Source organism: Rhodococcus sp. FW305-130, from assembly GCF_058788335.1.
The window spans coordinates 515,630-573,300 of record NZ_JBYTAP010000002.1 but is presented as its reverse complement, the minus strand read 5'-3'; the positions used below and the strand labels follow the sequence as shown (position 1 = coordinate 573,300).

At 62.5% G+C, this 57,671-nt stretch carries 54 protein-coding genes and 1 pseudogene (2 of these 55 running past the window's edge); 11 read left to right on the top strand and 44 right to left on the bottom strand.

Translation table 11 applies throughout. The features are described 5' to 3' along the window. The 3 genes from pyrH to rpsB form a co-directional block, all read right to left on the bottom strand. A protein-coding gene (gene pyrH / locus AC3WQS_RS08830) for a UMP kinase (RefSeq protein WP_019747988.1) crosses the window boundary here: on the bottom strand, nucleotides 1-50 show its beginning. Its footprint begins 679 nt before the window's first position; the window shows 50 of its 729 coding nt (coding positions 1-50); it begins with the start codon at nucleotides 48-50; its stop codon lies beyond the left edge, outside the window. A gap of 200 nt (nucleotides 51-250) precedes the next feature. After that, on the bottom strand, nucleotides 251-1,078 hold the full coding sequence (tsf, locus tag AC3WQS_RS08825; RefSeq protein WP_019747987.1) for a translation elongation factor Ts: 828 nt from the start codon (nucleotides 1,076-1,078) through the stop codon (nucleotides 251-253). Between the two features lie 152 nt (nucleotides 1,079-1,230). Further along, a complete protein-coding gene (gene rpsB, locus AC3WQS_RS08820; protein WP_003942709.1) occupies nucleotides 1,231-2,088 on the bottom strand; it encodes a 30S ribosomal protein S2 in 858 nt (285 codons plus the stop codon). Nucleotides 2,089-2,401: 313 nt separating this feature from the next. Between rpsB and AC3WQS_RS08815 the strand changes: the two genes are divergently transcribed. Then, nucleotides 2,402-2,896: a M23 family metallopeptidase gene (locus AC3WQS_RS08815; protein ID WP_166655215.1), complete on the top strand. Its 495-nt coding sequence runs from the start codon at nucleotides 2,402-2,404 to the stop codon at nucleotides 2,894-2,896. A 25-nt stretch (nucleotides 2,897-2,921) separates the two neighbouring features. Here AC3WQS_RS08815 and AC3WQS_RS08810 read toward each other — a convergent pair whose 3' ends face one another. Both AC3WQS_RS08810 and AC3WQS_RS08805 read right to left on the bottom strand, forming a co-directional pair. Then, the gene (locus AC3WQS_RS08810; RefSeq protein WP_019747985.1) at nucleotides 2,922-4,031 is read right to left on the bottom strand and encodes a MinD/ParA family ATP-binding protein; all 1,110 of its coding nucleotides are present in this window, start codon (nucleotides 4,029-4,031) and stop codon (nucleotides 2,922-2,924) included. Nucleotides 4,032-4,153: 122 nt separating this feature from the next. After that, nucleotides 4,154-5,080, bottom strand: a complete 927-nt coding sequence (locus tag AC3WQS_RS08805; RefSeq protein WP_492713271.1) for a tyrosine recombinase XerC — start codon at nucleotides 5,078-5,080, stop codon at nucleotides 4,154-4,156. 84 nt (nucleotides 5,081-5,164) lie between these two features. Between AC3WQS_RS08805 and AC3WQS_RS08800 the strand changes: the two genes are divergently transcribed. After that, the gene (locus AC3WQS_RS08800; protein WP_046379882.1) at nucleotides 5,165-6,337 is read left to right on the top strand and encodes a multidrug effflux MFS transporter; all 1,173 of its coding nucleotides are present in this window, start codon (nucleotides 5,165-5,167) and stop codon (nucleotides 6,335-6,337) included. Here the strand turns inward: AC3WQS_RS08800 and AC3WQS_RS08795 are convergent. The 5 genes and pseudogenes from AC3WQS_RS08795 to AC3WQS_RS08775 form a co-directional block, all read right to left on the bottom strand. After that, complete coding sequence (locus tag AC3WQS_RS08795; protein ID WP_445387853.1) at nucleotides 6,334-7,104, bottom strand: siderophore-interacting protein; 771 nt, start codon at nucleotides 7,102-7,104, stop codon at nucleotides 6,334-6,336. The two genes, AC3WQS_RS08800 and AC3WQS_RS08795, sit on opposite strands and share 4 nt — an antisense overlap. A gap of 295 nt (nucleotides 7,105-7,399) precedes the next feature. Further along, nucleotides 7,400-7,759, bottom strand: coding sequence for a histone-like nucleoid-structuring protein Lsr2 (locus AC3WQS_RS08790; RefSeq protein ID WP_003942721.1), 360 nt, complete (start codon nucleotides 7,757-7,759; stop codon nucleotides 7,400-7,402). Between the two features lie 403 nt (nucleotides 7,760-8,162). Continuing rightward, nucleotides 8,163-9,289 (bottom strand): annotated as a pseudogene (gene dprA, locus AC3WQS_RS08785) (DNA-processing protein DprA). Next, nucleotides 9,286-10,794, bottom strand: a complete 1,509-nt coding sequence (locus AC3WQS_RS08780; RefSeq protein ID WP_492713272.1) for a YifB family Mg chelatase-like AAA ATPase — start codon at nucleotides 10,792-10,794, stop codon at nucleotides 9,286-9,288. Before AC3WQS_RS08780 ends, dprA begins: the two are co-directional and overlap by 4 nt. Continuing rightward, nucleotides 10,794-11,150 carry a YraN family protein gene (locus tag AC3WQS_RS08775; protein WP_031333241.1) on the bottom strand — a complete coding sequence of 119 codons (357 nt, stop codon included), beginning with the start codon at nucleotides 11,148-11,150 and terminating at the stop codon, nucleotides 10,794-10,796. The genes AC3WQS_RS08780 and AC3WQS_RS08775 overlap by 1 nt, the downstream gene beginning before the upstream one ends. 262 nt (nucleotides 11,151-11,412) lie before the next feature. Between AC3WQS_RS08775 and AC3WQS_RS08770 the strand changes: the two genes are divergently transcribed. Further along, nucleotides 11,413-12,147 carry a hypothetical protein gene (locus tag AC3WQS_RS08770; protein WP_003942731.1) on the top strand — a complete coding sequence of 245 codons (735 nt, stop codon included), beginning with the start codon at nucleotides 11,413-11,415 and terminating at the stop codon, nucleotides 12,145-12,147. Nucleotides 12,148-12,262: 115 nt separating this feature from the next. Here the strand turns inward: AC3WQS_RS08770 and AC3WQS_RS08765 are convergent, their stop codons facing one another. Continuing rightward, nucleotides 12,263-13,069: a helix-turn-helix transcriptional regulator gene (locus tag AC3WQS_RS08765; protein WP_462376866.1), complete on the bottom strand. Its 807-nt coding sequence runs from the start codon at nucleotides 13,067-13,069 to the stop codon at nucleotides 12,263-12,265. 144 nt (nucleotides 13,070-13,213) lie between these two features. On the opposite strand from AC3WQS_RS08765, the gene AC3WQS_RS08760 reads away from it, so the two are divergent. From AC3WQS_RS08760 to AC3WQS_RS08750, 3 genes are all read left to right on the top strand, one after another. After that, nucleotides 13,214-14,257 (top strand): iron-siderophore ABC transporter substrate-binding protein, encoded by a 1,044-nt coding sequence (locus AC3WQS_RS08760; RefSeq protein WP_492713273.1) that lies wholly within the window; start codon nucleotides 13,214-13,216, stop codon nucleotides 14,255-14,257. Between the two features lie 46 nt (nucleotides 14,258-14,303). Further along, complete coding sequence (locus tag AC3WQS_RS08755) at nucleotides 14,304-14,537, top strand: hypothetical protein (protein WP_492713274.1); 234 nt, start codon at nucleotides 14,304-14,306, stop codon at nucleotides 14,535-14,537. Nucleotides 14,538-14,634: 97 nt separating this feature from the next. Next, complete coding sequence (locus AC3WQS_RS08750; protein ID WP_492713275.1) at nucleotides 14,635-15,816, top strand: RtcB family protein; 1,182 nt, start codon at nucleotides 14,635-14,637, stop codon at nucleotides 15,814-15,816. A gap of 65 nt (nucleotides 15,817-15,881) precedes the next feature. On the opposite strand, the gene AC3WQS_RS08745 is transcribed toward AC3WQS_RS08750, so the two are convergent. The 6 genes from AC3WQS_RS08745 to AC3WQS_RS08720 form a co-directional block, all read right to left on the bottom strand. Next, complete coding sequence (locus AC3WQS_RS08745; protein WP_003942715.1) at nucleotides 15,882-16,187, bottom strand: DUF2469 domain-containing protein; 306 nt, start codon at nucleotides 16,185-16,187, stop codon at nucleotides 15,882-15,884. Nucleotides 16,188-16,224: 37 nt separating this feature from the next. Continuing rightward, complete coding sequence (locus AC3WQS_RS08740) at nucleotides 16,225-16,905, bottom strand: ribonuclease HII (protein WP_024487346.1); 681 nt, start codon at nucleotides 16,903-16,905, stop codon at nucleotides 16,225-16,227. A gap of 50 nt (nucleotides 16,906-16,955) precedes the next feature. Further along, nucleotides 16,956-17,759, bottom strand: a complete 804-nt coding sequence (gene lepB, locus AC3WQS_RS08735; RefSeq protein WP_003942787.1) for a signal peptidase I — start codon at nucleotides 17,757-17,759, stop codon at nucleotides 16,956-16,958. 55 nt (nucleotides 17,760-17,814) lie between these two features. Continuing rightward, nucleotides 17,815-18,156: a 50S ribosomal protein L19 gene (gene rplS / locus AC3WQS_RS08730; protein WP_003942791.1), complete on the bottom strand. Its 342-nt coding sequence runs from the start codon at nucleotides 18,154-18,156 to the stop codon at nucleotides 17,815-17,817. 89 nt (nucleotides 18,157-18,245) lie between these two features. Continuing rightward, the gene (locus tag AC3WQS_RS08725) at nucleotides 18,246-19,133 is read right to left on the bottom strand and encodes a hypothetical protein (protein WP_492713276.1); all 888 of its coding nucleotides are present in this window, start codon (nucleotides 19,131-19,133) and stop codon (nucleotides 18,246-18,248) included. A gap of 105 nt (nucleotides 19,134-19,238) precedes the next feature. After that, nucleotides 19,239-21,572 carry a Tex family protein gene (locus tag AC3WQS_RS08720; protein WP_492713277.1) on the bottom strand — a complete coding sequence of 778 codons (2,334 nt, stop codon included), beginning with the start codon at nucleotides 21,570-21,572 and terminating at the stop codon, nucleotides 19,239-19,241. A gap of 75 nt (nucleotides 21,573-21,647) precedes the next feature. Between AC3WQS_RS08720 and AC3WQS_RS08715 the strand changes: the two genes are divergently transcribed. Next, the gene (locus AC3WQS_RS08715; RefSeq protein ID WP_042951510.1) at nucleotides 21,648-22,634 is read left to right on the top strand and encodes a serine hydrolase; all 987 of its coding nucleotides are present in this window, start codon (nucleotides 21,648-21,650) and stop codon (nucleotides 22,632-22,634) included. 26 nt (nucleotides 22,635-22,660) lie between these two features. On the opposite strand, the gene rffA is transcribed toward AC3WQS_RS08715, so the two are convergent. After that, nucleotides 22,661-23,803: a dTDP-4-amino-4,6-dideoxygalactose transaminase gene (gene rffA / locus AC3WQS_RS08710; RefSeq protein ID WP_021343913.1), complete on the bottom strand. Its 1,143-nt coding sequence runs from the start codon at nucleotides 23,801-23,803 to the stop codon at nucleotides 22,661-22,663. After that, nucleotides 23,793-24,779 (bottom strand): glycosyltransferase, encoded by a 987-nt coding sequence (locus AC3WQS_RS08705; protein ID WP_019747967.1) that lies wholly within the window; start codon nucleotides 24,777-24,779, stop codon nucleotides 23,793-23,795. The genes rffA and AC3WQS_RS08705 overlap by 11 nt, the downstream gene beginning before the upstream one ends. Nucleotides 24,780-24,951: 172 nt before the next feature. Here AC3WQS_RS08705 and AC3WQS_RS08700 point away from each other — a divergent pair, with 172 nt between their 5' ends. Together AC3WQS_RS08700 and AC3WQS_RS08695 are read left to right on the top strand one after the other, a co-directional pair. Continuing rightward, complete coding sequence (locus AC3WQS_RS08700) at nucleotides 24,952-27,150, top strand: hypothetical protein (protein WP_492713278.1); 2,199 nt, start codon at nucleotides 24,952-24,954, stop codon at nucleotides 27,148-27,150. After that, entirely contained in the window at nucleotides 27,147-27,593 is a 447-nt protein-coding gene (locus tag AC3WQS_RS08695; RefSeq protein WP_020969332.1) for a GtrA family protein, read from the top strand. Before AC3WQS_RS08700 ends, AC3WQS_RS08695 begins: the two co-directional genes overlap by 4 nt. A gap of 4 nt (nucleotides 27,594-27,597) precedes the next feature. Here AC3WQS_RS08695 and AC3WQS_RS08690 read toward each other — a convergent pair whose 3' ends face one another. Continuing rightward, complete coding sequence (locus tag AC3WQS_RS08690; RefSeq protein ID WP_020969331.1) at nucleotides 27,598-28,176, bottom strand: TetR/AcrR family transcriptional regulator; 579 nt, start codon at nucleotides 28,174-28,176, stop codon at nucleotides 27,598-27,600. A 68-nt stretch (nucleotides 28,177-28,244) separates the two neighbouring features. On the opposite strand from AC3WQS_RS08690, the gene AC3WQS_RS08685 reads away from it, so the two are divergent. Next, nucleotides 28,245-28,820: a dihydrofolate reductase family protein gene (locus tag AC3WQS_RS08685; RefSeq protein ID WP_060938668.1), complete on the top strand. Its 576-nt coding sequence runs from the start codon at nucleotides 28,245-28,247 to the stop codon at nucleotides 28,818-28,820. Here AC3WQS_RS08685 and trmD read toward each other — a convergent pair. The 24 genes from trmD to AC3WQS_RS08565 all read right to left on the bottom strand — a co-directional run bounded on the left by trmD (nucleotide 28,817) and on the right by AC3WQS_RS08565 (nucleotide 57,148). Continuing rightward, the gene (gene trmD, locus AC3WQS_RS08680) at nucleotides 28,817-29,521 is read right to left on the bottom strand and encodes a tRNA (guanosine(37)-N1)-methyltransferase TrmD (protein WP_019747962.1); all 705 of its coding nucleotides are present in this window, start codon (nucleotides 29,519-29,521) and stop codon (nucleotides 28,817-28,819) included. The two genes, AC3WQS_RS08685 and trmD, sit on opposite strands and share 4 nt — an antisense overlap. A 9-nt stretch (nucleotides 29,522-29,530) precedes the next feature. Next, nucleotides 29,531-30,103 (bottom strand): ribosome maturation factor RimM, encoded by a 573-nt coding sequence (rimM, locus tag AC3WQS_RS08675; RefSeq protein WP_322742208.1) that lies wholly within the window; start codon nucleotides 30,101-30,103, stop codon nucleotides 29,531-29,533. 14 nt (nucleotides 30,104-30,117) lie between these two features. After that, nucleotides 30,118-30,360 carry an RNA-binding protein gene (locus AC3WQS_RS08670; protein ID WP_003939023.1) on the bottom strand — a complete coding sequence of 81 codons (243 nt, stop codon included), beginning with the start codon at nucleotides 30,358-30,360 and terminating at the stop codon, nucleotides 30,118-30,120. Beyond that, a complete protein-coding gene (gene rpsP / locus AC3WQS_RS08665; RefSeq protein ID WP_003942818.1) occupies nucleotides 30,357-30,827 on the bottom strand; it encodes a 30S ribosomal protein S16 in 471 nt (156 codons plus the stop codon). Before rpsP ends, AC3WQS_RS08670 begins: the two co-directional genes overlap by 4 nt. Nucleotides 30,828-31,036: 209 nt before the next feature. Next, nucleotides 31,037-32,119 (bottom strand): amidohydrolase family protein, encoded by a 1,083-nt coding sequence (locus AC3WQS_RS08660; RefSeq protein WP_021333057.1) that lies wholly within the window; start codon nucleotides 32,117-32,119, stop codon nucleotides 31,037-31,039. Between the two features lie 3 nt (nucleotides 32,120-32,122). After that, nucleotides 32,123-33,700 carry a signal recognition particle protein gene (gene ffh / locus AC3WQS_RS08655; RefSeq protein ID WP_003942713.1) on the bottom strand — a complete coding sequence of 526 codons (1,578 nt, stop codon included), beginning with the start codon at nucleotides 33,698-33,700 and terminating at the stop codon, nucleotides 32,123-32,125. Between the two features lie 115 nt (nucleotides 33,701-33,815). Further along, complete coding sequence (locus tag AC3WQS_RS08650) at nucleotides 33,816-36,323, bottom strand: [protein-PII] uridylyltransferase (protein ID WP_020907284.1); 2,508 nt, start codon at nucleotides 36,321-36,323, stop codon at nucleotides 33,816-33,818. Then, nucleotides 36,313-36,651 (bottom strand): P-II family nitrogen regulator, encoded by a 339-nt coding sequence (locus tag AC3WQS_RS08645; RefSeq protein WP_003942772.1) that lies wholly within the window; start codon nucleotides 36,649-36,651, stop codon nucleotides 36,313-36,315. Before AC3WQS_RS08645 ends, AC3WQS_RS08650 begins: the two co-directional genes overlap by 11 nt. A gap of 56 nt (nucleotides 36,652-36,707) precedes the next feature. Continuing rightward, a complete protein-coding gene (locus tag AC3WQS_RS08640; RefSeq protein ID WP_042450902.1) occupies nucleotides 36,708-37,967 on the bottom strand; it encodes an ammonium transporter in 1,260 nt (419 codons plus the stop codon). Nucleotides 37,968-38,213: 246 nt separating this feature from the next. Next, nucleotides 38,214-39,662 carry a signal recognition particle-docking protein FtsY gene (gene ftsY / locus AC3WQS_RS08635; protein ID WP_492713279.1) on the bottom strand — a complete coding sequence of 483 codons (1,449 nt, stop codon included), beginning with the start codon at nucleotides 39,660-39,662 and terminating at the stop codon, nucleotides 38,214-38,216. Between the two features lie 42 nt (nucleotides 39,663-39,704). Further along, nucleotides 39,705-43,292, bottom strand: coding sequence for a chromosome segregation protein SMC (gene smc, locus AC3WQS_RS08630; RefSeq protein WP_492713280.1), 3,588 nt, complete (start codon nucleotides 43,290-43,292; stop codon nucleotides 39,705-39,707). Nucleotides 43,293-43,318: 26 nt separating this feature from the next. Continuing rightward, nucleotides 43,319-43,603, bottom strand: coding sequence for an acylphosphatase (locus AC3WQS_RS08625; protein WP_019747956.1), 285 nt, complete (start codon nucleotides 43,601-43,603; stop codon nucleotides 43,319-43,321). Between the two features lie 5 nt (nucleotides 43,604-43,608). Next, nucleotides 43,609-44,532 (bottom strand): SMP-30/gluconolactonase/LRE family protein, encoded by a 924-nt coding sequence (locus AC3WQS_RS08620; RefSeq protein ID WP_492713281.1) that lies wholly within the window; start codon nucleotides 44,530-44,532, stop codon nucleotides 43,609-43,611. After that, the gene (locus tag AC3WQS_RS08615) at nucleotides 44,532-44,984 is read right to left on the bottom strand and encodes an OsmC family protein (RefSeq protein WP_020907278.1); all 453 of its coding nucleotides are present in this window, start codon (nucleotides 44,982-44,984) and stop codon (nucleotides 44,532-44,534) included. The genes AC3WQS_RS08620 and AC3WQS_RS08615 overlap by 1 nt, the downstream gene beginning before the upstream one ends. Nucleotides 44,985-45,025: 41 nt before the next feature. Continuing rightward, entirely contained in the window at nucleotides 45,026-45,895 is an 870-nt protein-coding gene (gene mutM, locus AC3WQS_RS08610; RefSeq protein ID WP_019747953.1) for a bifunctional DNA-formamidopyrimidine glycosylase/DNA-(apurinic or apyrimidinic site) lyase, read from the bottom strand. An 8-nt stretch (nucleotides 45,896-45,903) separates the two neighbouring features. Continuing rightward, nucleotides 45,904-46,677 carry a ribonuclease III gene (gene rnc / locus AC3WQS_RS08605; RefSeq protein WP_019747952.1) on the bottom strand — a complete coding sequence of 258 codons (774 nt, stop codon included), beginning with the start codon at nucleotides 46,675-46,677 and terminating at the stop codon, nucleotides 45,904-45,906. Between the two features lie 19 nt (nucleotides 46,678-46,696). Continuing rightward, nucleotides 46,697-46,879, bottom strand: coding sequence for a 50S ribosomal protein L32 (gene rpmF, locus AC3WQS_RS08600; protein ID WP_007729318.1), 183 nt, complete (start codon nucleotides 46,877-46,879; stop codon nucleotides 46,697-46,699). Nucleotides 46,880-46,881: 2 nt separating this feature from the next. Then, a complete protein-coding gene (locus AC3WQS_RS08595; RefSeq protein ID WP_007729319.1) occupies nucleotides 46,882-47,442 on the bottom strand; it encodes a YceD family protein in 561 nt (186 codons plus the stop codon). Nucleotides 47,443-47,631: 189 nt separating this feature from the next. Continuing rightward, entirely contained in the window at nucleotides 47,632-48,393 is a 762-nt protein-coding gene (locus AC3WQS_RS08590) for a DivIVA domain-containing protein (protein WP_003942696.1), read from the bottom strand. Between the two features lie 131 nt (nucleotides 48,394-48,524). After that, complete coding sequence (gene coaD / locus AC3WQS_RS08585; protein ID WP_003942776.1) at nucleotides 48,525-49,019, bottom strand: pantetheine-phosphate adenylyltransferase; 495 nt, start codon at nucleotides 49,017-49,019, stop codon at nucleotides 48,525-48,527. Next, the gene (gene rsmD, locus AC3WQS_RS08580; RefSeq protein WP_003942746.1) at nucleotides 49,016-49,582 is read right to left on the bottom strand and encodes a 16S rRNA (guanine(966)-N(2))-methyltransferase RsmD; all 567 of its coding nucleotides are present in this window, start codon (nucleotides 49,580-49,582) and stop codon (nucleotides 49,016-49,018) included. The genes coaD and rsmD overlap by 4 nt, the downstream gene beginning before the upstream one ends. Continuing rightward, nucleotides 49,579-52,983 (bottom strand): pyruvate carboxylase, encoded by a 3,405-nt coding sequence (locus AC3WQS_RS08575; protein WP_492713282.1) that lies wholly within the window; start codon nucleotides 52,981-52,983, stop codon nucleotides 49,579-49,581. The genes rsmD and AC3WQS_RS08575 overlap by 4 nt, the downstream gene beginning before the upstream one ends. A 120-nt stretch (nucleotides 52,984-53,103) precedes the next feature. Then, nucleotides 53,104-55,365: an ATP-dependent DNA helicase RecG gene (gene recG, locus AC3WQS_RS08570; RefSeq protein WP_029255116.1), complete on the bottom strand. Its 2,262-nt coding sequence runs from the start codon at nucleotides 55,363-55,365 to the stop codon at nucleotides 53,104-53,106. Between the two features lie 73 nt (nucleotides 55,366-55,438). Then, nucleotides 55,439-57,148: a DAK2 domain-containing protein gene (locus AC3WQS_RS08565; RefSeq protein ID WP_020907273.1), complete on the bottom strand. Its 1,710-nt coding sequence runs from the start codon at nucleotides 57,146-57,148 to the stop codon at nucleotides 55,439-55,441. A gap of 348 nt (nucleotides 57,149-57,496) precedes the next feature. Between AC3WQS_RS08565 and rpmB the strand changes: the two genes are divergently transcribed. Beyond that, nucleotides 57,497-57,671, top strand: partial view of a 50S ribosomal protein L28 gene (rpmB, locus tag AC3WQS_RS08560; RefSeq protein WP_003942669.1) — the 5' portion only. It continues 17 nt past the right edge of the window; 175 of the gene's 192 nt are visible here — the first part of the coding sequence; the start codon lies at nucleotides 57,497-57,499; its stop codon lies off the right edge, out of view.

Here is a 57,671-nt window from a genome sequence, read left to right as displayed (position 1 = left end):
TTGAGCAGGACCCGCTTGAATCCTGGACGTTCGTTGGCTGGTTCGGACATTGTTCTCCTCAGTTCGATACAAGACCTTGTAGGTCCTTCATTCTTCTTCTGCCGCCGAATCGGACACCGCGACATAGGAAAGCCCCCGGGACTCGTCCCGAAGCACTCTTATCCTGCCTCATCGGAGGCCCCAGGTACACGTAGACCCCGCCGGTAGAGCAAATGCTCTTCAGGCGGGGTCCATGTGTACGGGCTCCGAATTAAGCGGAGGCGCCGACCTCGAAACGCACGAAGCGCTTGATGGTCACGCCTGCCTCGTCGAGGATCGCCTTGACGGTCTTCTTGGAGTCCGTGACCGAAGACTGCTCGGTCAGAACGACGTCCTTGAAGAAACCGTTGACGCGGCCTTCGATGATCTTCGGCAGAGCCTGCTCGGGCTTGCCTTCTGCGCGGGCGGTCTCCTCGGCGATGTGACGCTCGGAAGCGACGATTTCAGCGGGAACCTCGTCACGCGTGACGTACTTTGCCTTGAGTGCTGCGACCTGCATTGCAGCGCCGCGAGCGGCCTCAGCAGCAGCATCGCCTTCGCCGGTGTACTCGATGAGAACGCCGACAGCGGGCGGCAAGTCGGAGCTGCGCTTGTGCAGGTAAACGGCAACGGGGCCGTCGAAGGAAGCGACGCGGCTCAGTTCGAGCTTCTCGCCGATCTTCGCGGACTGCTCGGCAATGACGGTGTCGATGGTCTTGCCGTCGAGCTCGAGCGCCTTGAGAGCGTCGAGGTCCGCAGGCTTGCCAGCAGCAGCGACGGTCACGATCTCGTCGGCCAGCTTGATGAACTCGTCGTTCTTGGCGACGAAGTCGGTCTCGCAGTTGATCTCGATCATGACGCCGTCCTTGGCGACGACGAGACCCTCAGCGGTGGTGCGCTCTGCGCGCTTTCCGACATCCTTCGCGCCCTTGATGCGCAGCTGCTCGACGGCCTTGTCGAAATCGCCGTCTGCATCTGCGAGTGCGTTCTTACATGCCATCATTCCGGAGCCGGTGAGCTCACGGAGCCGCTTGACGTCAGCGGCGGTGTAGTTCGCCATGATTAGCGAGCCTCCTCATGTGTCTGTTTCGGACCTAGGACTAACGGTGAAGCACGGCCTAGCGGTGAAGCACGGCCTGACGGTGGTGCTCGGGCCTAACGGTGAAACGGCCCTGACCAAAAGAACTCTTGGTCAGGGCCGGTTTCAACGAATCAGGCCTCGGTGGCCGGTGCCTCTGCGGCGGGGGCTGCCTCAGCCTCTGCAGCCGGAGCTGCCTCAGCCTCTGCAGCCGGAGCTGCCTGCGAGAGCAGTTCCTGCTCCCACTCGGCGAGGGGCTCGCCTGCGCCGGCTTCGGGCTTCGCGTCCTTGTCGGCGCTCAGTCCTGCACGTGCCTGCACACCTTCGGCAACCGCGGAAGCGACAACCTTGGTCAGCAGTGCTGCGGAACGGATGGCGTCGTCGTTGCCCGGGATCGGGTAGTCGACGAGGTCGGGGTCGCAGTTGGTGTCCAGGATCGCGATGACCGGGATGTTCAGCTTGCGAGCCTCGGCAACTGCCAGGTGCTCCTTGTTGGTGTCGACGATCCACACCGCGGAAGGAACCTTGGCCATGTCGCGGATACCACCGAGGGTGCGATCCAGCTTGGTCATCTCACGCGTGAGCATGAGGATTTCCTTCTTGGTGCGACCTTCGAATCCACCGGTCTGCTCCATTGCCTCGAGCTCCTTGAGGCGAAGCAGACGCTTGTGAACGGTGGTGAAGTTGGTGAGCATGCCGCCGAGCCAACGCTGGTTGACGTAGGGCATTCCGACGCGAGTCGCTTCGGAAGCGATGGACTCCTGCGCCTGCTTCTTGGTGCCGACGAAGAGGACGGTGCCGCCGTGGGCAACGGTCTCCTTGACGAACTCGTACGCCTTGTCGATGTACGTCAGCGTCTGCTGGAGGTCGATGATGTAGATGCCGTTGCGGTCGGTCAAGATGAATCGCTTCATCTTCGGGTTCCAGCGACGGGTCTGATGTCCGAAGTGGGTTCCACTATCGAGCATCTGCTTCATGGTTACGACAGCCATGGCTGTGTACCTCAAACTTTCAATCCGGTTGATGCAGGCGATCGGGTGATCCCTGCCCTGGCACCCGCACGGCCGTCGGACCTGTTTCGTGAGAACCAGGACCAGCCGAGGCCGGAAAACGTGCGCGGGCGCGCGAAGTCGGACTGTGCGAGCACAGACCGCTCGACAAGTGTACGTCCTTGTCCGCGGATGCCATAACCACCCTGTAAGCAACAGACCGAACCGGCGGTTGTGGATCGGCGATCATCTTGTGGATTACCCGTCTGATCTGCATTGAAGTGCGTGCGACTCCACGCAAGATCAAGGAATGACGATGTTGCTCGGAGCTCGACGAGGAGTGGTCGTTGCCGTGATCTCCTGCTGTGTCGCCGTAGGCACGGCGTCGGCAGACACGCGTTTCGACTGGCCGCTCGCTCCCCGGCCGCACGTGGAACGCGCTTTCGACAAACCGGCCAAGAATTGGCTGCCGGGTCATCGCGGGGTCGATCTCGGCGGCAGTGCCGGCCAATCCGTCCTCGCGGCCGGCGACGGCATTGTGGTGTTCGCGGGAGTGGTCGCCGGAAAGCCGACGGTGTCGATAGATCATTCCGGCGGCCTACGCACGACCTACGAACCCGTCGTGGCAGTCGTTCGCGCAGGTCAACGCGTCGCCGCCAGGGCCGTGATCGGAACCCTCGAAACCGGGCACGAAGGGTGTGCTGTCGAAGCATGTCTGCACTGGGGCTTGCGCCGTGGACGCGAGTATCTCGATCCACTCGGACTCGTTCGGACGCAACCGCTCAGGCTCAAGCCATTGAAAGGAGGCTGACCGGTCGCAGAAATCGGTCGCAGAATCAGTGCCACTCGGAAACGGCGTGCCGACCCACAGCGTCCGCGAAGTCGTCGGCCACCATCGCTGCCAGTTCCATGAACGCTCGTCTGGTGGCCGGTCGCATCAACTCGAGGTCCATCACCGACCCCTCCGCGAGATGCTCGTCGAAAGGAATGACCTCGACGGCGCGGCATCGACGCATGAAATAGTCCACCAAAGCGTCCATGTCGATCACGCTCGACCCTGGTCGGGCGGCGCTGATGACGACGACGGTCCGTTCGACCAGATGGCCGTATCCGTGCAACTGAAGCCAATCGAGCGTTGCCGCTGCGCTGCGCGCTCCGTCGATTGCCGGCGAACTGACGAGAACCAACGAATTGGCAAGATCGAGAACGCCGTTCATCGCCGAGTGCATGATCCCGGTACCGCAATCAGTGAGGATGATGTTGTAGTAGACCTGCAAGATGTCGATGACCTGGCGATAGTCCGCCTCGCTGAATGCCTCCGAAATCGCCGGATCCTGCTCACTCGCCAGGACCTCGAGACGACTCGACGACTGGGATGTGTGCACTCGAACGTCCGAATAGCTCTTTATGTCCGGTCTAGCAGCAATCAGATCGCGCACCGTCGAATTGGTCTGCAGCGGAACACGTTGCGCCAAAGTTCCGAAATCGGGATTGGCGTCAACCGCCACGACGCAGTCACCACGAAGCGAAGCAAATGTCGCACCGAGTCCGACCGTGACCGTCGTCTTGCCCACGCCCCCTTTGAGCGAGAGCAAAGCGACTCGGTAGTCGTTACGGATCGGCTGCTCGATTCGGGCGGCCAGTGCACGGTTGCGCTGTTCGTTGGTCGAATCCCCCAGATTGACCACACCTCCGGTCGCACGATGCAATCCCCTACGCCATCCGCCACGCGGCGTCCGTTTAGGGCGTTTCAGTAAAGCTTCGGCAACCAGATCCTGGTTTGTCACCTGCTGTTGGCTCGACGGTGGCGGTGGCGTGGTCCAGACCTCTTGCAGTCGTGCCACAGGCTCCGGCGTCGGCGCCGGCTCGGGAGCCGGTTGCGGCGCTTCGGACAGCCAGGCCGGTTGGCCGCTGTTCGGCAGGTGCTTCACATCTTGGCGGTTCACGAATCCCCCGGATTTCGCATGTCATCGAGTGTCTCGACACGACGATCGAACTTGCCGATTGTTCACTCTTCTGAGCTGCGACGCTACCAAATACCGGCCGAGAACTCGCGTCGCTTCACAATCTAGGCGCGTGGATGGGCCTGATCGTGGACCGATCGAAGGCGTTCGACCGACACGTGCGTGTACAGCTGAGTGGTCGCCAAACTCGCATGCCCGAGGAGTTCTTGGACCACACGAAGGTCTGCACCACCCTCCAGCAAATGTGTCGCAGCCGAGTGCCGAAGCCCGTGCGGACCCATGTCGGGAGCCCCTGGAATTGCAGCCATGGTTTCGTGGACCACCGAACGCGCCTGACGCTGATCGAGCCGGCCGCCTCGAACTCCGAGGAGCAATGCTCGCCCGGACCTATCCGAACTCAGCGCGGGTCGTCCGTGCTCCAGCCACCCGTTCAGTGCCGATTCTGCAGGCAGGCCGTATGGCACCGATCGCTCCTTGTTCCCCTTGCCGAGGACACGAAGCAAACGTCGATCAGCATCGACGGACTCGACGTCCAGTCCACACAACTCGCCGACGCGAATTCCGGTGGAGTACAACAATTCCACGATGAGTCGGTCTCGCAGGGCGAGCGGCTCTTGTTGCTGCGCACCGCTTTCCGCTGCATCCATTGCGTCGAGGGCCTGGCTCTGACGCAGCACCGTCGGCAGCGTGCGACGAGCAGGTGGAGCCGCCAGACGTGTGCCCGGGTCGACGGAAATACGTCCGGTCTGCGCGAGCCACGCAGTGAAACCACGCGCCGAAGAAACCCGTCGAGCTACCGTCGTACGGGCTGTTCCTACGGCATTCTGGGCGGCCAACCACGAACGCATGACACTTAGGTCGAGGCGGTCGAGATCTGCATTCTCCGAACCCGCGGAGAAATGGGTCAGCAATGCCCGCGCGTCACCGACGTAGGCGCGGATCGTGTGTTCCGACCGGCCTCGGCTCAGTCGGAGGTGCTCGGCATACGCATCGAGGTGAACGCTCAAGCTCGCCGGCAATGCGTCAGTCATGAACACACGCTCGCTCGCCGCGATTGAAACCGCAAGCTGCCTCGCCGATAGGGTTGATCGGTGAATCGAGCAATTCCTCTGAAGATGTTGTGTGTACTGGCACTGATTTCCGCAATCGCTCCACTGTCCATCGACATGTACCTGCCCGGCCTACCTTTGATGGCGGATGCACTCGACACTACTGCGGCCAGCGTTCAGCTCACGCTGACCACCTTCATGGCAGGCCTCGGAATCGGCCAGCTGATCATCGGTCCGATCTCCGACGGACTTGGCAGGCGACGAATACTGCTGGCCGCGACAATCATCACGGCACTGAGCGGCGCGGCATGCGCGGTGGCGCCGAACATCGAGTTTCTCATCGGTGCACGACTCGTCCAGGGCTTGAGTGGAGGCGCTGCCATCGTTCTCGCCCGCGCTTGTATTGCCGACCGAGCGCGTGGCGACGACGCAGCGAAGCTCTTCAGCATCATGATGATCATCGGCGGCATCGCTCCCGTGGTCGCGCCACTGATCGGCGGCGCACTTCTGGGTCCCGTCGGATGGCGCGGGATCTTCTGGGTCCTGGCTGTCGCGGGCGCTGTGATGGTGGCTGGTGTCGTTTTGCTCGTTCCCGAGACACTTCCACCCGAGCGACGCCATGGCGGTGGTTTGAAGGCCCTGATCTCGAATCTGCAGTACGTGGTCCGAAACCGGCACTACCTCGGATATGCGCTCGCATTCGTCTTCGGATTCGGCGCCTTGTTCGCGTACATCTCCGCGTCACCGTTCGTCGTTCAGAATGTTCTCGGGCTGAGTCCGTCACAATTCTCGATCGTGTTCGCAGTGAACGCCACCGGAATGGTCACGGCAGCGATGATCACCACTCGCCTGCTCGGTCGCGTCGGAGCTCGCACGCTGCTGCGTTTCGGGGTGTGCCTGCTCCTCATTGGCGGCGCCGTATTGTTCTGTACCAGCGTGGTTTTCAGTTCCACGAATACATGGCTGATCTTGGTCCCGCTGTTCGTGGCGATTTCGAGCATCGGGTTCATCATGGGCAATGCAACCGCTCTCGCCCAAGGAGAGGTCACCAACGCGGCCGGAACTGGTTCAGCCCTGATGGGAGCGGGCCAGTTCGGCTTGGCAGCGCTGGTTTCGCCGTTGGTGGGAATTGCGGGAGAAGACACTGCCGTGCCGATGGCAATCGCAATTCCCACCTTCGGAGTTCTTGCGGCCGTTGCGCTCGTGTTGCTGACTCGCGGCAAGGCCGCCGCGAGTTAGTTTTCGGCCGCGGCGAGTTCGGACTTCCAGACCCGGAAGCCTTCTTCGGTGCGACCACGACGCCAATAGCCGGAAATAGAAGCAGCCGCCGCCGGGACATTTCGTTCCTTGCGAATGTACGGCCGGAGGTTGTGCATGACGGCTTGTGCTTCACCGTGAATGAACACGTGCGGTTCGCCCGGTAACCATTCGAGTGCCTTGACCGCGGCGACAACCGGAGCGTTGTCGCCAGCTAATTCTTCGCCGACCGCATCGGACGATGCTCCGCGATGCAGCCAGGTCACGGCAATACCTTCTGGGGCATCGAGCGCGATTTCGTCTTCCGGCCCCCCGACTTCGACGACGGCGTAGCCGACCGCATCCGGCGTCAATCTCGCTATCGAAGCAGCAATAGCAGGTATTGCGGTCTCGTCTCCGACGAAGAGATACCAGTCAGCGGATGGTGACGGCGAAAACGCGCCACCCGGTCCACGCAGGGTAATCTCAGCGCCCGGCTGAACGGACGCGGCCCACGGACCTGCAACTCCCATGTCGCCGTGGACGACAAAATCGATTGCAATCTCTTTGGCATCAAGATCGTACGAACGAATCGTGTAGGTGCGCAGTATCGGCTGATCAGGAGTACCGAATTCGATCTTTACATAGGAATCGCTGTATTCGCTGGGAGTGAAGGACTCGAAGCCCGGTCCCCCGAGAAACACTCGCACCATATGGGGAGTCAATTGTTCGGTCCGCAGAACCGTCAATGCAGTTGTCGGCTTGGCCACAGAAAGATCCTTCCAAAAGTTAGTGTTACCTAACTAAGGTACACGACAATTGCAGCGCATGGACAAAATGCCTCCCCCGGTACATCCGCCCCGCGCGCGACAGACCACGGTGCTCAACGAAATAAACCGACCACTCTGCCGGGTAAATTCGTCGGTGGCAGCCAAATTTCCGAATCAGGACTCGTGCATGATCAGGCTGCACATCGCTATCGGAGAAATTCAGCAAAGCAATAGTAAAATACGCCTCTGGCCCCCGGCGAGGTTCGCCAGGGGCCAGAGGAGGTATTAATTCAACCTAGTGTGCAGCGTCGAAAGCGTCGATGATTTCCGCTTTGATACGCCCGCGCGGAGCAACTTCGTAACCGTTCTTACCCGCCCAATCACGAATGGCCTGGAGCGTCTCCTTGGAGCGGCCAGAACCCGACGTGGCCTGCGGAGATGCAGCCTGCGCCTTCTTGCCACGCTTCCCGCTCACCTTCGCCGCCGCCTCGACGAACGGCTTCACCGCAGCGTCGAACTTCTCTGCATTGGTGGCGCGCAGATCGATCACGTAATCCGTTCCCTGGTAAGAGAACTCAATTCGATCACCGAATCCATCGTCAATCGGCTTACCGTCAAGGTCGTCGATGAGTTGCCGAATCAGCTTCTCAGCCATTGCACTCCTCTTTCAATGATCGATTCAATTCTCCTTCACAATACACAGATAGTGCGTTGATGAACAAAAGAAGTCCGGAAACCTGTACCATTTCCGAACAGACTCAATGGTCCGAATTAGCAGCGGGTTAACGACGCACCAATCAATACCCGCACTCAGGGGATCCAGACTAATCAGACTTCAAAGCACATTGACCTGAGACTTTCCTGAGGCCCGTTAAATTCACGGCCAAGTCTGCAAAGCTGGGTCGAGAATAACGCTGCACACAGGCCGATCGAGTTCACGAAAAGCAGTCCTGACGTGCAATTACCAGCATCGCGAGGGTATTCGAGTTTCGTTCTCGCCGGAACGGTTAGTGGGCATCGCCACCCGCCCACCGGACGAGCACAATCAAGTTCACGCGCTACCGCGTCCGAAACCATCCACTCGAATCCGAACTCGCAAACCCCTCGAGTTCGAGCAGAGGAAGAGTTGCACGAACCTGCGTTATGAGCAATCCCGATTCCTCGGACAGCTCACGCGTACTACGTGAACCTGTTCCCGGCAATGCTTCGTATACCAATCGAGAACGGCCCGCAATGCGTCGATGTCACGTGTAGCGGCTGCATCCTCCGCGGAATCCCCGACACCAAATGGACCTGACGCTTCGACTACATCCACGGCATTGGAAACGAGTTGCGCTTCACCTTCGCGGATCATCCGGTGACATCCGGTCGACGATGCCGAAGTAACCGGCCCGGGCACCGCCATTACCGGGCGGCCCAATTTCCGGGCCCAATTGGCGGTATTGCGTGCACCACTGCGCCAACCCGCCTCGACCACCACTACTCCGTCCGACAACGCAGCTACCAGTCGATTCCTTGCCAGAAACCGGAACTTTGCAGGTGTTGTGCCCGGTGGATATTCACTTATCACTGCACCCGAACTCGCTATCTGTTTGAGTAGTCGCGCATGCCCTGACGGATACGCTCGATCGACCCCACAGGCCAAGACAGCCAGTGTGTTTCCACCTACGCCCAATGCAGCGCGGTGCGCGGCCCCGTCGATACCGAAGGCCGCCCCGGAAATCACGGTCCATCCGTCGACAGCGAGGTCACCGGCAATCTCTGCCGTCACGTGTTCGCCGTACGCAGTAGATGCTCGCGTGCCGACAATCCCAACCGATCTCTCGGTCAGATCAACCAAGTCCCCGGACCCCAACACCCACAACACAAATGGCGCCGTCTCACCCCCGGAGGCATCGAGTCCGTCGAAGGAAAGCATTCGCCACGCCGGCCAATCGGCGCAGTTCGGTGTTACGAGCCTGCCACCCATCGCCTCCATCAGGTCGAGGTCTCGTTGGGCTGTGTCGATGTGAGCGCGGGCTCGTGTCTTCTCCTCGATCGCGGGTGGCAGATCGCCGTTGCGGACCGCCCTCGCAGTTTCTTCGACCCCGAGCTCGTCGATCAACATGGACATATACGCGCTTGGGCCCTGCACGACGCGGGACAGATATGCCCAAGCGAGTAGTCGCGGATCGTGTGCAGTCATTGGAATCCCCTGTCTCGGAAGTCGAGTGCGGTGACAACTTGGTCTGGTCCGGGCATCGCCTCACCTGCCAGATCGGCGACACTCCAGGCAACCCGCAACGCTCGGTCCGCCCCACGAGCAGTGATCACACCTTTGCGCAGCGCCCGTTCCACCGGCGCCAGCGCCGCACGCGAGAGTCTGAACTTCTGTCTCAACGCCGGCCCTGGTACTTCCGCGTTGGTCCGCCACCCGTACTCACTCCACCGCTGGGCTGCAGTGTCTCGAGCCGCCGCCACGCGCGCACGAACATCGCCGGTACTTTCCCCTACTTCGTCGATCAGCGCTCCGGTTGCAACGGCCTGCATCCGGACCCTGATGTCGACTCGGTCCAAGAGCGGGCCGGACAATTTCCCCAGGTAACGGCGACGCGCCGCGGGTGCACATACACAATCCGCGTCTCGCGGCGGCGCGCATGGGCAGGGATTGGCGGCCAGGATCAGCTGGAACCGCGCCGGGTACCGCGCAACTCCGTCCCGCCGGGCGATTCGTACTTCCCCGTCTTCGAGTGGCGTGCGTAGCGCTTCGAGCACCTTCACCCCGATCTCGGCACATTCGTCGAGAAACAGCACGCCGCGATGGGCGCGGCTGACCGCACCAGGACGAGCCATCCCACTACCACCACCCACCAGCGAACTGACCGACGAACTGTGATGCGGCGCAATGAAAGGCGGCATATCTATCAACGGCCGATCCTCCGGCAACACCCCCGCCACCGAATGAATCGCCGTCACCTCCAACGACTCCCCCTCCGTCAACGGCGGAAGAATCCCCGGAAGCCTCTGCGCCAACATCGTTTTCCCGATCCCCGGCGGACCCGTCAACATCAAATGATGCGCACCCGCCGCAGCAACCTCGATCGCCCACCGAGCATCCGTCTGCCCGACAACCTCACTCAAATCCCGCACCGCCACCACATCAGCGCGCTCGAAAACATCAGGAACAGCCAGCGCCAACTCACCACGCAACCACCCGATCACCGCAGACAGATCGTCAGCGCCCAGCACTTCGATCCCCTTCACCAGTCCAGCCTCAGCCAACGCCCGAGCTGGAACCACCACAGTCCCCCACCCCGCCCGCTTCGCCGCAAGCACCGCAGGCAACACACCACGCACCGACCGCAAACGGCCGTCGAGCGCCAACTCCCCCAAAAACACAGTCTCCCGCAACAACTTCCGCGGCAACTTCTTCGCCGCATCGAGAACCGACAACGACAAAGCCAAATCGTAAACACTGCCCACCTTCGGCAACGTCGCCGGCGACAACGCCAAAATCACCTTGCTGTCCGGCCACTCCTCACCAGAATTGGTCACCGCGGCCCGAATCCGATCACGCGACTCGTGCAACGCAGTATCAGGCAGCCCCACCAAATGCACCGCAGGCAACCCGCGCCCGATATCCGCCTCGATCTCCACGATCTGCCCGTCCACGCCACTGACCGCAACAGAATGCGCCCGACCCAACGCCATCAGAACGCATCCACAAAATGCTCGACCGAAGGCACGCCGTCGCGGCCGATCAACACGGCCACCACATCGAAACGCACCCTCGACCACGACCGACCCGAATCAGTGAGCCACTGCATCGCCAACACCCGAATCCGACGCTGCTTCGCGAACGTCACCGACTCCGCCGGACTCCCGTACCCGACACCCGACCGAGTCTTCACCTCCACGAACACAATCCGATCACCGGACGTCGCAACAACATCCAACTCGCCGTACCGACAACGCCAATTGCGCTCGACAATCTCCAAACCCGAATCGATCAGGAACTCGACAGCTACATCCTCGCCCCGAGCCCCAAACGCCATATTCCTCGCCATCACAGCTCCCACCACTCACACCCCGCGCCCGCCCCATACGAACCGCGTCCCAACCACCACCCTCGATCCACCACCACAAAACCAAGCCACCCGAAAACAACCTGTTGACAACTCAGAACCTGTGGAATTCGGCAGCGCGACACACCAACGGCGACCCGAACCGTGACAATTTTCTGAAATCCCCACAATTTGGACGAAAGTCCAGTAGAACTAGTTACAGTTTTGCTCAAACCGTCACGCACCCCGCTGAATGGAGTTCTACATGGCCCGCCGCTCACTTCGCCACGCAGTAGCAACCACTACATCCCTCGTTCTCATCGCCGCCGGCGTCACTGTTGGACTTGGAGCCTCGGTGGCGCAAGCAGCACCGGCATGCGCGCTCAACCAGTCGGTCACCGACAGTTGGGCCGGTTCCCTCGGGACGCCGTACACCGTCAGCAAGGAGGTTGTCGGCGATGGCAAGGTCGCCGCGGGTCAGACGGTCACCTACATCACCAAGGTTTCCGGTTCCGGAGCCCTCGTCAATCAGATCCGCGATTTCCACCCGGCAGGATTCCAGCTGGTCAAGGCTCGCCTGAACGTCAAATGGCTTATCGGCGACCAGAAGTGGGACGACGTCACCAAGACCGTCGTTGTCGGCAACAACTCCGTGGTGGCAAAGGGCGGCGGATGGACCACTGCGGGCGGCGGCGTCATCGCTTTGGAAACCACCTACAAAGTTCCCGATAACGCAGTTGTAGGCACGCAGCTCGACAGCGGCGCCGGCACCAACATTGTGCTGGCGGCGGGCGACTGGAACATCAATCCGATGGGCGTCTGCGTCACCATCCGGCAGCCGAACCCCGTCGAGGCGGGCGCCGGAAGCCTCGAGGACATGGGCTTCGGCTCACTCAACTCCGGATCAGGCCAGGTATTCGGCTCCCTGACCGACCCGCAGGGGTCGATGACCAATGTCATCAGCGGTGTCTTGGGCAATGTGCTCGGCAACATGAGCTGATTCAGTTCAGATTAGTAAATCGGCCGAGCTACCAGCAGATGCTGGTAGCTCGGCCCATTTCTACTTTGCCGAACAAAGCTTTGCCGTCAACCGAGTTCAAGAAATCATCAGCAAATCACCGCATCAGCTTTCCGCCGTACCGGGCCGGCGTCGTACCGAAGGTTTCCCGAAATGCGGCGATGAACCCACTGCTGGTGCGGTAACCAACCTGCGGGGCAACGTCATTGACACCCTCACCCCGCGCGAGCATCTCGAGTGATGCGTACATGCGTGCTCGAGTTCTCCACTGCCCGAAGGTAATCCCGGTATCGGCGACAAAGGCTCGCATCAAGGTCTTGGAACTGACCCCGAGTTCGCCCGCCCACTCCCCCAGCGTCCGTGAGTCTGCCGGATCGGCAAGGATGCGGGCAGAAACCGAACTCGCCGCAGCATTGCGAGGAACCGCGAGGACGTCGTGCCGTTCGGGCGCGGCAGCAAGAATGTCGTAGAGCAACTCCTGACTCATCAACCGCCGAGCATCGTCGATGGTCCGGTCGGCGAGATGGCGCAGCAATTGAGCGGACAGAGCATCGACTTCGAGAACAAGTGGCTGAGTCCACCGCGGCCCGGCAGGGCGTAGATCCGGACGCGCATAGGTCGCAATCATGCACCCCTCCGTCAGAAGTGTCATGTCGTGGAGAACGGTGCCCGGCAACCAGACCAAGTGCTCGCTGTGCAGGTGCCACACATTGCCTCCGGCAGCGATCTGCATCGTCCCTTCACTCATCCAGGCGATCTGATGCTCGGGGTGTCGATGAGCTCCGTACGCAGTCACTCCGTCGACGACGTTGGTGTAGACCTGAAAATCTTTGAATGTCCGTCCACGACTATCGGGCAGCGCTAGCAAGGACTTTGGACGAGTCGAGTAACCAATAGTGGACATTTTGCGTCTTTCTGGGCGTATCCGAGTCCATTCTGAAGGATGGACCGACGATCCCGCAAAGGTTAGCCTCACTTTATTGCTGACGCGACCAGTTCAGCACTTCACGCGGAACTCAGATCACTTCGCCCACCACTTCGAAGGAGCATGCACGTGCCCTCACGTAGCACCCGAATCCTCGCCGCCTTATTCACGACGGCCGCGATCATCGGGTTCTCGACCGCCTGTGGAACCTCGCAAGGCGTCGACACCGCATCAGCGACCCAGAGCAACGACGCATTCCCCGTGACGATCGAGCACGCACAGGGTTCGACGACCATCGATGCCGAACCGCGGCGGGTAGTGACACTCGGATACACCGATCACGAACCACTGCTCGCCTTGGGAGTCGAACCCGTCGGCATGGCCGAATGGTGGGGGTCCGGCATGGATGAAAGCTGGCCGTGGACGAAGGACTACTGGAAGGGGAAAACTCCGACCTACATCAACAGCGGCGGAGACTTCAACTTCGAGCAAATCGCCTCCCTCGCACCAGATCTGATCCTAGCGCTGTACGCCGACATCGACACGGAGACCTACAAGAAGCTGACCTCGATTGCGCCGACTGTCGCGCAGAGCAAGGACTACGACGCATACACAACGCCGTGGACCGACATGACACTCACCGCCGGGCGCGCCCTCGGCAAAGAACCACAAGCTCAGCAACTGATCGCGGATACCGAAAACGCGTTTGCCACCGCTCGCGCTGCACACCCGGAGTTTTCCGGGCAAACCGCAACGATCGTCAACCTCGACACTCCCGAGGGATACGTGTTCTCGTCGCACGACCCACGCGGCATCTTCCTCTCGTCACTCGGATTCACCCTCCCCCAGACGGTCGACGCATTCGTCGGCGACCAGTTCGGCGACTGGCTGCCGAACGAGCGATACGACATCCTCGAACCCGTTGATCGTTTGATCGTGATGGCCGATCCGGAGGGAGAGAAGGCCCTCCCCGGCAACACTCTCTACCAGCGGCTACCCGCTGTGAAAAACGGAAATGCGATAGTCGTGCGATACACCGCAGATCCACCCGTCGGCGCGGCGATGTCCGGCAATACCGTCCTGAGCATTCCGTACGCCATCGACCAACTGTCCGCCACGTTGTCGAAGCAACAAACAATTCCAGGTATCGAAAATATGTTCGAATGATGCTAGCCTCAAACCCAGGAAGCACTCACGGACATCGAGGATCACCATGGACGAGGTACCGGAGACAGCGCTAGATCTTGCACGACTCGATCTGGCTCGGCTGGTCGACGAGTTGACGGTTCTCGACCAGCGACGCGTCGACATCGGCGAGAGCTTGGTTCAACTCGAGTACCTCTACGCCAGGATCGGCGCACGGCAACAAGCAGATGCTGCCCGAAAAGCCTTCCAGGAGAAGTACGTCGGACGAATCTACGAACTCGCAGACGGTCTGCGCACCTGAAAAGAGGTTGCACACAACCACTGACGGAGCGCATGGTCATTCCTGCACGACACACCGGACCGATCGGTTCGGCTGTGAACTATGTGGGAGAAATCTGATGGAGAAGATCACCAAGAGGCTGTGGAACTGGGCATCGATACTCGACGAGAACACTCGCGAGCAAGCGCTGCGTACGTCCCAGATGCCTTTTGTCCGTCCACATCTGGCGCTTATGCCGGATGCGCACCTCGGTGCGGGAGCGACGGTGGGTTCGGTCATTCCGACGGAAGGCGCAATCATGCCCGCCGCCGTCGGAGTCGATATCGGCTGCGGAATGATTGCGGTCAAAACCCAGTTCAGCGCACGCGACCTTCAAGGCCGCGACCTGAGCGTTCTTCGCCACAGCATCGAACGCTCCGTTCCGCTCTCGGCAGGTGTCTACAACAAGACGCTGAGCGACACGGCGCAAATCCGCATCGCAGAACTCGAGGCAATGGCGGGCGATCGCCTGGCCTTCTACGACGAGTTCAAGAACAACTGGAGGTTTCAGCTCGGAACGCTGGGTTCTGGCAACCACTTCATCGAGGTGACGCTCGACGAGAGCGACGGCGTCTGGCTGTTCCTGCACTCGGGCAGTCGCGGTATCGGAAACAAGCTCGCACAGCATCACATCAAGATCGCCAAGGACTTGTGCGAGCGGTGGTACATCAACCTTCCCGATCCGGATCTTGCCTACCTGGTCGAGAAGACGCCCGAATTCGACTCGTACATCGCCGATCTCAACTGGGCTCAGCACTTCGCTCTGCTCAACCGCGAAGAGATGATGGACCGCGTCGTGAAGGACTTCGCGCACTTCATGGGTGACGGCAAGCCCGCGATCATCGACGAGGTCGAGCGGATCAACTGCCACCACAACTTCACCCAGAAGGAGTTCCATATGGGCCGGGGTGTGTGGCTGAGCCGTAAGGGTGCGATCAAGGCAGACGAGGGCACGCCCGGGCTCATCCCCGGTTCGATGGGGACGGCGAGTTACGTCGTCGTCGGGAAGGGAAACGTGCCGTCGTTCAAGTCCAGCCCCCACGGCGCGGGTCGGGTGTACGGACGTAACCAGGCACGCAAGACCTTTACGATCGAAGATCTCGACAAGGCGATGGTCGGCATCGAATACAAGCGTTCCGCGGCGTTCCTCGACGAGATCCCGGGTGCGTACAAGGACATCGACGTCGTGATGGACGACGCGAAGGACTTGGTCGAGATTCGACACACGCTGCGTCAGATCGTGAATGTCAAGGGCAACTGACCCCGCGCAACTCCGCGAAATGCAAAGTGCCCCGCCGATATCGGCGGGGCACTTCGTTGTCAAGATCAGTCAGGAAGGCGCAGATCCGGCTTGTCCAGCTCTTCGATGTTGACGTCCTTGAACGTCACGACGCGCACGTACTTCACGAATCGCGCCGGGCGGTACATGTCCCACACCCAGGCGTCGGACATCCGCAGTTCGAAGTAGATCTCCCCGTCTGAATTGTGGGGCAGCAACTCGACCGTGTTGGCCAGGTAGAAACGTCGTTCGGTCTCCACGACGTAGGAGAACTGTCCGACGATGTCCCGGTATTCACGGTAGAGCGACAGCTCCATCTCGGTTTCGTACTTCTCGAGATCCTCGGCACTCATCGGTTTAGCCAGTCCTCCCAGTTCGTCTGAACGTCCATCATCCCGTACGGCCCGCGCGTTGTTCCAACCGGACTCCCGCAGCCACCACGTTTGCGTACGTCATGCGATGCTCGGGGCACGGCCCCAGCTCGTCGAGAGCGTCCATGTGCAGTGGCGTGCTGTATCCCTTGTGAATCGCGAAGCCGTATCCGGGATGAGTGTCGTCCATCTCGGTCATCACACGATCTCGGGTCACCTTCGCGAGAACGCTCGCCGCGGCGATGCATGCAGCGGCGCCGTCACCGCCGATAACTGGTAGCGACGGAGCCGTCAGACCCGGAACCCGGAACCCGTCGGTGAGGACGTAGCCCGGTTCGAGATCGAGGCCCGCAACTGCTCGTCGCATCCCCTCGATGTTGGCAACGTGGATACCGATCTGATCGACTTCCGCAGCGGGTACCGAAATAACACTCCACGCCAACGCCAAACGCTTGATGGCCGGGAAAAGCTCCTCGCGCGCGCGTTCGGTCAACTTCTTCGAATCGTCGAGCCGCGCCAGTGCCGCTTGCGGTTTCGGCGCCAGGACACACGCGGCAATGACGAGTGGACCAGCGCACGCTCCGCGCCCGGCTTCGTCGACGCCGGCGACCGGACCGAGTCCGGTTCGCGCCAACGCAGACTCCATCGTCCGCAGACCTGCCGATCTGCGAATGACAACGCGAGGGGGCCAACTACTCACTGTCTCTGCCTACTCGGAACTACGCGAATCCATGTGTGCGGTACGACAACTCAATTGCCCTGAATATCAGGCGCATCGATGCCGCCCATTCGCGACGGGGGAAGAACGATGAAACGAGCTTGACCGATGATGTTGTCGATCGGGACGGTTCCCTGGAACTCGTCGTCGACGTGGTAGCGCGAGTCGGCGGAATTGCTGCGGTTGTCACCCATGACCCACACGTGGCCCTCGGGAACGGTGATCGGTCCGAAGCAGCGGCCCGACTTCAATTCGGTGTCACACGTTTGTGTTCCCGGAGTGAACGGGAAATCCATCTTGATGTACGGCTCGTCGAGCGGCTTGCCATCGACCAGGACTCGGCCCTGATCGTCACAGCATTCGACGGTCTGGCCGCCGGTAGCGATCACTCGCTTGACCAAGTCGTTCTCGTCCGGCGGAACGAGGCCGACCCACGAACCGACCTCTTGAATGCCGCGAACGACAACGTTGTCGGACCGATTGGACACATATTTCGTGTTCCACGAATCGGGTCCCTTGAAGACGACGACGTCGCCGGGTTCCGGATCGCCGAAGCGGTATCCGATCTTCTCCACCACGATGCGGTCACCGGTACATCCCGCACAGCCGTGCAGTGTCGGTTCCATCGACTCGGATGGGATGAGAAAAACTCTGAAGACAAATGCCTGAAGGACGATGCTGAGTACCAGCGCTACGCCGATCAGAACAGGGAGTTCTCGCAGGAACGATCGCTGTTTCTTCTGCGGCCGATGTGAGGTCGGTTCCGCGGAACCGCTTGATCCCTCGTGATTCTCGGGTCCGGACGACAATGCCTGCTCCTTCGAAGAATCTGCCACAGAAACCAGATTAGCCCGACACCGCGCGTACGCGGTGCCGGGCTCATCGGAAAGATCAGCGCTTTTCCTTGATCTTCGCCTTCTTGCCACGAAGCTCACGGAGGTAGTACAGCTTGGCGCGACGGACGTCACCGCGGGTCAGAACCTCGATGGAGGCCAGCGTGGGGCTGTGAACCGGGAAGGTGCGCTCGACGCCGACGCCGAAGGAGACCTTACGGACGGTGAAGGTCTCGCGAACGCCGCCGCCCTGGCGACGAATAACGACGCCCTTGAAGACCTGCACGCGCTCCTTGGAGCCTTCGATAACCTTGACGTTCACGTTGAGCGTGTCGCCGGGACGGAACTCGGGGATGTCGTCGCGGAGCGACTTTTTGTCCAGGAAGTCCAGGGTGTTCATATGTCATCCTTGTATTTCGCAGGAGCAGAGGAACCGAGCGGCACGCGTTTCGGTCTCCCGAAACGGCGCTCGTCTGGTTCGTGCCCAGATCAAGTGCTGCTGCCTGGTCCAGGCAACCCGTCCATTGTGCCAGACGCGGACACCAGCGGGGAAATCGGTGGCGGCGGAGCCGCGTTAATGGTGTGGTCCAATTCCTGCTCGGCCGCCGTCATCGCATGTTCGACGCTCGGTGATCCGGCAATCAGATCCTGGACGTAGATCTTGGCCCTGATGACCGGTCGCCGCCACTTCCGCTCACGCTCGAGCGCGCGGTTCATCCGTTTCGGCTTGCGCGTGTACCGCCAACGTGCCCACGGCGCACCCGGGCGGCTCAGGCGAACCGCACCGATTACCAGCAACGGGAAAACGAACAGGCCGACGAGCCCCGTCCAGATCTTCCCTTTGAGAATCACGATGGCTGCCAAGGCGAAGTTGATCAACGCGACAAAAACGAAGACCAACTTGATCCACGGATCCCGTTCTTCACGGAACCCGGCGACGTCGAGAAGTTCGAGCGGGCGGAAACCCAACAGCACCAGACCGGTCACCGCGATTGCGACGAAAACCGCATCCACCGAGGTCCGACCTTGCTCGGACCAGTACACATCCTTCAGATAGAAGATCAGTGCGAACTCGTCGAGCACCAACGCCGCACCCATACCGAAGATCGCCGCCAGGACGGCACCGGTGGTCTGCGAACCATCGACGTAGACCGCGATCAGCGCACCACCGGAGATCATCATGGCGATCACACCGAACACGACGTGATGCACGTGCTGACCTCCGGGCGCGATGTTGCCCGGCCACCATTTCACCTGCGCACGGATCATCCGGACGCTGAGACGGATGAAGAGGAAGGCAGAGAGGAATCCGAGCAGGAAGAACAGCAATGGCAATCGGCCATGGGCGATGATCTCGCGCTCGAGCCACTCCCGCATCACTGTCCTCCCTTCACCGAATTTCAGATCCGATCATTCTTTCGATTGATACCGCCAACCGACTCGAATGAGACGATACGGACTCCGAAAACCCGGCGGACGGAATTACTTGCCGAAGCCCGCCTTGCGCAGAGCCTCAGCCATCGACCCGGCAGCAGGCGCGCGGTTGTCCGGACGCGACTCGCGTCCACCCTGACGTCCGCCACTACCTCGTTGCTGCCCCTGACGCTGACCCTGTGGCTGGCCCTGACGCTGTGGTTGCCCACCTCGCGGGCCTTCGGACTTGCGGGGTGCGCCCACCTCGTCGTCGAGACGAAGCGTCAGCCCGATGCGTTGGCGTGCCTCGTCCACTTCGAGGACCTTCACCTTGACGACGTCACCTGACTTGACGACCTCGCGTGGGTCCTTGACGAAGTTGTGTGACATCGCCGAGACGTGAACCAGACCGTCCTGATGAACTCCGATGTCGACGAAGGCACCGAAGGCTGCGACGTTGGTGACCACACCTTCGAGAGTCATACCGGGCTTGAGATGCGCGACTTTCTCGATGCCTGCGGCAAAGGTCGCGGTCTTGAATTCGGGTCGTGGATCTCGTCCCGGCTTCTCCAACTCGGAGATGATGTCGGTGACGGTCGGTAGACCGAATCGCTCGTCGACGTAGTCGGACGCCGTGACCGATCGAAGTGCCTGCGAGTTTCCGATCACGGTGCGCACGTCCCCGCCGGCACTGGCAACGATCTTGCGAACCACCGGATATGCCTCCGGGTGGACGCTCGACGCGTCGAGCGGGTCGTCGCCGTCGGTGATCCGCAAGAAGCCTGCGCACTGCTCGAAAGCCTTGGGTCCCAGTCGGGAGACGTCCTTGAGTCCCTTGCGGGACTTGAACGGACCGTTCTGGTCCCGATGGGCGACGATGCTCTCCGCTAGGGAACCTGCGATTCCGGACACCCGAGCGAGCAGCGGCACGGACGCGGTGTTGACGTCGACGCCGACCGAGTTGACGGCATCCTCGACGACGGCGTCGAGGGAACGTGAGAGCAGCGATTCGGTGATGTCGTGCTGGTACTGTCCGACACCGATGGACTTGGGATCGATCTTGACCAACTCCGCCAACGGATCCTGCAGGCGACGCGCAATGGACACCGCACCGCGAATCGAGACGTCGAGGTCGGGAAGTTCCTGCGACGCGTAGGCCGAAGCCGAGTACACCGATGCGCCTGCCTCGGAGACGACGATCTTGGTCAGGTTGGGCGCGCCGGTCTTCTTGATCAGTTCGGTAGCGAGCGTGTCGGTCTCGCGTGAGGCCGTGCCGTTGCCGATGGCGATCAGTTCGACGCCGTGCTTGGCGACCAGCCCGGCAAGCGTCGCAAGCGCCGCGTCCCACTTGTTCTGCGGCTGGTGCGGGTAAATCGTCTCGTATGCAACAACTTTGCCGGTTCCGTCGACGATGGCAACCTTAGTTCCGGTGCGAAATCCGGGGTCGAGTCCCATGGTGGGTCGGGCGCCGGCGGGGGCCGCGAGGAGTAGATCCTTGAGGTTGGTGGCGAAGACGTCGACGGCGTCCTTTTCGGCCGACTGCCGCAGACGCATTCGAGTGTCGATACCGAGCGTGACGGCGAACTTCGTCTTCCACGCCCACTTGACGGTGTCGAGAAGCCACCCGTCGGCGGCCCGACCACGGTCGGCGATCTCGAACCGCGACGCGATGCGGCCTTCGTAGACCGTGCGCTCCCCCGGCGCGAGTTCTTCGGTGTCGGCCGCCATGTTGAGCGACAGCACTTCTTCCTTCTCTCCGCGCAGGACGGCGAGGATGCGGTGCGAGGGCAATTTGGAGAACGGTTCCGAGAACTCGAAGTAGTCAGCAAACTTCGAGCCATCGGTTTCCTTGCCCTTGCGGACCGATGAGACGACCTGGCCGCCACTCCACATAAGCTCGCGCAATTCACCGACCAGATCGGCGTCCTCGGCGAAGCGCTCCACGAGGATCGACCGGGCACCGTCGAGTTGCTCGTCCGAATACTGCGCGGGATCGGTGGTGGGATCTCCGATGAGAGCGTCCGCGACGGGCTCGTGGCCGGCCTCGCGGGCGATCTGCGCCTTGGTGCGCCGCTTCGGCTTGAAGGGGAGGTAGATGTCCTCCAGCCGCGCTTTTGTCTCGGCCAGCATGATCTGACCGCGCAGTTGATCATCGAGTTTGCCCTGAGAGTCGATCTCCGTGAGCACGGCGTCACGACGGTCGTCGAGCTCGCGGAGATACCGCAGCCGCTCGTCCAGGAGTCGCAACTGGGCGTCGTCGAGCGTGCCGGTGACTTCCTTGCGGTACCGGGCGATGAAGGGCACCGTGGCTCCGCCGTCGAGAAGGTCGACTGCTGCTGCAACCTGGCCTTCGCGGACGTCGAGTTCCTCGGCAATGCGCTGGTTCACGGTCTTGAGAATCACGAGATCCGACCCTACCGCTATCCTGAGACAAGAAGATCGGCAACAGTGCCGTGTCAGGGCTACCGGGGGAAACAGATGAGTACGCGGTACGTCCGGATTGCCGCAATGGCGGCCGCAGTTACTTTTGCGGCTTCGTGCAGCGGTGGACAGAACCCGGATGATTCGATGCAGACCCCCGCCTTCCCCGACACCAATGTTCCGGTCGCGGAGACTCTCGACGGCCGACTGGCTCAAGCTCAGGTGGCGGCGCTCGGGCGTGGTGCGGACGTCTCCATCGCCGTCCTCGATCGATCCTCGGACAAGTACCTCGATGTTGCCGGCGACCAGCAAATCGAAACTGCCTCGGTGGCAAAACTTTTCATCGCCGAGGATCTCCTCCATCAGGACGCTCGCGGCGAGCGGCCCATCACGGACGACGATCGCACCCTCATGGCGGCAATGCTCGAATCCTCCGACGACACCGCAGCCAACCTTCTGTGGGACGAGGTCGGCGGTCAGGAGGTGATCACCCGGGTTGCCGAGCGTTACGCACTGACCGCGACGACGCCGCCGTGGGACGGAATGTGGTGGAACACCGAGACCACGACGCACGACCTGGTCACTTTCTACAACGGCGTCCTCGACGACTCCGACCAACTCGGACCTGAGCGGGTCGAGCAATTCGTCGAGTACCTGCGGCAATCTACTCCCGAGGGCACCGACGGTTACGACCAGAGGTTCGGCTTGCCCGAGGCCTTGTTCGGCGAGCCGGTCATCGGAGTCAAGCAAGGCTGGATGTGCTGTGTCGAGGACAAGTGGATCCATCTGTCCACCGGCATCGTCGGTGACGACAACCGATACATCATCGCGATCGGTTCACGAGAAGACGTCCAGTACACGGACGAGGACAGCTTCTATCCCGACACCTCGTTCACCGACGCCGTCGACGACGAAAGCGCACTGCACGCACGTGACACGGTCACCGGCGTCACACAGATTCTCTTCCCGAGCGGAAGCATCGACGACTGGGCGGCGGCATCCACGACCGCGGATTCGGTGATGCCCGAAGCTTCCGGGCCCTGATTCGATCCACGCGGTCGTGTTAGTCCTCAAGCCTGCTTGTACTCGAGGACGGAACCGATGACCCGTTCCTGTTGTTCGGACGTGAGCATGGGCCACAGCGGCAGTCGAAGGATCGACGCGGAGAACTCGGCGCTACGCACACACGGCTCCGGTGTTCGTCCGTAGCGCACACCGGCCGCGCTCGTATCGAGCGGAATGTAGTGGAACGGCGCCACGATTCCGTCGGCGGCAAGATGCCGAATCAAGCCGTCGCGGCTCTCTTCGGTAGGCATCTTGAGATAGAACAGGTGCGCGGTGTGCTCGCGATCATCGGGAACCGCCATGGGAACGACACCGTTCTCGGACGCCCACTCGCCCAGACTCACGCTGTAGGCATCCCAGACGCGATGCCTGGCCGCCTGAATCGCGTCGAACTCCGAGAGTTGTGCGTCGAGGACAGCGGCATTGAGTTCACTGGGCAGATAACTCGACCCGATGTCCTGCCACGAATACTTGTCGACCTGGCCGCGCAGGAAACGCGCACGGTCGGTCCCCTTCTCACGGATGATTTCGGCGCGGGTCATCAACTGATCGTCGGAGAGCAACAGCGCGCCACCCTCACCGCAGTGAACGTTCTTGGTGTCGTGAAAACTCTGCGTACCGATAGTTCCGATGGTGCCGAGCGCCCGCCCGCGCCACTTTCCGCCGAGCCCGTGAGCGTTGTCTTCGATCAACGCGACGCCGTGGAGTTCCGCGAGGTCGAGGAGAGGTTCCATGTCGGCGGCGACTCCGCCGTAATGCATGACCAGTACAGCTTTCGTGCGTTCCGTGATCGCCGCTGCGACGCAGTCGGGATCGATATTGCCGGTACTCGGATCGATGTCGACGAAAACAACAGTGGCACCGCGCAACGCGACGGCGGTTGCCGCCGAACTGAACGCGAAGCTCGGGACGATCACCTCGTCACCTGGGCCCAATTCGAGTAGCAGCGCACCCAATTCGAGTGCGTGTGTGCACGAGGTCGTAAGCAGAGCATGCGTGGATCCGGTGATCGCCTTGAGCGCTGCAGTCGCGGACTTGGTGAAACGTCCGTCACCGTGAATGTGATCGGACTCCAGAACCGTTGCCAGATTCGACAATTCGTTCGATGCCCGATAGGGGCGGGAGAAGATGATGCGATCAGTGCTCACGACTGCGCCGATCGATCGAGGTTCCGGGCCGCGGTGAATCGACAGTCAGATACAGAGGCTTTCCGACAAGGACGTGCAGTGCCACGCCAAGGTATTCGGCGATGAGACCGAGCGAGAAGAGGATCGCACCCGAACAGACCAGCAGCGCCATGATGATCGACGCCCATCCTTCCGGGTCGTTGTTGTCACCGGTCATGGCTTGGACGAAGATCACCGCAGCCATGATCACACCGGCCGACGCCAGGGTGACCCCGAGCAGACTCACCAGTCGCAGACCGCGTGTTCCGCTACACAACACCATCTTCCAGAACAACGAGAACAAACGGCGATAGTTGTACCCCGATTCCTCGCGGCCTTCCGCTCGAAGTGTCACCGGCGCCGTGGCGGTATTGCCGACAACCCACGTCAGCGCGACGTCCAGATACACACCGTTGGCGGCGACGCCGGCCAACTGTCGGCCGATGTCACCTCGGATCAGGCGGTAACTTTCGAATCTCGTCGAATCAGGGAACGCGAATACCGTCGCCAAGACGATCTTTGCACCGCGCGAGGTCAGGTTCCGCAAGAATCCATGCGGGCGGGTGTTCGTGGGTTTGGAATACACGAGATCGGATCGCTCCGTCAGCGCGGTGTCGAGGAAAGCCCCGATGTGCACCGGGTCGTGCTGGCCGTCTTCGTCCATCGTCACGATCCACTGGCCACGTGCAACGGCCATACCGGCGATAGTCGCCGCGTCCTGGCCGTAGTTGCGACTGAGCCACACGACACGCACCTGATCGAAACGGCGCTCCAATTCGAGTAACACGACGTCGGAACGGTCCGGACCGTTGTCGTGAACCAGCACGATCTCGTCGACGGTGAACTGCGCTCCACCGGGCGTCGAACTCGGTGCGCACAGGCCGTCCAACTCCTCGACGAGCGCCGTGATCGTCTTTTCGCCCTGATAAACGGGCACTACGACGGAAATCGAGTGCACTCGCTTCCACTCCCTTCAGGGGGCTCGACTGGCGCCGAGAGACAGGCACGATCGGGCCCACACCGTCGCGAACTTTAACACGCAGAGATGTCCGGACTTCGGATGCCGACGGCGCGTGATGCGCTCGCGTCTCCGCGCGCCCCACCTGCCCTGTTAAGGTCTGGAACTCGTGGTGGAAACTCGCACTCTCGCCCGGGCAGACGTGTACAAGTGGGGCGCCGTCACGGCGGTCGGTGTCATCGCCGGCTACCTGGCCGTGGTGCTCGCGAACGCTCGTCACTTCTACACCGACGACACCGAGTCCCAGTACGCGCCGCTGTGGGTCATGCTCGGCCGTAGCCTGCGAGAAGGACACCTACCGGTACTCGTCCCCGAGAACTGGATGGCGGGCAACTACGCGATCGAGGAAGCGGGCCTTCTCAATCCGCCACAACTTCTGATCGACCTGATCGCACCGTCCTTCGACAACCTGGCGCTGTACGCGACGATCGTGAAATTGATCTTCGCGATCATCCTTGCGCTGGGCGTCTATCGGATCTGCCTGGAGTACGGCTCGAAGCCCACGTGGGCTGCGGTCGCCGGAGTCTCGATTCCGTTCACCGGTTTCCTCCTCTTCTTCGACTCGGCCAGTTGGATGACAGCCTTCACCGGCACTGCCTGGATGGTGCAGGCGTGGGCCTCGGCAATCCGCTACGCCAGAGGCAAGAGCGGTCCGATCCCGACCTTCGTGTTCTTGTATCTCGCGATGTCGGTCCAATATGTTTTCCCCGCAGTCGAATCCGGCTTGATGATCGTCGCAGTCGCGATCGGCGAAGTTGTCTATCAGCGGCGTTGGCTGCCGTCGCTGCGGCTATTGGCGGTGTCCGCGTGTGCCGCCCTCGCCGGTCTCGCGACGTATCTACCGAGCCTGCTCACCGCCGACGTCACCTGGCGCGGTGCATCCGAAGTCAAGAACGACGCTTTCCTTGCCGTTCCCTGGTCGGAATCGCTGAACGCGAGCCTGCCGAGCACGATGCCCGCGTTCTCCTCGTGGTGGGGATACATCCAGACCATGCCCATGGTCTACGTCGCGTGGTTCCTCATTCCGGCTCTGGCATTCATCGACTGGGGCAAGGCACGCGCCGCGGCACGCGAATTGACCGCCGTCGGGATCTTCACGGTCGCCGTCCTCATGTGGACTGCCGGGCCGAGCACGATCGGCCCACTGCGGTGGCCCGCGCGCGTGCTTCCGATGGTGGCCATCGGACTCCTGCTTCTGGTGTGCATCCTGCTCGGGCGTTTCGCCACGACCGACAAGTTGCGCGGACGGTGCGTTGCAGCGGGAATCCTCGTGGGCGTGCTTCTGATCAGGTCCGCTTCGGCAGCTCCCGGGCTCGCGAAATGGCATGTGATCTCAGCCCTGCTCGTTGCCGCACTCGGCGCCGCGATGGTCTGGCTCGGCCGTACCAAAGGCACTGCTTTCGCATGCCTCGTAGCGATCGTCGCGGTCTCCCCCATCGCCTACGCCCAGGTTCGGGCCGCGCAACCAACCCCGATGAGCTGGAACCTGCCCGAATCTCGCTCGGAGATGAAAGAGGCCTTCCCCGACTTCGAAGGCACGACACTGCAACTGGGCGACCGTGCACTCATCGCACCCGGGGACAAAACCCTCGACGGAGCATACGGTTCCCTGGCTTTCGGAAACTACCCCAAAGACCTCGAACTGACCTACACCAGCGGCTACACCCCTAACGGGCACTTCTACTTCGGTGATCTGCTCTGCATGCGCTGGGACATGAGCGTCTGCCCCGACGCCTTCCGACGGGCATTCACCGTCGAACCCACCACCGGCCGCACCATCGTCGACCTGATGAAGGTGGACCGCGTCGTACTGCAGAACGCCCTCTACCCCGACGCACGTAAGAACCCGGCCCCCGACGGGTGGACATGGGTCGACTACCCCGGACACGAGAACTACATCTCCGTGCTCGAACGCGTCGACGGCCCCGTCTCGACACGAAACGGCCGCATCGCCGATACCCGTGGCGTCGAAGCTGTTTCGACCGCGGAATCGAACATGTCGAGCACCCTTCGTGTCAGTTCGGAGACCGGCGGCAAGGTTGTGTTCGCACGGCTCGGCTGGCCCGGGTATCGAGCTAGCCTCGACGGTCAGCCTGTCCCGATCGACGTCGTCGCGAAGTCCTTTGTCACCGTGGACATCCCAGCCGGGACGAAGGACGCTGAACTTGTCCTCACGTGGCGACCCCCGGGATGGAAGGTCGGCGGCGCTTCGATGGTCGCCGGAATCCTCGGCCTCGGTGTGCTCGAGTGGATGTATCTGCGGACACGACGCAAGGACCGGATCAACATCGTGAAAACCGAGTCTTCATGACCGAAGACATCGCATCACCCGAGAACCCCGGCCCACTGCTGCGGGTGGTCAAGCATCAACCCATCGCGTTTGCCATTGTCGGAGTGGCCAATACGGCGATCGGATACGGGCTCTTCGTGATCTGGTCACTGATCCTCGACAACAAGGATCTGTATCAAGTGGCTGTGATCGGTGCGTACTCCATCAGCGTGCTCATCGCTTTCGTTCTGCATCGGACGTTGGTTTTCCGCGTCCGCGGACATGTGGCACGCGACCTGGGCGCGTTCATCGTCGTCAATTCCGGTGGCCTCGTGCTGAATCTGATACTCGGAACAATCGCGGTGTCGATTCTGCATGCCCCGCCGCTTCCCGCCCAGGCGGTTGTCATGTTGATCGTTGCCGGGGTGAGTTTCTTCGGTCATCGATACTTCTCGTTCCGCCGCAAACCTGCCGAGCGGCACTGACCTTCTACGATTCGCGGGGTAGCGCTCGATCCACCGCGGCCTCGACGATCGTACGAATATCTTCCTCCCCGAACAGGTTCGGCAATGTCAGTCGATCCAGTACGAGCCAGTTCAGCGACAAATAGAGCAGGCGAACGGTCATCGCATCACCCGGCACGCCCGACGCCAGATGATTGGCTACGTTCAGATCGAAGTCTTCTCGGATGCGGACGGTCAGGACCGCTCGCAGGTCCGGACGACGTATCGCCTCCAGCCGCAACTCCATGAGCGCGAGGAAACCCGTTCCAAACGAGGTGACCCGCTCGACCACGTCGAGCATGAGCGTCACCAGTCGCTCACGATCGGTGCCGTTGACGGGATCGATCAATCCCTCGAGGTCGTCCGGAATCAGTCGCTCGTAGATCCGGCCACCGGCCTGCGTGAGTAGGTCGTCGCGATTGGAGAAGTAGTTCGACGCTGTCCCGTTCGGCACGGCTGCCTGGGTGTCGACGGCTCGAAAAGTCAAGCCTCGAGCACCCTCTCGGGCCAACACCTCGATTGCCGCGTCGATCAGGGCAAGCCGTCGTTCCGGGTTCTTTCGCACTTGACATCACTCCTGACACGACCCTAAGTTAAACCACTACAAACATAGTACTACGAACGGAGCGTTTGATGCGAAAGCTTGTGTACTACGTGGGAGCTTCCCTCGACGGCTACATCGCGGGACCAGACGGCGAATTCGATTTCTTCCCGGTTTCCGAACAGATCACGGCCTGGATATGTGATCGATATCCCGAGACCGTGCCAACGCATGTGCGGCCCGCTCTCGGAATCGAGGACGCACCCAACAGAACCTTCGACACGGTCGTCATGGGCCGCGGCTCTTACGAGCCCGGGCTGAGCCTCGGCGTGACCAGCCCTTTTGCGCACCTGCGCCAGTTCGTCGTCTCCAGCACCCTCCCTGGCGCCGAGGATCCCGCGGTCACCATCGTTCGCACCGATCCACGTGCGGTCGTCAGATCCCTCAAAGAGGAAGAAGGACAAGATATCTGGCTGTGCGGCGGCGGAACTCTCGCCGGCGAACTACTACCGGAGATCGACGAGTTGATCGTCAAAAGGTATCCGGTTGTCGCCGGCGCGGGCATACCGATGATCAGAGGTAACTTCGAGCCGACACTGTTCACACCGACTGCAACCGAATCGCTCGACGACGGCGCAAGCATCACCTGGTTGAAGAGAAATACCTAAGGAAGTAGATCCGGTCGACGCTCGGCCGTGCGCTGCAGCGACTGCTCATGGCGCCAGGCTTTGATCTTCGCGTGATCTCCGGAAAGCAGAACAGGCGGAACCTCGAGATCACGCCACACAGCGGGGCGAGTGTAACTGGGCCCTTCGAGGAGCCCGTCGGAGAACGAATCCTCTTGGTGTGACAGCTGATTGCCGAGAACGCCGGGCATCAGTCGCACAACAGCCTCGACCATCACCAGCACGGCTGCTTCGCCGCCGATCAGAACGTAATCGCCGATACTGACTTCTTCAACGCGAACCCGCTTGGCGGCGTCGTCGAAGACGCGTTGGTCGATACCTTCGTATCGGCCGCAGGCGAAGACAAGGTGCTTGGCGGTGGCCCAGCGATGTGCGGTCGCCTGAGTGAACGGGACGCCGGCGGGAGTCGGCACCACCAGGATCGTCTCGGCATCATCCGGGCCGGAAGAATCGGAGCGACCGATCACGTCGTCCAGTGCCGGACCCCAGACGGTGGGTTTCATGACCATGCCGGGTCCGCCGCCGTACGGGGAATCGTCGACGGCTTTGTGTACGTCATGGGTCCACGACCGAAGATCGTGGACGTCGACCGAGATCAAGCCACGTTCGATTGCCTTGCCCAGCAAGGCAGCACGAAGCGGTTCGAGATACTCGGGAAAGATGGTGACGACGTCGAGACGCATGACAAACGATCAGTCGTTGTCTGGGTTCGAATTATCGCTGTTCGACTTGTCACCGAAGTCCGGGTCGAGCAGTCCCTCGGGAGGCTCGATCATCACGACGCCGTCGGCAATCGACACCGAGGTGACGATGGCGGCGACAAACGGGATCAGCAATTCACCGGACGTCTCGCCGGTACGGCGAATCGAAAGCAATTCGCCTGCGGCGGAATGCAATACCTCGACGACCGAACCGACCTCGGTACCGTCCGTGAGGACGACCTTCAGTCCTTCGAGTTCGTGATCGTAGAACTCGTCCGGATCATCCGAAGGCTCGAGTTCGGAACTGTCGATGACAAACAGTGTGCCGCGCAACGCATCTGCGTCGCCACGGTCACTGACGCCTTCGAGGCGCAGCAGAAGCCGCCCGGAATGATCCCGGGCGGCTTCCACTGTGTACGACTTCAGTGTGGACTCGCGCGGCTTGCGCCCACGCAGCACAGAACCTACGGCAAAACGATCTTCGGGCTCGTCTGTACGAACCTCGACTACCAATTCACCTTTGATGCCATGCGACTTCGCGACACGACCGACTACGAGTTCCACCTGTTTACTGCCGTCTACTGATCGGTGTCGACGACATCAACACGGATACCGCGGCCACCGATGCCGGAGACCAAGGTCCGCAGAGCGGTCGCCGTGCGACCACCCCGACCGATGACCTTGCCGAGATCGTCGGGGTGCACGTGCACCTCGACGGTCCGTCCCCGACGTCCGGTGATCAGCTCGACACGCACATCGTCGGGATTGGCGACGATGCCACGCACGAGATGCTCTACCGCATCAGCGACGACGGCACTCACTTGTCAGCAGCCTCGGCGTCTGCAGCGGGAGCCTCGGCGTCAGCCGCGGTGTCTTCTGCCTTGGCCTCGTCAGCCTTTGCAGCCTTCTTCTTCTTGGGGGTGATTGCTTCTGCAACCGGCTCGTTCTCGGCCTGCGCGAGCGCAGCCTGGAAGAGCTCGAGCTTGGTGGGCTTGGCTTCCTTGACGCGCAGGGTGCCTTCGGTGCCCGGCAGGCCCTTGAACTTCTGCCAGTCACCGGTGATCTTGAGGAGTGCCTCGACGGGCTCGGTGGGCTGTGCGCCCACGGACAGCCAGTACTGAGCGCGCTCGGAATCGATGTCGATCAGCGAGGGCTCTTCCTTGGGGTGGTACTTGCCGATGGTCTCGATCGCACGGCCGTCACGACGGGTGCGCGAGTCGGCGATGACAACGCGGTACTGAGCGTTGCGGATCTTGCCGAGGCGGGTGAGCTTGATTTTGACAGCCACAGCTGCAGTTCTCCTTCAGCGCGCACAACAGTGCTGCGCATGTCACGTGCAATTCAGCGACCCACACGATTTGTGAGCCCGGTTTTGCCTCTATCCTGTGACCGTCGCAGCGGTACGTAACCGGTTGCGACGAACAATGGTCCATTGTGCCAGATGGGTGGGCTCGTTCGGAAACCACCCTGTGCGCGCTTCGAGAGTGCAGGGACTCCCTAACCACTCACGGGGGTGCCGCGGAGGATCACACGCGCCGGCTTCGCGAGCACATCGGGGTTTCCGCGCGGATCTTCGGAATAAACCACCAGGTCGGCGGGCGCTCCCTCTTCGATGCCCTGGGCACCCAACCAACTCCGCGCATCCCAGCTGGCTGCGCCCAACGCCTGGTGAGCTGTCAATCCGGCAACTTCGAGTTCGGCGATCTCGTCGGCGATCCGCCCGTGCCTGATCGAACCGCCGGCATCCGTTCCGGCATAGATCGGAATCCCGGCCTCGTGAGCGGCACCGATTGTCTGGTGCCGACGAGCGTGCAAATCGCGCATGTGCGCCGCGTAGATCGGATACCGCGTGGCGGAGTCCGCGATCTCGGGGAAAGTAGCGATGTTGATCAGCGTCGGAACCAGGGCCGTGCCGTGCGCGACCATCGACTCGATGGTCGCGTCCGTCAATCCGGTGCCGTGCTCGATGCAGTCGATACCGGCGTTGATCAGGCCGGGCAAAGCGTCTTCGGCAAAAACGTGAGCGGTGACCTTTGCGCCTTCGGCGTGGGCGGCAGCGATAGCCTCGACCAGGATCTCGTCGCTCCACAAGGGAGCCAGATCGCCGACGGAACGATCGATCCAGTCGCCGACGAGCTTGACCCAGCCGTCACCAGCGCGTGCCTGACGCACTACCTCGGCCGGCAACTGAGATTCGTCGTCCAGGTCGACCGGCAAGCCCGGGATGTACCGCTTGGGTGCCGCGATGTGCTGACCTGCGCGAATGATTCGCGGCAAATCGAGGCGCTCGTCGATGAACCTGGTGTCGACCGGTGATCCGGCGTCGCGGAGCAACAGCACGCCCGCGTCACGTTCGGTCTTCGCCTGCTCCAGCAAGCCGTCGACGGTTTCGCCCCCGCCACCGCCGTAGCGGATACCGACGTGACAATGCGCATCCACGAGACCCGGTGTGATCCAACCCGATTCGACGATCGTCTCCGCACCGGACACCGGCTCGAAGGAAATCAGCCCGTCGACGATCCACAATTCGATCGGCTCGGCATCGGGCAGACCGATACCCCGCAGATGAAGCGCAGCCACCGACTACTTCTTGGGCAGCTTGAGCTGGGAAAGATCGATGCCTTCCAGTCCGGGCGGCAACTGATCGAGACCCTTGGGCATGTTCGACAGGTCGGGCATACCGGCCGGCATTCCGCCGGGCATACCCGGGAATCCGCCCATACCGGGGAATCCTCCGCGCATCTTGGGCTGCGTCGGGCCCTTGCCGCCCTTCTTGCCCTTCTTGCCCTTCTTGCTGCGAACCTGCTTACGTGCGCCGGGCATGCCCATACGGCCGGCCATGGCAGCCATCATCTTGCGGGCTTCGAAGAAGCGATCCACCAACTGGTTGACGTCGGAAACCTTGACGCCCGAACCGTTCGCGATGCGCAGTCGGCGTGAGGCGTTGATGATCTTCGGATCGTCGCGCTCGGCCGGCGTCATACCGCGGATGATGGCCTGAATGCGATCGAGTTGCTTCTCGTCGACGTTGGCCAGCGCGTCCTTCATGCCGCCGGCACCCGGCAGCATGCCGAGGAGGTTGCCGATCGGGCCCATCTTGCGGACGGCCATCATCTGATCGAGGAAGTCTTCGAGTGTGAGCTGACCGGAACCGATCTTCGCTGCGGTCGCTTCGGCCTGATCGGCGTCGAAAACCTGCTCGGCCTGCTCGATGAGGCTCAGGACATCGCCCATACCGAGGATCCGGCTGGCCATGCGATCGGGGTGGAAGACGTCGAAGTCTTCGAGCTTCTCGCCGGTGGACGCGAAGAGGATCGGCTGGCCGGTGACCTCGCGGACGCTCAGTGCGGCGCCACCGCGGGCGTCGCCGTCGAGCTTGGTGAGGACGACACCGGTGATGCCGACTCCCTCACGGAACGCGTCGGCGGTACTGACCGCGTCCTGACCGATCATGGCGTCGAGGACGAAGATGGTCTCGTCCGGGTTGACGGCGTCACGGATACCGGCGGCCTGCGCCATCAGCTCCGAGTCGATACCGAGGCGACCGGCGGTGTCGACGATCACGACGTCGTAATGCTTGTTGCGGGCTTCCTCGACTCCGGCGCGGGCGACCTCGACGGGGTCGGCTGCGGAAACGCCGAGGGCGTTCTCGCCACCGCCGATGGAGGTACCGGGGTGCGGCGCGAAGACTGCCGCGCCCGCACGCTCACCGACGATCTGAAGCTGAGTGACGGCGCCGGGACGCTGAAGGTCGCAGGCAACGAGGAGGGGCGTGTGCCCCTGGTCCTTGAGCCACTTGGCCAACTTTCCGGCCAGCGTGGTCTTACCGGAACCCTGCAGACCGGCCAACATGATGACCGTCGGCGGAGTCTTGGCGAACTGGAGTCGACGAGTTTCGCCGCCGAGAACCTCGACCAGCTCTTCGTTGACGATCTTGACGACTTGCTGCGCCGGGTTCAGTGCACCCGAGACCTCGGCGCCCTTGGCGCGTTCCTTGATCTTGGCGATGAAGCTGCGCACTACGGGAAGCGCGACGTCGGCCTCGAGCAGGGCAAGGCGGATCTCGCGGGCCGTAGCGTCGATGTCGGCGCCGGACAGACGACCCTTGCCACGCAGATCCTTGAGAGATCCGGTCAATCTGTCGGAAAGGGATTCGAACACCGAGTGCGCTCCTGAAGGTCGTGCGAGTTAGCCGTGGATATTCTCGGGCACCAGCCTAGCCGCTACGCCCGCACCGATCCCAGCCGATGCGGGCGTAACTGCCGAAACCGGTCCGTCAATCCTCTTTCTTCTTCGGTTGTGGCACCGGAACCACCGCCAGCACCGCCTCCTCGACGCGCTCTCGCGCCGCGCGGGTATCGGCCTCACCGAAGTCGAGGCAGAACGCGTCGACCACCGAGGAACCCAACGTGGCGACCTTCGCCCACCGGATGTCGGCACCACTGTGTTCGAGTGCTGCGGCCAGTCGGCAAAGCAGGCCGACGCGGTCTTCGGTACGCAATTCGAGGATCGCGTGACCGTCACCGGGCGCGTCGAACCAGATGACCCGCGGCGGCGCCTGCGAATAGAGCACCGGAACCGCCGAATCCTTGTTTGTCTGGATCGGGTCGTCCCACTGCTCTGCCCGTGCCTCCTCGTCCTTGGCATCGAGAAGTTCGAGCAGATTCAGTTCACCGGCCGAAGCGCGGATCAATTCCTGCCTGAGCAGCACCGCCTGCGGCGGTGTGCCGAACCTCGGTGTGACGACAAACGAATTGACCGCCGAACCCGCATGCGACCCCAGCGAAGCGGAATGCACCCGCAAAGACTGCAGTGCCAGAACGCCGGCAGCCCGAGACAGCAACCCGGGCGCGTCGGGCGCGATGACGGTCACAACGTAGGTGTGCGGATTCTCGGCCGGAACGAGCGAGACGTGAACCCCGCCATCCTCGGCAATGGCCAACTGCTCGGGAGCGAGTGGATCGGGTTGTGGGAGTTCCTCCCCCGCCATCAGCAAACGGCAACGACGCACGAGCTCACCGATCAGAGACGACTTCCAGTCGCCCCAGACGCCAGGCCCGGTGGCCAGCGAATCCGCCTCCGCCAACGAATGCAGGAGATCGAGAAGCGTCCCGTCCCCTTCGAGTGCGTCGACCACTCGCTGCACCGTTGCCGGATCGTCGAGGTCGCGACGGGTCGCGGTTTCCGGCAGCAGCAAGTGATAGCGCACCATCGCCGTCAACGTCGCGACGTCGGAAGGCCAGAGTCCCAAGCGATTTCCGATCGCGGTGGCCAATTCGGCACCGACGACGCTGTGGTCTCCCCCTCGCCCCTTCCCGATGTCGTGGATCAGCGCACCGAGCATGAGCAGATCCGGCCGAGCGACGCGAGTGGTGAATCCGCTTGCATACGCGGCGGTTTCGACCAGGTGGCGATCCACCGTCCACGTATGGACGGCGTCGCGCGGCGGAAGATCGCGAATGGTCCCCCACTCCGGCAGGAGGCGACCCCAGAGCCCGGTCCGGTCCATCGCCTCGATCACCGGAACGGCACGCGATCCCGAACCGAGCACGACCAAGAGATCGTTGACCGCATTTTTCGGCCACGGCTCACGCAATTCGGGGGCATTGTCGGCCAGGCGATTGAGCGTCGACGCGGAGATCGGCATGCCGTTGGTGGCCGCCGCTGCCGCGACCCGCATCACCAGACCGGGATCCTTCTTCGGCCTCGCATCGCGCGCCAGGACAACTTCGCCGGCATGCTCGACGACGCCCTCGTCCAGTGGTCGCCGCACCGGCGCGCGACGCAGCCGCGACAAACCACGCCGGGGCAAGGAGTTTCCGGCGGTACGGATACCGACGTCCACCGAATAGCTGATGGTGCGCGCCGATTCACTGAGAAGGCGGGCCAGATCGAATCGATCACCGATCCGCAGCGCCGCACCGATTTCGTCGGCGTCCTGCGCTCGCAGTTGATCGCGGGCGCGACCGGCAACGCGGTGAAGTTCGGTGCGCACGTCGAGCAACCGCCTGTGCGCGAGTGCCAGACCGCCGCCGGGCGAGTTGGGTCCCAGCCCTGGCATCCCGTCGGTCAATTGCGCGATGGACAGGGCGTTGAGCAGTTGGACGTCACGCAGCCCGCCACGGCCGCTCTTGAGATCCGGTTCGGCGCGATGGGCGATCTCGCCGCTGCGCTCCCACCTCGTACGGGTCTGGGTGATCAATTCGTCGAATCGGCTGCGGATGTCCATGCGCCACTGTCGACGGACACCACTGATCAACAGGTTGCTCAGCTCCACATCGCCGGCAATGTGGCGTGCTTCGAGCATTCCGAGTGCCGCCGTCATGTCGGTGGCCGCAACCTGAAGCGCCTGCGGAAGCGTCCGCACGCTGTGGTCGAGTTTGATGTGCGCGTCCCACAGCGGGTACCACAGGCTGTCCGCAACCTGGGCCACGACTGCTGGGTCCATGTCGTCGTGCAGCAGAATCAGATCGAGATCGGAATACGGCAGCAGTTCGCGTCGGCCAAGACCACCCACGGCGACGATGGCAAACCCACAATCCGGTTTGATGCCCAGTTCGGTTCCCTTGGTGGTCAACCAGAATTCGTGCAGATCGACCAGTGCATGTCGCAGAGAAGGGGCGTCGAGCCTCCTGTTCTTGACGCCTCCGGTGAGTAGGGCCTTGCGTGCGCGGGCCAGGTCCGCAGCTTCGTCGGATCCCCCTGACGAGACCGGCCCTGGCCCCGTCGCTTTCGCGACGGAACCAGGGCCGAGGTTCTCGGACCCTTTCGGGTCAGAGTGCATCGCCACCGCGTTCCCCGGTGCGAACCCGGATGACCGACTCGACTGGCGAGACCCACACCTTGCCGTCACCGATCTTGCCGGTTCGAGCGGCCTCGACGATCACCTCGACCACCTTGTCCACGGCCGCGTCGTCGACGACGACCTCGACCCGGACCTTGGGTACGAAGTCCACGGAGTACTCCGCGCCTCGGTACACCTCGGTGTGGCCCTTCTGTCGGCCGTAGCCCTGAACTTCGCTGACTGTCATACCCAGCACTCCGGCCTGCTCGAGTCCGGTCTTGACGTCCTCGAGCGTGAACGGCTTGACGATTGCTGTGATCAGCTTCATGTGCTCATCCCTTTCCAAACTCTGAAGTGCCTGAATTCACTTTAATCACGTGCTGATCACGCGAGGTCGTATGCGGTCTCTGCGTGTTCGGTCTCATCGATGCCGCGTGCCTCGTCCTCGGCCGAGATTCGCCAGCCCAGGGGCTTGAGTGCGAAGCCGATGATCGTCGTCAGAACGCCGGTGAAGACGAGTGCTGCGAGTGCGATCACGATCTGAACCACCAGTTGCTTGTAGTCGCCGCCGTAGAAGAGGCCGGTTGCGGTGCCGAAGAATCCGATACCGATCGTGCCCCACAGGCCGGAGACAAGGTGCACACCGACGACGTCGAGCGAGTCGTCGAAGCCGAAGCGGAACTTCAGGCCGACTGCGAGAGCGGACAGGATGCCGGCTACGGCGCCGAGGAAGATGGAACCGACCGGGTTGAGCGCACCGGCAGCAGGGGTGATGGCGACCAGACCGGCGACCGCACCGGAAGCTGCGCCGAGGCTGGTGGCGTGACCGTCACGAATACGCTCGGTGGCGAGCCAGGCCAGGACTGCGGCACACGTCGCGGTGGTCGTGTTGACCCAGGCGAGACCGGCGTTACCGTCGGCGGCGAATGCCGAGCCGGCGTTGAAGCCGAACCAACCGAACCAGAGAAGTGCTGCGCCGAGCATCACGAAGGGCAGGTTGTGCGGACGGAAGGCGGTCTTGCCGAAGCCGAGACGCTTGCCGACGATGAGGGCGAGGACCAGACCGGCCATACCCGCGTTGATGTGAACGACTGTGCCACCGGCGAAGTCGATCGGAGCGACGTTGGCGACGGTGACTCCGTCGTCGTTGACCGTGGTGCCGAAGAGCTTTGCCGCGATGCCGTCCTCGGAGCCCGAGAGGAGTCCGCCGCCCCACACCATGTGTGCGAGGGGGAAGTAGACGACGGTGACCCAGATACCCGAGAACAGCAGCCAGGTGCCGAACTTGACCCGCTCGGCCAGGGCACCACTGATAAGGGCGGTGGTGATGATCGCGAATGTCACCTGGAACGCGATGTCGATGACGTTGGGGTAGCCCCACGCGCCGGCGATGAAGTTGCCGTCAGCATCGGTGATGCTGTTCTTGAGGCCGAAGAACTCGAACGGGTTGGCAAAAATGCCCCCGATGTTCTCGGTGCCGTAGGACATCGACCATCCCCACAGAACGTAGATGACGCCGATGACGGCCATGGCCCCGAAGGACATCATCATCATGTTCAGGACGGACTTGGACCGAGACATCCCGCCGTAGAAGAAAGCGAGGCCGGGTGTCATCAGCAAGACCAGAGATGCAGCCATCAGCATCCATGCGGCGTTACCGGAGTTCGCCAACAAATCGTCGGTACTCACTTACTACCTCCTAGTCGCACGTGCCGGGCAGCACGTCGTTAAGGAGAAGAGTGCTGGGCTGGTGTTTCGTCCATGGCGCTGTCGCGTTTCGCAGACGTGAACCAATTGCCCAACTTTGTTGCAAACAGGTTTCGCCAGGGGGTTCTACCGACCCTGTGCGCCTTTTCGGTAGTTCGCGCTACCAAAAAGGCGCACGGGGCGTCAGCCCAGCAGGGCGTCGACGAACGCACCCGGCTCGAAGGGCGCCAGGTCGTCGGCACCTTCACCGAGACCGACCAACTTCACCGGCACACCCAGTTCATGCTGAACCTGGAAGACGATTCCGCCCTTGGCGGTTCCGTCCAGCTTGGTCAGTACGACGCCGGTGATGTCCACGACCTCCGCGAACACTCGAGCCTGCGCCAGTCCGTTCTGGCCGACCGTCGCATCGAGAACCAGCAGAACGTCGTCGACCGACGCCTTCTTCTCGATGACCCGCTTGACCTTGCCGAGCTCGTCCATCAGACCGGTCTTGGTGTGCAAACGGCCGGCGGTGTCGATGAGGACCACGTCGACGCCGTCCGCGATGCCCCGTGAGACCGCGTCGAAGGCAATCGCAGCGGGATCGCCACCCTCCTTGCCACGAACAACTTCAGCGCCGACACGCTCGGCCCACGTCTGGAGCTGATCGGCAGCGGCGGCGCGGAACGTGTCCGCGGCACCGAGCACGACGCGACGACCGTCGGCGACGAGCACGCGAGCCAGCTTGCCGGTGGTGGTTGTCTTGCCGGTTCCGTTGACGCCGACGACGAGCAGAACAGCCGGGTGATCATCGTGCGGCAATGCGCGGATGGAGCGGTCCAGTTCGGGACGCAGTTCGGCGATCAACACCTCGCGCAGTAGGGCGCGGGCGGCAGCCTCGGTCCGGACGCTGCGGGCCGCCATCTGCTCACGAAGCTTCGTGACAACCTTTTCCGTGGTCGCGGAGCCGAGGTCTGCGATGAGAAGGGTGTCCTCGACTTCTTCCCACGAGTCCTCGTCCAGATCGCCGCCACCGAGCAGACCGAGCAAGCTCTTGCCGACCGCTGACTGCGAGCGGGAGAGGCGCCCGCGCAGTCGGTCCAGCCGACCCTCGGTCGGGTCGATCTCGTCCAACACGAGCGGTGCAGGCTCGACGGGTTCAGGAACTACGACGGGCTCGGGTACGACTGCAGGTTCGGGAACGACAACAGGTTCGGGAACGACAGGTTCATCGACAACAGGTTCTGCCACTGGTGGTTCTTCTACGACCGGCTCTTCGACAACCGGTTCCTCGACAACAGCGGGTTCTTCGACAACCGGCTCCTCGACGACGGCCGGCTTCTCCGCAACAGGTTCTTCGATGATCGGTTTTTCGACGACAGGTTCTTCGACGACAGGCGGCTTCTCCGCGACCGGCGGCGTCGGAACCACCGGAGGTGGCGCCGTTGCCGTCGAGCCTTGACTGAAGTTGAACCCGCCACCGGCCTTGTAGCCGCCTGACTTGTCCTTCTCGGGGGTGCCGAGCTCCGGCTTCGTCTCGGGCGCCTTCAGCGAGACCTGCCCCTTGCGGTAGCGCAGGAATCCGGCAACGAGAACGACGAGTAGTACGGCCGCTACAGCCGCGATGATGATCCAAGCCTGGGTAGTCACCGGCCCATTGTTTCAGGCTCCGACCCGGAAAGTGAGCAGGGCTTACGTCGAGGCCATGTCTTGACCGCGAAGTCGCTGCGAAATCACGGTGGTGATGCCGTCGCCGCGCATGCTGACTCCGTACAACGCGTCGGCGATTTCCATCGTCGGTTTCTGGTGAGTGATCACGATCAACTGCGACTTCTCCCGCAATTGTTCGAAGAGTCCGATCAGCCGCCGCAGGTTGGTGTCGTCCAAAGCCGCCTCGACCTCGTCCATCACGTAGAACGGGGACGGGCGTGCCCGGAAGATCGCGACCAGCATGGCCACCGCGGTCAAGGACTTCTCGCCGCCTGACAGCAACGACAACCGCTTGACCTTCTTACCGGGCGGACGCGCCTCGACTTCGATGCCTGTGGTCAGCATGTCCGACGGATCGGTGAGAACCAGTCGTCCTTCTCCCCCGGGGAACAATTTCTCGAACACGCCCACGAACTCACGCTCGACGTCGGCATAGGCCTCGGTGAACACCTGCAGAATTCGTGCGTCCACGTCTGCGACCACAGCAAGAAGGTCCTTGCGTGCGGTCTTGACGTCTTCGAGCTGAGTGGAGAGGAAGGTATACCGCTCCTCGAGAGCTGCGAATTCCTCGAGCGCCAGCGGATTGACCTTGCCGAGGGTGGCGAGGTCTTTCTCCGCCCGCTTCGCGCGCCGTTCCTGAGTCGCACGATCGTACGGAAGCGGAGCGGGGGCGGTTACCTGCTCGCCGCGCTCCTTGGCCTGCTCGTACTCCTCGATTTCGAGAGCGGTCGGCGGCAGTTCGACGTCGGGTCCGTACTCGGCGATCAGATCATCGAGGCCGATACCGTACTGATCGAGGATCGACTCCTCGAGTTGTTCGATGCGCAGCGCTGCCTGAGCCTTCGCAACCTCGTCGCGATGGACGGCGTCGGTGAGTGAAGCGAGCTGTCCGGTCAGTGCCCGGACGATCTCGCGGACCTGATCCAGCTTGGCTGTGCACTCGGAGCGGGCCCGAGCCAACTCGTCGCGATGAGCAAGAGCTGCAGCGACGACGGCCTCGAGTTCGGCCGCCACGCGCTGCCCCGACTCGGCGACGGCAGCTGCAACCTCCGCAGCGTGCGCTCTGGCGCGCAGAGCCCGCTCGGCGCGAATTCGTGCCTCTCGTTCAGCAGCAGCGGCGCGGCGAAGCGAATCAGCCTTTCCGCGTACGGATTCCGCACGTTCTTCGGCGGTGCGCACGGCAAGGCGAGCATCCATTTCGACTATGCGCACTTCGGCCAGCGCTGCTGCGGCCATTTCGCGATCGGCAGCGGTCGATTCCGCACCGTGTCCCGGTGCACTGCCGTCGGTTTCGGCCACACGCAGACGTTCTTCCAGGTCCGCCAGCTTTGTCAGCGACTCACCGCGGCCCTCCTCGGCACGCACTCGCTGGGCGGTCAACCGCTCGGATTCCGCGTGGGCGACTCGTGCTGCTTGCCCCAATCTGCCCAACTGCTCGTAAATGGCGGACATGGCAGCGTCCGACTCGTTGAGCGCGGCCAAAGTCTGCTCCGCGGTCTCGCGTCGAGCGGCCTGTTCGGCCAGAGCGCCGGACAGCGCCGCGTCGAGTTCCTCGGATCGGCTCTCCGTTGCCGCCAGTTCCGCTGCTGACGCGTCGATCGCCGCCTGTACCTCCAGCGTGCTGGGTTGCCGATCCGAGCCACCGATCATCCACCCCGAACCGTGCAGATCGCCGGAACGCGTCACTGCACGAATCCCCTTGTGGTCAGCAACAACTCGAATCGCGTCCTCGAGAGTCTCGACCAGGACAACGCCATCGAGTATTGCGGTCAACCCCGCACGCAACTCATCAGGGCAGTCGATGACGTCGACGGCAGGACGACTGCCCGGTGCGATCTCGGCCTCGCGTTTGATCACCGGTTCACCGCTCACGATCAGCGACGCACGCCCACCGTCCTGATCTGCCAGCGCTGCAACAGCGGAGCGAGCCGAGTCCAGCGACTGCGCCACGACGGCGTCCGCCGCCGACCCCATCGCGGCAGCGATGGCAGCTTCGTAGCCGGGTTCGACGTGAATCAATCCGACCAGCGAGGTGATGCCGTCGTCGCGCCGATGTTCGAGCAGCCAGCCGCCACCGTCCTTGCGCTGCAAGCCCATCGACAGTGCCTCGACGCGCGCACGGAGCGAAGCTATGCGTTGCCCGCTCGTCTTTTCTTCCTCACGAAGTTCTTCGACACGTGCGTCGATCATCTCGAGAGCTTCGACGGCGCGTTCATGATTGGTGTCGAGGCCTACTTCACCGGCGTCGAGGTCCCCGATGCTTTCCTGCACCGTGTCGAACTCGGCTTGTGCGGCATCCCCACGCAGACGAGCCTCGTCGATGGCCTCGGTCAGTCGCGAAACTTCCGCGTCGACGGATTCGACGCGGGTACGCAAAGTGTCGACCTGACCGGAGAGTCGAGCAAGACCTTCACGGCGGTCGGCGACGGCACGAACTTCCGCCATGTGCGCCCGTTCCGCTTCTGCTGCAGCATCTTCGGTGGCTGCCAGCTGGTCCCGAGCAGCTTCCGACGCCGCTCGCGCGATTTCGACGCCTTCGAGGAGTTCGGCCTCCTCGGCCGCAAGACGTTCGGCGCGCGCTTCCATCTCGTCCGGGTCCTGGCCGCGGTTGCCGACGGGTTCGGAGTCGAGATGTCGTGCACGCTCGCGGGCGATGCGCACGGTGGCGTTGACTCGTTCGGCAAGCGCGGAGAGCTGGAACCAACTCTGCGCTGCCGCTTCCGATCCCGGAGTCAGACGAGCGAGAGCTTGCTCCTGGCGCCCGAGTTCGAGGTTGGCCTCGTCGAGCGCGGCCGCCACCTCGTTGTGCTGTTCGCGGGCCGCTTTCTCGTCCTGCGCCTGGTCGTTGAGTTGGGTTCGACGGGTCACCAGGTCGTCAGCGGCCAACCGCATCTTGGCATCACGCAGGTCAGCCTGGACCGTCTGTGCTCGCCGAGCAACCTCGGCCTGGCGTCCCAGCGGTTTGAGTTGCCGACGCAGTTCCGCGGTGAGGTCACTGAGTCGAGCGAGATTGGCCTGCATGGAATCGAGCTTGCGTACCGCTTTTTCCTTGCGGCGGCGATGTTTGAGGACTCCCGCGGCTTCTTCGATGAAGGCGCGTCGATCCTCGGGGCGGGATTCGAGGATCGCGGCGAGCCGTCCCTGCCCGACGATGACATGCATTTCGCGGCCGATACCGGAGTCGCTGAGCAGTTCCTGGACGTCCATCAGACGGCAGGACGAGCCGTTGATCTCGTACTCCCCCGCACCGTCGCGGAACATCCGGCGCGTGATCGACACCTCGGAGTACTCGATCGGGAGCGCGCCGTCGGCGTTGTCGATGGTCAAGGTCACCTCGGCGCGGCCCAGCGGCGCGCGGCCGGAGGTGCCGGCAAAGATGACGTCTTCCATCTTGCCGCCGCGCAGAGCCTTGGCGCCCTGCTCGCCCATCACCCAGGTCAACGCATCGACGACGTTGGATTTACCCGAGCCGTTCGGCCCGACGACACAGGTGATCCCCGGCTCGAACCGAAGAGTCGTTGCCGACGCAAAGGATTTGAATCCCTTGAGTGTCAGACTCTTGAGGTGCATGGGGGGAAACTTTACCGCCAAACCGGTCAGCGTTCGACGAACCCTGTCAGGTCGCCCCTGGCGGGGTCCCAGCTGTCGACCACGAGATCCACCGTGCCCGGTGTTGTTCCCGAGCGAAGCAACTCCAACAATCTCTCGAGCTGCGTGCGTTCGCCTTCCGCCACGACGAGCACTCGACCGTCACGCTGATTCGACGCATATCCGATCAACCCGAGTTCGAGGGCGCGGGCCCTGGTCCACCACCGGAACCCGACGCCCTGAACATATCCGTGAACCCACGCCGTCAACCGCACAGGCGGTGTCTCAGTCATGACGTTCAGCCCGCCACACGTTCGAGACGGTGGACCTCGCCGAGGAAACCGGCGGTGTAGATCGAGTTGGGGTCCCAGCCCGGGCCGGCACCGAACTTCACCGCGGATGTGAACGGCAGACCCGAGGCGATCTCACACGAAGATCCCGAATCCGGATCGACGCGAACAACTTTGCCGCCGGCATTGAATGCGACGTACAACGCGCCGTCCGGTCCGACGGTCAGATCGTCCGCCATGTTTGCCGGACCGAACCCGGGGAGCGTGATCGTTCGCACCGGCCCGCCCAGATCGTGTGCGTCGAGGACGTGGACCGCGGTCACCATGTCGAAAGTGGTCGTTACGTAGATCGTCGAACCGGAGCGTGCGAGGCCGTCGACGGTGCCGAGATCCTCACGAACGATCGAACTGGTTCCGTCACTGTCGATGACCGTGAGCCCCGGCCGGGTCAGGGTGCGAGCTGTGAGGAAACGGTTACCGTCCAGCGGCACAAGCCCGTTCGGCATCACCAGACCGTCGGCAATCGTTGTCACCGATCCGTCTGCGACGTCGACCTTACGAAGGCTGCCGTCGGCGATTCCGAACAGACCCGAGACAGTCGAGTTGCCCGTGGTGAAGTACACGGAACCGTCACGCGCGACCAGCCCGCCAGGTCCGGTGACGTCACCGACCAAAGTTGTCCGTGTTCCGTCCGGCGCCACTTTCAGCAGTGCACCCGGCCCGATCAGAGCCGACTGCGACAACACCATCGATCCGCTGCCGTCGAATTCGAGATTCTCGAGCATTCCGGCACCAGTCGTCACGACGCTCGACGTCCATTTGCCGCAACCACCGTCCGAGCCGTCGGCCGGGACCGAGGCCTGTGCCGGAGCACTCACCGCCACAACGGAACCCAGTGCGATCGCAGCGACAACACTGCCGGCGCGGGACATCAGGCTTCCGTGTCGAACGACAGCGTGACCTTGGTTCCGGCCTTGAGAGTGCGCCCGACCGTGCACACCTTGTCGACGGAACGCTCGACGAGAGTGATGAGGCGCTGCTGCGCTTCGGCATCCAACTCACTGAGGTCGAGTTCGAGAACCTCGTCGAGCTGCGGGTAGACCTCGTTTTCACGATCGGCGGCTCCGGACACTCGAACCGTCGCGTCGTAGTTGTCACCGAGGCGGCGAGAGATCGGGAAGTCTGAGCTCATCCCGGTGCATGCAGCCAGTGCAATTTTGAGGAGTTCGCCGGGCGTGAAGACTCCTGGCACCGATTCGGAGCCGATGAGAACCTCTGCGCCGCGCGAACTCTTGCCGGTGTAGAGGCGGGTTCCTGTGCGTTCCACCCAAAGCTCCGTGTGAGCTGGGGCGGTTGCAGTGTTGTCTGGAGTCTGTTCAGCCATGACGCAATCTTGCCACTCCGCCGAACCGAAGGGGCGGAGACCTAGGCGATTCGCCGTGCCCTCGGGGTCGGCTGACACCGCGGGCAACTGAACGACGATCGATTCATGAACTTCTCACGCTTGATCGGCGCGCCGCATCGCGGGCACGGAAGATTCTCCTGCCCGTACGCCGACAGCGACCGGTCGAAGTAGCCCGATTCCCCGTTGACGTTCACGTACAGCGCGTCGAAGGACGTACCGCCCTGATCGAGCGCCTCGCCCATCACCGAGTGCGCCGCGGTCAACAGTTCTCGAAGTTTGGGCCTGGTGAGCGATTCGGCGATTCGGTTGCCGTGAATCTTTGCACGCCACAATGATTCGTCGGCGTAGATGTTTCCGATTCCGGAGACCACTGTCTGGTCGAGAATCGCCCGCTTGATCTCGGTGTGCTTGCCCCGCAGGACTTTCACGACGGATTCGAGATCGAACGCAGCATCCATGGGATCGCGAGCGATGTGCGCCACCGACTCGGGCAGCATCGTTCCGTCGACCTCGACGAGGGGTGAAATCGACCAGCCACCGAAGGTCCGCTGGTCGACGAATCGAAGATCAGCCCCGGAATCGAGGGCCAACCGAATGCGTAGGTGCTTTTCCCAGTCGACTGTCGGGGGTTGGACCAACATCTGTCCGCTCATCCCGAGATGAACCACCAGTCCGACACCGGCAGGCTCGAGAACCAGCCACAGATACTTGCCGCGACGCTCTGCCGAAGCGATGGTCTGCCCGGTGAGTTGGCCGATCAAGTCCTCGGAACCGAGAATGTGGCGCCTGATCGCGCGGGGATGGAGGACCTCGACGGCCTCGATCGCCGCACCTACAGCATGAGACTGTAGGCCGCGGCGAACGACTTCGACTTCGGGAAGCTCAGGCAAGAGTGAACTCAGCCGGCGAGATCAGACGGGTTGTCAGCAGCGACTGCGCTAGCAGCGGCATTCTCCGACATCGTCTTCCATGCCGAACTTGCTGCCTTCTGCTCGGCTTCCTTCTTGGAACGACCGACACCGACGCCCAAGGGCTTGCCACTGATGAGAACTGTGGCCGTGAATTCCTTGTCGTGATCGGGTCCGGTAGCGGTGATCTCGTAGACGGGAACTCCGGCACCGTGTTCTGCGGTCAGTTCCTGCAGACTCGTCTTCCAATCCAGACCCGCGCCGAGAAGCGGTGCGCGAGTGAGTAGATCGTCGAACAGATCGAGAACAACACGTCGCGCAGTATCGATGCCGTGCTGCAGGTGAATGGCGCCGAGAATCGACTCCATACCGTCGGCGAGGATGGACGGCTTGTCACGGCCGCCCGTCATTTCCTCGCCCTTACCCAGCAGCAGGTGAGCTCCGAGTCCACCTTCACCCAGAGTCCTGGCAACCTCGGCGAGTGCATGCATGTTGACCACGCTGGCACGAATCTTCGCCAGATCACCTTCGGATTTGTCCGGGTGGGACAGATAAAGATTTTCGGTCACCGTGACGCCGAGAACGGAATCCCCGAGAAATTCGAGGCGCTCGTTCGTGGGCAGACCGCCGTTCTCGTACGCGTACGAGCGGTGCGTGAGAGCCAGGGTCAGAAGACCGGGCTCTATATCTACGCCGACAGCGGCGAGGAGCTTGTCGTGATTGCCCTCGCCGCCGGCGGCTGAAACTGTATTTTCGCTCGTCATAGTCTTTCTCCGGGGAGAACTAGACAGCAGCGGTTACCTGGCGGCCCTTGTAAGTACCGCATGACGGGCATGCGATGTGGGGAAGGGTCTGCTCGCCACAGCCACGGTTGGGGCAGGTAACGAGGGTGGGCACAGTGGTCTTCCACTGGCTACGACGCGACCGCGTGTTGGATCGCGACATTTTGCGCTTGGGGACAGCCACTTCTACTTCTCCTCGGCTTCGGTGATCACAAGATTTTCGCTGGTGTTTGATTCCACGCCAAATTTGGCCGCGAGACCAGCCCAGCGAGGATCAAGTATGTCATGCCCATGCCCAGATTCCGCAATCGCCAGGCGAATGCCACATTCTGAGCACAATCCCAGGCAATCGTCACTGCACAGAGGCTGGAGCGGAAGCGCCAGACCGACTGCATCGACGATGACCGGTTCGAGGTCGATTTCGTCGTCTTCGACCGCGTAGACCTCTCCCTCTTCCGTCGTCTCCTCGGTGGTGCTGTCCGGGTAAGCGAACAACTCCGTGAGATAGATGTCCACGGTGTCAGTGAAAGGTTCAAGGCACCGCGAGCATTCACCCTTGGTGGGTGCGTGCACGTTTCCGGTGACGAGAACGCCTTCGGACACTGCTTCGAGACGAAGATCGAGATCTATGTCCGCGCCCGCTTCGATCGCGATCAGATCGAGACCGATACGGTTCGGGGACTGAATTGTTCTCTCGACGGTACGCATCGACCCTGGACGACGACCGAGCTTGACCGTGTCCAGCAAAAATCCCGCATCACTTGACTGATGCGACGAACTACGACGATGCGTTGACAAAGAGAACTCACCTAACTGTTGAAACTGGTATGGGCAACCACTCCACAATACGGCAGCTACAACGCAAATCCCAATTCCGTCCACGAAAAAGTGGGCCGCCCCATATCGGACGACCCACCCTCGACTGTCTCGTTCGCTCTAGCGACGACGCTCCGAACGACGATCGTCGTCCTGGTAGTCGGGGACTCCCGAACCTGTTCGAAGCTGTTGACGACCACGCCCGACCGATCGAACCGTTCCGGTGAGGAACTCTTCGAACTCGGCCAACTTGGTGTCCACGTACAGGTCACACTCCGAACGCATCCTGTCGGACTCGGCATGAGCGGCGTCGATCACTCGCGCGGATTCCGCGTGAGCTGACTGGACAACCTCGGTCTGCGACACCAGACGAGCCTGCTCCGCCGTTCCCTCCGCCACTGAATGTTCGTACGAGGCCTGGCCGGACTCGATCATCCGATCGGCCTCGGCACGCGCCCGTCCGGTGACGGCCTCGTACTCACGACGGCCGTCGGTGACGGTCCGTTCCGCTTCTGCTTCGGCGTCCTCGACCAACTGATCGGCGTGCGCGCGTGCTTCGGCAACCATGCGATCGGCCTGAGCCTTGGCATCGGACAGAATCCGGTCGGCGTCGTCGCGTGCGTTCTCGACAGTCGAGGTTGCCTCGGCATTGGCGCTGCTGACTGTCTTCTCGGCGTTTGCTCGCGCGTCACCGACCAATTTGTCGCGATGATCGAGGACGTCCTGAGCGTCGTCCAGCTCACTCGGAATTGCGTCCCGGACGTCGTCGAGTAGCTCGAGTACGTCACCGCGAGGCACAACACACCCTGCGGTCATGGGAACACCGCGCGCCTCTTCGACAATTGCGACCAGTTCGTCCAGTGCCTCGAATACGCGGTACACAAGCAACCCCAATCTCTACCGGCCGAAATCGGCCCACATCGTCACCGGTCCACTCGGACCTGTGCCCGTTCCTGTCCAAGTTTGCCGGAAGAACGGCCAACGGGGTGTCGTCGTGGTCGGTGTGTCGGGGATCAGCTGTTTTCGGCTGCTCGTTCGGCGATACGCGCGAGTAGCCGAGAATGCACCTTGGCCGGGAGCATGTCGGAGACGTCGCCGCCGAAGGTCGCAACTTCCTTCACCAGAGAACTCGACAGGTAGCTGTAGGTCGGGTTCGTGGCAACGAAGAGCGTGTCGACGCCCGTGAGCTTCTGATTCATCTGAGCCATCTGCAGCTCGTAATCAAAGTCGTTCGCGCCGCGCAGACCCTTGACGATCGCGCTGAGTCCTTCTTGTTTCGCGTAGTCGACCAACAATCCGTGCCACGACGTGACGCGAACGTTGGGCAGGTGGCTCGTCGCGTCTTCGAGCATCTCGATCCGCTCGTCGATCGTGAACATGCCACGCTTGCTCTTGTTGATCAGCACGGTGACCACGACCTCGTCGAATTGCGCAGCAACTCTTCCGATTACGTCGAGGTGACCGTTGGTCACAGGGTCGAAGGATCCGGGGCAGACGGCGCCAGTCATGAGTCCAGACCGTAGCAGGTGGCCAGCTCGATGCGGGCTTCACCGTAGTTCTTGGCCTTGATCGGCTCGTAGCCCTGAGGCCACACGGTCTCCGGCGAGCGCGACGAACGTTCGAGTACGACGATCGTGCCCTCCCCCACCCATTTGTTGGCCTGCAGATCAGCGAGCATGGATACGACGGCCTCGTCGGTTACCGCATACGGCGGGTCCGCGATCACGATGTCGTATTCACGCGCGCTCGGACCCGAGACCACGGCCGCAACCGGAGCGGCGCGAACCGTCGCCCCCGGCAACGCGACAGTGCCGATGTTCGCCTTGATGACGGCAGCAGCCTTGGCATCGGATTCCACGAGAACAACGTGCTCGGCTCCCCGCGAGAGCGCCTCGAGGCCGAGAGCACCCGAACCCGCAAAGAGGTCGAGAACCGCGCACCCTTCGAGATCGATGCGCGCTTCGAGAGCACTGAACAGCGCCTCACGAACCCGATCCGACGTCGGACGGGTGCCGCTCGGCGGGACTCGCAGGCGTCGACCGCCCGCGAGTCCCGAGATGATGCGTGTCACTCTGCGGCGCTCTCCCCCGTCGAGACGACTACCAGCAGGTCTCCGCCCTCGACCTGTTGGACGGTGCTGATCGCGATCCGCGAGACGACGGCGGCGCGCGGCGAGGTGATCGCCGCTTCCATCTTCATCGCTTCGATCGTGGCCACGGTGTCGCCGGCCTCGATCTTCTGGCCTTCCTTGACCGCGAGCGTCACGACGCCCGCGAACGGTGCAGCCACGTGGCCCGGGTTGTTCTTGTCGGCCTTCTCCGCCACCGGTACGTCACTGGCAATGGAGCGATCGCGGATCGAGACCGGGCGCAGCTGGCCGTTCAGGATGCACATGACAGTGCGGTAGCCGCGCTCGTCGGGCTCGGAGATCGCCTCGAGACCGATGATCAGCTCCACGCCGGGAGCCAACTCGACCCGGTGCTCGTCGCCGCGCCGCAAACCGTAGAAGAACTGGTTTGCCGAAAGCCGCGACGTGTCACCGTACTTCTCGCGGTGTTCGAGGAATTCCTTTGTCGGGCCGGGGAACAGCAGACGGTTCAGCGTCGCCTGACGGTCCTTCGACGAGCCCTCTAGCAGCACCTCGTCCTCAGCGGACAACGTCGCTTCCGGCTTGGCCTGGCCACGTCCTTCGAGTGCCTTGCTGCGGAACGGTTCCGGCCAACCACCGGGAGGCGTACCGAGTTCACCGCGCAGGAAGCCCACCACGGAGTCGGGAATGTCGAACTTCGCCGGATCTGCGGCGAACTCCTCCGAAGGCACGCCGGCACCGACAAGATGGAGCGCGAGGTCGCCGACGACCTTCGACGACGGCGTCACCTTCACGAGATGCCCGAGCATGCGGTCTGCGTCGGCGTACTTGGCTTCGACCTCTTCGAACCGGTCGCCGAGACCGAGAGCAACGGCCTGGGTCCGGAGGTTGGAGAGCTGGCCGCCCGGAATCTCGTGCGTGTACACGCGACCCGTCGGCGCCGGCAGTCCGGATTCGAACGGCGCGTACACCTTTCGCAGCGCCTCCCAGTACGGCTCGAGGTCGCACACGTTCTGCAGGTTCAGTCCGGTGTCGAACTCGGAGTGCGCGGCAGCGGCGACGATGGCCGAGAGCGCAGGCTGGCTGGTGGTTCCGGCCAGTGCCGCGGAAGCACCGTCGACTGCGTCGGCGCCCGCCTGCCACGCTGCGAAGTACGTGGCCAACTGTCCACCGGGAGTGTCGTGCGTGTGAACGTGAACCGGCAGATCGAAGTTGCTGCGTAGCGCCGTCACCAGCTTGGTAGCTGCCGGAGCGCGCAGCAGGCCTGCCATGTCCTTGATCGCGAGCACGTGAGCGCCGGCATCAACGATCTCTTCGGCCAACTTCAGGTAGTAGTCGAGCGTGTACAGAGTTTCGTTCGGATCCGACAGATCACCGGTGTAGCTCAGCGCAACCTCCGCGAGGGCCGTTCCGGTTTCACGCACCGCGTCGATGGCGGGCCGCATCTGGTCGACGTTGTTGAGCGCGTCGAAGATTCGGAAGATGTCGATACCGGTGTCGGTGGCTTCCTGAACGAATGCGCGCGTGACCTTTTCGGGATACGGCGTGTAGCCCACGGTGTTTCGGCCGCGAAGAAGCATCTGAAGGCAGATGTTCGGGATCGCCTCGCGGAGTGCGGCGAGCCGGTACCACGGATCCTCGTGCAGGAAGCGAAGTCCCACATCATAGGTCGCGCCGCCCCAGGCTTCGATCGAGAGCAGTTCCGGCGTCAACCGCGCAACGTGCCCGGCTACTCCGAGCAGTCCGCTGGTTCGAACTCGCGTGGCCAACAACGACTGGTGCGCGTCACGGAAGGTGGTGTCGGTGATGCCGACGGCCTTCTGCTCACGCAGTGCCTTCGCGAAACCTTCGGGTCCGAGTTCGAGCAGTCGCTGACGGCTACCGGCAGGAGGAGGCGTCGAGAGATCGATCTTGGGCAGCTTGTCCTGCGGGTACACCGCCGAGGGCCGCTCACCGTGAGGCTTGTTGACCGTCACATCCGCGAGGTAGGTCAGGATCTTCGTGCCGCGGTCTGCCGAAGAACGCAGAGTCAGCAGCTGAGGACGTTCCTCGATGAAGGAGGTCGTCACGCGTCCGGCACGGAAGTCCGGGTCGTCGAGAACCGCCTGCAGGAAAGGAATGTTGGTCGAGACGCCACGAATGCGGAACTCGGTGACCGCGCGGCGAGCCCTCGCGACAGCGGCTTCGAGGTCACGACCACGGCAGGTGAGCTTGACCAGCATCGAGTCGAAGTACGCGCCGACCTCGGCTCCGAGCGTGGCGCCGCCGTCCAGGCGGATACCGGCTCCGCCCGGGGTGCGGTACGCGGTGATGCGGCCCGTGTCCGGGCGGAATCCGTTGGCCGGATCCTCCGTGGTGATGCGGCACTGCAGCGCCGCGCCGCGAAGCTTGATCGTGTCCTGTGACAGACCAAGTTCTTCAAGCGTCGAACCGGACGCGATCTTGAGCTGCGACTGGACCAGATCCACGTCCGTCACTTCTTCGGTGACGGTGTGCTCCACCTGAATTCGCGGGTTCATCTCGATGAAGACGTGATTGCCGCGCTTGTCGAGGAGGAACTCGACGGTGCCTGCGCACGTGTACCCGATCTCCTTCGCGAACGCGACGGCGTCGGCACAGATCTTGGCGCGCAACTCTTCCGAGAGATTGGGCGCCGGAGCAAGCTCGATCACCTTCTGGTGGCGACGCTGCAGCGAGCAGTCACGCTCGAAGAGGTGGATGACGTTGCCCTGCTCGTCGGCGAGGATCTGCACTTCGATGTGCCGGGGGTCGATGACGGCCTGCTCGAGGAAGACCGTCGAATCGCCGAAGGCCGATTCCGCTTCGCGCGCTGCGGCTTCGATCGATTCCTTGAGCTGTGAGCGCTCCGCAACGCGGCGCATTCCGCGTCCACCGCCGCCTGCAACGGCCTTGACGAAGATCGGGAAGGTCATGTCCTCGGCGGCCGCGAGCAACTCGTCGATGTCCGCTGACGGCTCCGAGGACGCGAGCACGGGGAGACCGGCGGCCTTTGCCGCTGCGATGGCCCGAGCCTTGTTACCGGTCAACTCGAGGATCTCGGCGGACGGGCCGACGAACTTGATGCCTGCCTCGGCGCACGCCGCCGACAGATCCGGGTTCTCGGAAAGGAAGCCGTAACCGGGGTAGATGGCGTCGGCTCCGGCACTCTTGGCGGCGGCGACGATTTCCTCGACTGAGAGATACGCCCGAACGGGGTGACCCTTCTCCCCGATCTGGTAGCTCTCGTCTGCCTTGAGACGGTGGATCGAGTTCCGATCCTCGTACGGGAACACCGCGACGGTTCCGGCACCTAGTTCGTAGGCGGCGCGGAAGGCACGGATCGCAATTTCGCCGCGGTTCGCGACGAGCACTTTGGAGAACATTCGAGAAAACTACCCCGATTTCATCTTGCGTCTACATGCGGAGTCTCATATTTCGGACTGAATCGAGAAACCAACCCGGTGGTCCTCGTGCTATTCGATTTCAGCTTGTCGTCATACCCGTCACGACTTCTCGAGGTACTCGATCCGGTCGGAGTCCAGGGCAGCGGTCACCATGGAAGCGAGGGCGGGATGATCCTCGAGCGACGGATCGGAGTCGACGATTCCCTGAGCGAACTCCCTGGCGGACTCGAGGATGTCTCCGTGAGCCATGAGGGAAAGCAGCCGCAGATTCGAGGTTGTGCCAGACTGCGCCGCACCGAGGATGTCTCCTTCACGTCTGGTCGCGAGGTCGAGTTGCGCCAGTTCGAACCCGTCGTTGGTCGCTGCCACCGCCGAGAGTCGCTCGTACGCCGGCCCGCCGGGATTGCTGCCGGTGACGAGGATGCACAGTCCCTGGTGCTTGCCTCGACCGACTCGTCCACGCAGCTGATGGAGCTGACTGACGCCGAACCGCTCGGCGTCGACGATCACCATCACCGTCGCATTCGGAACGTCCACACCGACTTCGACGACAGTCGTACAGACGAGGACGTCGATGTCACCGACGTTGAACGCGCTCATCACGACGTCTTTTTCGTCGGAAGGCAGTCGACCGTGCAGCAACCCGACTCGCAGATCAGCCAGCGGGCCACTCGACAGCTCTTCGAAGACGTCGACTGCCGACTTGGTCTCGGGCTGTTTCTCCTCGGTGAACTGGTCCTCACCGGCACCCTGCTCACCGTCGCCGATGCGTGAGCACACGACATACGCCTGACGGCCAGCGGCAACGTCCTCACGGATTCGTTCCCATGCGCGATCCACCCACTGCGGCTTCTGCTTCGCGGGCACGACGCTGCTCTTGATCGGGGTTCGCCCACGCGGTAGTTCCCGCAGAGTCGAGACCTCGAGGTCGCCGAGCACCGTCATGGCGATGGTTCGCGGAATCGGCGTTGCCGTCATCACCAGCAGATGCGGACTCAGACCTTCACGGGCACGTGATCGCAACTGATCACGTTGCTCGACGCCGAAGCGGTGCTGCTCGTCGACGACAACCATGCCGAGGTTGAAGAACTCCACGTTGTCCTGGATGAGCGCATGGGTACCGATGACGATCCCGGCGTCGCCGGTCACGGCTTCGAGCAGCGCTGCGCGCTTCGCAGCGACCGGCAGCGAGCCGGTCAGAAGGGCGATACGGGTGGAATGTTCGGCCGAACCGAGTTCACCGCCTGCGGCCAGCGGGCCCATCATCTTGCGCAGTGATCGCGCGTGCTGATTTGCCAGGACCTCGGTCGGTGCGAGCAACGCGCACTGATAACCGGCGTCGACGACCTGCAACATCGCGCGCAGAGCCACGATGGTCTTGCCTGACCCGACCTCGCCCTGAAGAAGCCTGCTCATCGGGTGTGGGCGGGCGAGGTCGCTGGAGATCTCCTCCGCGACTGCTTGCTGTCCCTCCGTCAGAGTGAACGGGAGCATCTCCTCGAACTGGTCCGCGATCCCGCCGGCAACCGGAGCGCAGGCCGGCGCCACACGCTCGGAATTGTCGTGACGACGCATCGCGAGGACCAACTGCAGAGACAGCGCCTCGTCGAAACGCAGACGATCCTGAGATCGTTCGATGTCCTCCTTGGTATCCGGGAGGTGAACGGTGCGCAGTGCCTCGTCCAAACCGATGAATCCGTGCTCGGCCCGAGTCTCGGCGGGCAACGGCTCCTCGATCGGATCGAGTTGATCGAGCACTTGCCGCACGCACCGCATGATGGTCCAGCTCTCGACCTCGCGGGTCGCCGGGTACAGCGGGATCAATGCGCGGTCGAAGACGGACAGATCGAGTTCGGCGCCGGGATCCTGGTTTGCGCGAGCCAGACCGGCAAGGTCACCGGCCCCCTTGATGGATGCAAGCGGAACTACCGAATCCTCCTCGCCGACACGAGGTTCCGGGAGAATCAGGTAGCTCGGGTGGGTGAGAGACCACTTGCCGCGGAAGTACTTCACCGTCCCGGAGAACATCGCGCGCACGCCGGGCTTGATGACGTGCCGCACCTTCTGCGGGTTGAAGAACGTGACGTCGACGGTCTGCGAATCAGTCGCGAGCGATACTCGCAACATCTGCCCCGGACGGTTCTTCATCTTCACGACCGCCGCCGACGCCACCCGCGCGATGATGGTGATGTGCTCACCTTCGGGCGGCTCCTTCTCGGCAAGTTCCTTGCCTGCCGACGCGTACCGGTGTGGGTAGTGACGCAGCAGGTCCTCGACCGTCCGAATCTCGAATGCCTCGTCGAGCGCGTCCGCGGTCTTCTTTCCCAGCAGCCGATCGAGTGGGTCGGCGAGCGTCGCCATCAGTTCCTCCAGCACAGTGTCGCGGTAAGCACATGTGTTCGTATATCAGTAGTCACCGACAGACCCGGTTCGATCACTCCACACCCAACTGGAACAGGTCACCCGGCTGATCACCCTGATAGACGAGCACGTCGACGCCCGGATGGTGCGCGATGACGTGCGCCTCGAGCTGCCCGGCCAGGTCGTCCGGCGCGTCGGCGCCCATGAGTAGGGTCACGAGTTCGCCACCGGATCCGAGCGCGAGGTCGACCAGTCGCGCACTCGACTCCGCGACGTCGGGACCGATGAGCACCACCTCGTGCCCCATCAGACCGATCGCGTCACCCGGATCACACGTCCCGACGTACGTCAGCGAACGCTCGACCGCAATTCGCAATGATCCCCAGCGCGTCGCAGCCGCCGCCTCGGACATCGTGAAGCCGTCGTCGGCGACGTTGCGTTGAGCGTCGTGAACGGCAAGTGCGGCCAAGCCCTGAACCATCGACGATGTCGACAGCAGCAGAACCTGGTGAAGCGGATCGCGTGCAGCGGCACTGACTGCGACCAGTTCCTGAGCCGTCAAGGCTCCGTTCGGCAGCACCAGAACTTCACTTCGCTCCATCTGACGAATGCGGCCGAGCAGTTGCGCACGTGTCACCGGCGCGTCGTCGCACCGAAGAACCGTCGCACCCTCACTCTCGAACAACGCCGCCGCACTCTCACCGGCAACGACGGCCAGAACGCCGCGGGCACCGGCACCCGGGAATCGCCTCTCCGCCCGTGCCACCAACTGGTCGCGTTCGTCGACGAGAAAACTGCTGATGCGAATACCGTGGACCTTCCCGGCTTCGAGGCCGGCTTCGACGGCTGCACCGGCATCGCAGCAATGCACGTGCACCGACCAGCCACCGAAGCCGTCGCTGACGATGACCGTCGAATCTCCGAGGACGGACAGCCGCGTGCGCAGCGCCGTCATGCGATCGTCGTCCGAGTCGTCGACGAGGTACATGACCTCGAAATCCTGTTCCGAGTGATCACCACATTCGATCGGGCTCTTGTGAGCCCAATCGTGATCGAATGCGCTGACGTCGACAACTGCGCTCGACCTCGGGTCCGGCGTCCCCAGATCCTCGCGAACCTGCGACTTCCCGGTCACCACCTCGACAAAAGCGTCGAGGATCAGAACCAGACCGAATCCCCCGGCATCGACCACCCCGGCCGACGCCAGAACGTCCAGTTGCTCCGGGGTCTTGTTCAGCGCGATCGCAGCCGCATCGGCAGCGGCGGCAACCACGGAAGCAAGATCCTCGCCGCTCGGCGTCTTGGTGTCGACGCACTCCTGCGCTGCCTCACCCGACGCGCGCAGAACCGTGACGATGGTGCCTTCCACCAGATCGGAGACAGCCCGAGAAGCCAGCCCCGTCGCCGTGGTCAGTGAGTTCGCAAAGCTCCGGCCGTCGATGTGCTCGCCTTGAACGCTCTCCGCGATACCCCGGATCACCTGGGAGAGGATCACTCCGGAATTACCGCGTGCACCGGACACTGCGCCCCGAGCCAGCGCGTTCGCGACGCGGCCTGCACTGCGGACGTCGTCCTCGATCGTCTCGGCGGAATCGAGCGCGGCCCGCATCGTGAACAACAGGTTGGTGCCGGTATCCGAATCAGGGATGGGAAAGACGTTGAGGCTGTTGATCTCACCGCGACGTTTCTGGAGGCTGTCGACCGCCCGGCGGGCCCAGCGCCGCAGCAGATGTCCGTCCGCGACGGATTCCGCTTCTTCGGCGACGCGTTGCACTTCCCCCACTGACGGTTCCCCTCCACGATGGACAGACAGACGATGGAAAGACTGACGATGAAAAAGAGATCGGTGATCGGTGCAGTCGAGGGTAGTCCGACGCTTCTGCGCAACCGTCATTACCGGGCGGTTTGGCCATTCGGGCCGGAAGCGGTTACTCTTACACGGTTGCCTCGAACGGGCTACACGAAATAATGCTGCACTTTGTTTGTTGCTGATTGACTGTTTTCACGTTCGGCTGCACAGTGAGCGGTCAAGGATCGGTTCGAAGTCGAGTATATTCGGATTGTAATTCTGGCTGCCCTACCGTGTAGGGTAACCACTTCAATATTCATTTCTAACAAGGAGTTCGCGACTATGGCTGCCGTCTGCGACGTATGCGCCAAGGGGCCCGGCTTCGGTAAGTCGGTCTCGCACTCGCACCGGCGTACCAATCGTCGCTGGAACCCGAACATTCAGTCTGTTCGTACCGAGGTTGCCCCGGGTAACACCCGTAAGGTCAACGTGTGCACCTCCTGCCTGAAGGCAGGCA

What these genes read in the sequence shown, in the direction of transcription:
- AC3WQS_RS08695 (WP_020969332.1), top strand. Translation starts at nt 27,147, where the DNA reads ATGACCGAAGACATCGCATCACCCGAGAACCCCGGCCCACTGCTGCGG.
- AC3WQS_RS08790 (WP_003942721.1), bottom strand. Translation starts at nt 7,759, where the DNA reads ATGGCTGAGAAGCTGATTCGGCAACTCATCGACGACCTTGACGGTAAG.
- AC3WQS_RS08745 (WP_003942715.1), bottom strand. Translation starts at nt 16,187, where the DNA reads ATGAGTGCCGAGGATCTCGAGAAGTACGAAACCGAGATGGAGCTGTCG.
- AC3WQS_RS08645 (WP_003942772.1), bottom strand. Translation starts at nt 36,651, where the DNA reads ATGAAGCTGATCACAGCAATCGTCAAGCCGTTCACGCTCGAGGACGTC.
- rnc (WP_019747952.1), bottom strand. Translation starts at nt 46,677, where the DNA reads ATGACGAGCGAAAATACAGTTTCAGCCGCCGGCGGCGAGGGCAATCAC.
- AC3WQS_RS08755 (WP_492713274.1), top strand. Translation starts at nt 14,304, where the DNA reads ATGGACGAGGTACCGGAGACAGCGCTAGATCTTGCACGACTCGATCTG.
- AC3WQS_RS08775 (WP_031333241.1), bottom strand. Translation starts at nt 11,150, where the DNA reads ATGGCGAGGAATATGGCGTTTGGGGCTCGGGGCGAGGATGTAGCTGTC.
- coaD (WP_003942776.1), bottom strand. Translation starts at nt 49,019, where the DNA reads ATGACTGGCGCCGTCTGCCCCGGATCCTTCGACCCTGTGACCAACGGT.
- recG (WP_029255116.1), bottom strand. Translation starts at nt 55,365, where the DNA reads ATGGCGACGCTCGCCGACCCACTCGATCGGCTGCTGGGAAAGAAGACC.
- rplS (WP_003942791.1), bottom strand. Translation starts at nt 18,156, where the DNA reads ATGAACACCCTGGACTTCCTGGACAAAAAGTCGCTCCGCGACGACATC.
- AC3WQS_RS08760 (WP_492713273.1), top strand. Translation starts at nt 13,214, where the DNA reads ATGCACGTGCCCTCACGTAGCACCCGAATCCTCGCCGCCTTATTCACG.
- AC3WQS_RS08800 (WP_046379882.1), top strand. Translation starts at nt 5,165, where the DNA reads ATGTTGTGTGTACTGGCACTGATTTCCGCAATCGCTCCACTGTCCATC.
- AC3WQS_RS08780 (WP_492713272.1), bottom strand. Translation starts at nt 10,794, where the DNA reads ATGGCGTTGGGTCGGGCGCATTCTGTTGCGGTCAGTGGCGTGGACGGG.
- AC3WQS_RS08620 (WP_492713281.1), bottom strand. Translation starts at nt 44,532, where the DNA reads ATGTCCCGCGCCGGCAGTGTTGTCGCTGCGATCGCACTGGGTTCCGTT.
- AC3WQS_RS08715 (WP_042951510.1), top strand. Translation starts at nt 21,648, where the DNA reads ATGAGTACGCGGTACGTCCGGATTGCCGCAATGGCGGCCGCAGTTACT.
- AC3WQS_RS08765 (WP_462376866.1), bottom strand. Translation starts at nt 13,069, where the DNA reads ATGTCCACTATTGGTTACTCGACTCGTCCAAAGTCCTTGCTAGCGCTG.
- AC3WQS_RS08805 (WP_492713271.1), bottom strand. Translation starts at nt 5,080, where the DNA reads ATGACTGACGCATTGCCGGCGAGCTTGAGCGTTCACCTCGATGCGTAT.
- AC3WQS_RS08815 (WP_166655215.1), top strand. Translation starts at nt 2,402, where the DNA reads ATGTTGCTCGGAGCTCGACGAGGAGTGGTCGTTGCCGTGATCTCCTGC.
- AC3WQS_RS08750 (WP_492713275.1), top strand. Translation starts at nt 14,635, where the DNA reads ATGGAGAAGATCACCAAGAGGCTGTGGAACTGGGCATCGATACTCGAC.
- smc (WP_492713280.1), bottom strand. Translation starts at nt 43,292, where the DNA reads ATGCACCTCAAGAGTCTGACACTCAAGGGATTCAAATCCTTTGCGTCG.
- AC3WQS_RS08615 (WP_020907278.1), bottom strand. Translation starts at nt 44,984, where the DNA reads ATGGCTGAACAGACTCCAGACAACACTGCAACCGCCCCAGCTCACACG.
- trmD (WP_019747962.1), bottom strand. Translation starts at nt 29,521, where the DNA reads ATGCGTCTCGACGTCGTCACCATCTTTCCCGAGTATCTCGAACCGCTT.
- AC3WQS_RS08640 (WP_042450902.1), bottom strand. Translation starts at nt 37,967, where the DNA reads ATGCTGATGGCTGCATCTCTGGTCTTGCTGATGACACCCGGCCTCGCT.
- rpsB (WP_003942709.1), bottom strand. Translation starts at nt 2,088, where the DNA reads ATGGCTGTCGTAACCATGAAGCAGATGCTCGATAGTGGAACCCACTTC.
- AC3WQS_RS08650 (WP_020907284.1), bottom strand. Translation starts at nt 36,323, where the DNA reads ATGCACTCTGACCCGAAAGGGTCCGAGAACCTCGGCCCTGGTTCCGTC.
- tsf (WP_019747987.1), bottom strand. Translation starts at nt 1,078, where the DNA reads ATGGCGAACTACACCGCCGCTGACGTCAAGCGGCTCCGTGAGCTCACC.
- AC3WQS_RS08575 (WP_492713282.1), bottom strand. Translation starts at nt 52,983, where the DNA reads ATGTTCTCCAAAGTGCTCGTCGCGAACCGCGGCGAAATTGCGATCCGT.
- AC3WQS_RS08625 (WP_019747956.1), bottom strand. Translation starts at nt 43,603, where the DNA reads ATGACTGAGACACCGCCTGTGCGGTTGACGGCGTGGGTTCACGGATAT.
- AC3WQS_RS08725 (WP_492713276.1), bottom strand. Translation starts at nt 19,133, where the DNA reads ATGCGGGAGTGGCTCGAGCGCGAGATCATCGCCCATGGCCGATTGCCA.
- AC3WQS_RS08685 (WP_060938668.1), top strand. Translation starts at nt 28,245, where the DNA reads ATGCGAAAGCTTGTGTACTACGTGGGAGCTTCCCTCGACGGCTACATC.
- AC3WQS_RS08770 (WP_003942731.1), top strand. Translation starts at nt 11,413, where the DNA reads ATGGCCCGCCGCTCACTTCGCCACGCAGTAGCAACCACTACATCCCTC.